The organism is Bacillus sp. GW821-FHT01G09, assembly GCF_059422205.1.
In genome coordinates this window covers 226,034-283,704 of sequence record NZ_JBWKWL010000003.1, presented here as the reverse complement: position 1 = coordinate 283,704, position 57,671 = coordinate 226,034, and the positions used below count along the sequence as shown (strand labels likewise).

The 57,671-nt window shown below is 44.5% G+C and carries 54 protein-coding genes, 1 tRNA gene, 1 riboswitch and 1 other annotated feature (2 of these 57 running past the window's edge); of the genes, 48 read left to right on the top strand and 7 right to left on the bottom strand.

Annotated features, from left to right (window positions below; genetic code table 11):
• Nucleotides 1-309 carry the end of a TrmH family RNA methyltransferase gene (locus AC07VD_RS12105; protein ID WP_217018068.1) on the top strand. The gene continues 438 nt to the left of window position 1, outside the view, so only the last 309 of its 747 coding nucleotides appear in the window; its start codon lies beyond the left edge, outside the window; the stop codon is at nt 307-309.
• Between the two features lie 66 nt (nt 310-375).
• Here the strand turns inward: AC07VD_RS12105 and AC07VD_RS12100 are convergent, their stop codons facing one another.
• Nucleotides 376-582: a hypothetical protein gene (locus AC07VD_RS12100; protein ID WP_004398812.1), complete on the bottom strand. Its 207-nt coding sequence runs from the start codon at nt 580-582 to the stop codon at nt 376-378.
• A gap of 81 nt (nt 583-663) precedes the next feature.
• Here AC07VD_RS12100 and pheS point away from each other — a divergent pair, with 81 nt between their 5' ends.
• Together pheS and pheT are read left to right on the top strand one after the other, a co-directional pair.
• Nucleotides 664-1,698 (top strand): phenylalanine--tRNA ligase subunit alpha, encoded by a 1,035-nt coding sequence (gene pheS / locus AC07VD_RS12095; RefSeq protein ID WP_004398818.1) that lies wholly within the window; start codon nt 664-666, stop codon nt 1,696-1,698.
• A 15-nt stretch (nt 1,699-1,713) separates the two neighbouring features.
• On the top strand, nt 1,714-4,128 hold the full coding sequence (pheT, locus tag AC07VD_RS12090) for a phenylalanine--tRNA ligase subunit beta (protein WP_217018069.1): 2,415 nt from the start codon (nt 1,714-1,716) through the stop codon (nt 4,126-4,128).
• Between the two features lie 192 nt (nt 4,129-4,320).
• On the opposite strand, the gene rnhC is transcribed toward pheT, so the two are convergent.
• Entirely contained in the window at nt 4,321-5,262 is a 942-nt protein-coding gene (rnhC, locus tag AC07VD_RS12085) for a ribonuclease HIII (protein ID WP_003245949.1), read from the bottom strand.
• A gap of 133 nt (nt 5,263-5,395) precedes the next feature.
• On the opposite strand from rnhC, the gene zapA reads away from it, so the two are divergent.
• The 14 genes from zapA to AC07VD_RS12015 all read left to right on the top strand — a co-directional run bounded on the left by zapA (nt 5,396) and on the right by AC07VD_RS12015 (nt 21,775).
• On the top strand, nt 5,396-5,653 hold the full coding sequence (gene zapA / locus AC07VD_RS12080) for a cell division protein ZapA (RefSeq protein WP_003229534.1): 258 nt from the start codon (nt 5,396-5,398) through the stop codon (nt 5,651-5,653).
• Between the two features lie 6 nt (nt 5,654-5,659).
• On the top strand, nt 5,660-6,193 hold the full coding sequence (locus tag AC07VD_RS12075; protein ID WP_003229537.1) for a CvpA family protein: 534 nt from the start codon (nt 5,660-5,662) through the stop codon (nt 6,191-6,193).
• A gap of 73 nt (nt 6,194-6,266) precedes the next feature.
• Entirely contained in the window at nt 6,267-7,979 is a 1,713-nt protein-coding gene (polX, locus tag AC07VD_RS12070) for a DNA polymerase/3'-5' exonuclease PolX (RefSeq protein ID WP_003229538.1), read from the top strand.
• A gap of 20 nt (nt 7,980-7,999) precedes the next feature.
• The gene (locus AC07VD_RS12065) at nt 8,000-10,357 is read left to right on the top strand and encodes an endonuclease MutS2 (protein WP_003229541.1); all 2,358 of its coding nucleotides are present in this window, start codon (nt 8,000-8,002) and stop codon (nt 10,355-10,357) included.
• Between the two features lie 14 nt (nt 10,358-10,371).
• Complete coding sequence (locus AC07VD_RS12060) at nt 10,372-10,776, top strand: DUF350 domain-containing protein (RefSeq protein WP_003237674.1); 405 nt, start codon at nt 10,372-10,374, stop codon at nt 10,774-10,776.
• A gap of 189 nt (nt 10,777-10,965) precedes the next feature.
• On the top strand, nt 10,966-12,648 hold the full coding sequence (gene lcfA, locus AC07VD_RS12055; RefSeq protein WP_217003023.1) for an AMP-binding protein: 1,683 nt from the start codon (nt 10,966-10,968) through the stop codon (nt 12,646-12,648).
• Between the two features lie 104 nt (nt 12,649-12,752).
• Nucleotides 12,753-13,337, top strand: a complete 585-nt coding sequence (gene fadR, locus AC07VD_RS12050; RefSeq protein WP_217018075.1) for a fatty acid metabolism transcriptional regulator FadR — start codon at nt 12,753-12,755, stop codon at nt 13,335-13,337.
• Between the two features lie 14 nt (nt 13,338-13,351).
• Nucleotides 13,352-14,128 carry an enoyl-CoA hydratase gene (locus AC07VD_RS12045; RefSeq protein ID WP_217018077.1) on the top strand — a complete coding sequence of 259 codons (777 nt, stop codon included), beginning with the start codon at nt 13,352-13,354 and terminating at the stop codon, nt 14,126-14,128.
• Between the two features lie 14 nt (nt 14,129-14,142).
• Complete coding sequence (etfB, locus tag AC07VD_RS12040) at nt 14,143-14,916, top strand: electron transfer flavoprotein subunit beta (RefSeq protein WP_129092649.1); 774 nt, start codon at nt 14,143-14,145, stop codon at nt 14,914-14,916.
• Between the two features lie 35 nt (nt 14,917-14,951).
• Complete coding sequence (gene etfA, locus AC07VD_RS12035; RefSeq protein WP_130572663.1) at nt 14,952-15,929, top strand: electron transfer flavoprotein subunit alpha; 978 nt, start codon at nt 14,952-14,954, stop codon at nt 15,927-15,929.
• A gap of 217 nt (nt 15,930-16,146) precedes the next feature.
• Nucleotides 16,147-17,634, top strand: coding sequence for an alpha-L-arabinofuranosidase AbfB (gene abfB, locus AC07VD_RS12030; RefSeq protein WP_217018082.1), 1,488 nt, complete (start codon nt 16,147-16,149; stop codon nt 17,632-17,634).
• 322 nt (nt 17,635-17,956) lie between these two features.
• Nucleotides 17,957-18,271 carry a thioredoxin gene (gene trxA / locus AC07VD_RS12025; protein ID WP_003222500.1) on the top strand — a complete coding sequence of 105 codons (315 nt, stop codon included), beginning with the start codon at nt 17,957-17,959 and terminating at the stop codon, nt 18,269-18,271.
• A gap of 135 nt (nt 18,272-18,406) precedes the next feature.
• Nucleotides 18,407-20,179 carry an excinuclease ABC subunit UvrC gene (gene uvrC / locus AC07VD_RS12020; RefSeq protein ID WP_017696677.1) on the top strand — a complete coding sequence of 591 codons (1,773 nt, stop codon included), beginning with the start codon at nt 18,407-18,409 and terminating at the stop codon, nt 20,177-20,179.
• Between the two features lie 64 nt (nt 20,180-20,243).
• A riboswitch (Lysine riboswitch) is annotated at nt 20,244-20,423 on the top strand.
• 125 nt (nt 20,424-20,548) lie between these two features.
• Nucleotides 20,549-21,775 (top strand): aspartate kinase, encoded by a 1,227-nt coding sequence (locus AC07VD_RS12015; RefSeq protein ID WP_041338048.1) that lies wholly within the window; start codon nt 20,549-20,551, stop codon nt 21,773-21,775.
• A 43-nt stretch (nt 21,776-21,818) separates the two neighbouring features.
• Here AC07VD_RS12015 and AC07VD_RS12010 read toward each other — a convergent pair whose 3' ends face one another.
• Nucleotides 21,819-22,265, bottom strand: coding sequence for a YslB family protein (locus tag AC07VD_RS12010; RefSeq protein WP_003222508.1), 447 nt, complete (start codon nt 22,263-22,265; stop codon nt 21,819-21,821).
• A 292-nt stretch (nt 22,266-22,557) separates the two neighbouring features.
• On the opposite strand from AC07VD_RS12010, the gene sdhC reads away from it, so the two are divergent.
• The 12 genes from sdhC (at nt 22,558) to AC07VD_RS11950 (ending at nt 31,478) form a co-directional block, all read left to right on the top strand.
• The gene (sdhC, locus tag AC07VD_RS12005) at nt 22,558-23,166 is read left to right on the top strand and encodes a succinate dehydrogenase cytochrome B558 (protein WP_003222512.1); all 609 of its coding nucleotides are present in this window, start codon (nt 22,558-22,560) and stop codon (nt 23,164-23,166) included.
• Between the two features lie 33 nt (nt 23,167-23,199).
• Nucleotides 23,200-24,960 (top strand): succinate dehydrogenase flavoprotein subunit, encoded by a 1,761-nt coding sequence (sdhA, locus tag AC07VD_RS12000; RefSeq protein ID WP_003229567.1) that lies wholly within the window; start codon nt 23,200-23,202, stop codon nt 24,958-24,960.
• A gap of 2 nt (nt 24,961-24,962) precedes the next feature.
• Nucleotides 24,963-25,724 (top strand): succinate dehydrogenase iron-sulfur subunit, encoded by a 762-nt coding sequence (gene sdhB / locus AC07VD_RS11995; protein ID WP_003229569.1) that lies wholly within the window; start codon nt 24,963-24,965, stop codon nt 25,722-25,724.
• A 60-nt stretch (nt 25,725-25,784) separates the two neighbouring features.
• Nucleotides 25,785-26,228: an acyl-CoA thioesterase gene (locus tag AC07VD_RS11990; RefSeq protein WP_101169774.1), complete on the top strand. Its 444-nt coding sequence runs from the start codon at nt 25,785-25,787 to the stop codon at nt 26,226-26,228.
• Nucleotides 26,229-26,343: 115 nt separating this feature from the next.
• Nucleotides 26,344-26,568 (top strand): spore germination transcription factor GerE, encoded by a 225-nt coding sequence (gerE, locus tag AC07VD_RS11985; protein ID WP_003184172.1) that lies wholly within the window; start codon nt 26,344-26,346, stop codon nt 26,566-26,568.
• A 244-nt stretch (nt 26,569-26,812) separates the two neighbouring features.
• Nucleotides 26,813-27,253, top strand: coding sequence for a MarR family winged helix-turn-helix transcriptional regulator (locus tag AC07VD_RS11980; protein ID WP_003229573.1), 441 nt, complete (start codon nt 26,813-26,815; stop codon nt 27,251-27,253).
• A gap of 7 nt (nt 27,254-27,260) precedes the next feature.
• Nucleotides 27,261-28,079: a glutamate racemase gene (gene racE, locus AC07VD_RS11975; protein WP_494721780.1), complete on the top strand. Its 819-nt coding sequence runs from the start codon at nt 27,261-27,263 to the stop codon at nt 28,077-28,079.
• A gap of 113 nt (nt 28,080-28,192) precedes the next feature.
• Nucleotides 28,193-29,293, top strand: a complete 1,101-nt coding sequence (gene gerM / locus AC07VD_RS11970) for a spore germination protein GerM (RefSeq protein WP_003229578.1) — start codon at nt 28,193-28,195, stop codon at nt 29,291-29,293.
• A 110-nt stretch (nt 29,294-29,403) separates the two neighbouring features.
• Nucleotides 29,404-30,141 (top strand): ribonuclease PH, encoded by a 738-nt coding sequence (gene rph / locus AC07VD_RS11965; RefSeq protein ID WP_124058803.1) that lies wholly within the window; start codon nt 29,404-29,406, stop codon nt 30,139-30,141.
• Between the two features lie 12 nt (nt 30,142-30,153).
• Nucleotides 30,154-30,750, top strand: coding sequence for an XTP/dITP diphosphatase (locus tag AC07VD_RS11960; protein ID WP_015251523.1), 597 nt, complete (start codon nt 30,154-30,156; stop codon nt 30,748-30,750).
• A gap of 15 nt (nt 30,751-30,765) precedes the next feature.
• Nucleotides 30,766-31,275, top strand: a complete 510-nt coding sequence (locus AC07VD_RS11955) for a metallophosphoesterase (RefSeq protein ID WP_017697219.1) — start codon at nt 30,766-30,768, stop codon at nt 31,273-31,275.
• A 129-nt stretch (nt 31,276-31,404) separates the two neighbouring features.
• Nucleotides 31,405-31,478, top strand: a tRNA-Arg gene (locus AC07VD_RS11950).
• 63 nt (nt 31,479-31,541) lie between these two features.
• On the opposite strand, the gene AC07VD_RS11945 is transcribed toward AC07VD_RS11950, so the two are convergent.
• Complete coding sequence (locus AC07VD_RS11945; RefSeq protein WP_124058801.1) at nt 31,542-32,366, bottom strand: YsnF/AvaK domain-containing protein; 825 nt, start codon at nt 32,364-32,366, stop codon at nt 31,542-31,544.
• A 217-nt stretch (nt 32,367-32,583) separates the two neighbouring features.
• On the opposite strand from AC07VD_RS11945, the gene AC07VD_RS11940 reads away from it, so the two are divergent.
• The gene (locus tag AC07VD_RS11940; RefSeq protein WP_124058799.1) at nt 32,584-33,885 is read left to right on the top strand and encodes a Kelch repeat-containing protein; all 1,302 of its coding nucleotides are present in this window, start codon (nt 32,584-32,586) and stop codon (nt 33,883-33,885) included.
• Between the two features lie 128 nt (nt 33,886-34,013).
• Here the strand turns inward: AC07VD_RS11940 and AC07VD_RS11935 are convergent, their stop codons facing one another.
• Both AC07VD_RS11935 and cotQ read right to left on the bottom strand, forming a co-directional pair.
• Nucleotides 34,014-34,469: a GNAT family N-acetyltransferase gene (locus tag AC07VD_RS11935; RefSeq protein ID WP_494721781.1), complete on the bottom strand. Its 456-nt coding sequence runs from the start codon at nt 34,467-34,469 to the stop codon at nt 34,014-34,016.
• A gap of 164 nt (nt 34,470-34,633) precedes the next feature.
• A complete protein-coding gene (gene cotQ / locus AC07VD_RS11930; protein WP_038827685.1) occupies nt 34,634-34,969 on the bottom strand; it encodes an inner spore coat protein CotQ in 336 nt (111 codons plus the stop codon).
• Nucleotides 34,970-35,415: 446 nt separating this feature from the next.
• Nucleotides 35,416-35,662: a binding site (T-box leader), on the top strand.
• A 121-nt stretch (nt 35,663-35,783) separates the two neighbouring features.
• On the opposite strand from cotQ, the gene ilvB reads away from it, so the two are divergent.
• From ilvB to yihA, 13 genes are all read left to right on the top strand, one after another.
• Entirely contained in the window at nt 35,784-37,508 is a 1,725-nt protein-coding gene (gene ilvB, locus AC07VD_RS11925; protein ID WP_015251528.1) for an acetolactate synthase large subunit, read from the top strand.
• Nucleotides 37,505-38,023 (top strand): acetolactate synthase small subunit, encoded by a 519-nt coding sequence (gene ilvN, locus AC07VD_RS11920; RefSeq protein WP_004399096.1) that lies wholly within the window; start codon nt 37,505-37,507, stop codon nt 38,021-38,023. The genes ilvB and ilvN overlap by 4 nt, the downstream gene beginning before the upstream one ends.
• Nucleotides 38,024-38,046: 23 nt before the next feature.
• A complete protein-coding gene (gene ilvC, locus AC07VD_RS11915) occupies nt 38,047-39,075 on the top strand; it encodes a ketol-acid reductoisomerase (protein ID WP_003222549.1) in 1,029 nt (342 codons plus the stop codon).
• Nucleotides 39,062-40,618, top strand: coding sequence for a 2-isopropylmalate synthase (locus AC07VD_RS11910; RefSeq protein WP_042975034.1), 1,557 nt, complete (start codon nt 39,062-39,064; stop codon nt 40,616-40,618). The genes ilvC and AC07VD_RS11910 overlap by 14 nt, the downstream gene beginning before the upstream one ends.
• Before the next feature lie 20 nt (nt 40,619-40,638).
• Entirely contained in the window at nt 40,639-41,736 is a 1,098-nt protein-coding gene (gene leuB, locus AC07VD_RS11905) for a 3-isopropylmalate dehydrogenase (RefSeq protein ID WP_015251530.1), read from the top strand.
• A gap of 49 nt (nt 41,737-41,785) precedes the next feature.
• The gene (gene leuC, locus AC07VD_RS11900; RefSeq protein ID WP_003229604.1) at nt 41,786-43,204 is read left to right on the top strand and encodes a 3-isopropylmalate dehydratase large subunit; all 1,419 of its coding nucleotides are present in this window, start codon (nt 41,786-41,788) and stop codon (nt 43,202-43,204) included.
• A gap of 12 nt (nt 43,205-43,216) precedes the next feature.
• Nucleotides 43,217-43,816 carry a 3-isopropylmalate dehydratase small subunit gene (leuD, locus tag AC07VD_RS11895; RefSeq protein WP_014480472.1) on the top strand — a complete coding sequence of 200 codons (600 nt, stop codon included), beginning with the start codon at nt 43,217-43,219 and terminating at the stop codon, nt 43,814-43,816.
• A gap of 118 nt (nt 43,817-43,934) precedes the next feature.
• Nucleotides 43,935-44,939, top strand: a complete 1,005-nt coding sequence (ddcA, locus tag AC07VD_RS11890) for a DNA damage checkpoint antagonist DdcA (RefSeq protein ID WP_494721782.1) — start codon at nt 43,935-43,937, stop codon at nt 44,937-44,939.
• Between the two features lie 227 nt (nt 44,940-45,166).
• Nucleotides 45,167-46,441 (top strand): trigger factor, encoded by a 1,275-nt coding sequence (gene tig / locus AC07VD_RS11885; RefSeq protein ID WP_494721783.1) that lies wholly within the window; start codon nt 45,167-45,169, stop codon nt 46,439-46,441.
• A gap of 271 nt (nt 46,442-46,712) precedes the next feature.
• Complete coding sequence (gene clpX, locus AC07VD_RS11880; RefSeq protein ID WP_003229613.1) at nt 46,713-47,975, top strand: ATP-dependent protease ATP-binding subunit ClpX; 1,263 nt, start codon at nt 46,713-46,715, stop codon at nt 47,973-47,975.
• Nucleotides 47,976-48,126: 151 nt separating this feature from the next.
• Nucleotides 48,127-49,785 carry an ATP-dependent protease LonB gene (lonB, locus tag AC07VD_RS11875; RefSeq protein ID WP_014477564.1) on the top strand — a complete coding sequence of 553 codons (1,659 nt, stop codon included), beginning with the start codon at nt 48,127-48,129 and terminating at the stop codon, nt 49,783-49,785.
• A gap of 180 nt (nt 49,786-49,965) precedes the next feature.
• Nucleotides 49,966-52,290 (top strand): endopeptidase La, encoded by a 2,325-nt coding sequence (gene lon / locus AC07VD_RS11870; RefSeq protein WP_494721784.1) that lies wholly within the window; start codon nt 49,966-49,968, stop codon nt 52,288-52,290.
• On the top strand, nt 52,287-52,874 hold the full coding sequence (gene yihA, locus AC07VD_RS11865; RefSeq protein ID WP_003229621.1) for a ribosome biogenesis GTP-binding protein YihA/YsxC: 588 nt from the start codon (nt 52,287-52,289) through the stop codon (nt 52,872-52,874). Before lon ends, yihA begins: the two co-directional genes overlap by 4 nt.
• Before the next feature lie 21 nt (nt 52,875-52,895).
• Here the strand turns inward: yihA and AC07VD_RS11860 are convergent, their stop codons facing one another.
• The gene (locus tag AC07VD_RS11860) at nt 52,896-53,393 is read right to left on the bottom strand and encodes a hypothetical protein (protein WP_326243271.1); all 498 of its coding nucleotides are present in this window, start codon (nt 53,391-53,393) and stop codon (nt 52,896-52,898) included.
• Nucleotides 53,394-53,622: 229 nt separating this feature from the next.
• On the opposite strand from AC07VD_RS11860, the gene hemA reads away from it, so the two are divergent.
• The 5 genes in view from hemA to hemB are tightly spaced (at most 32 nt apart) and all read left to right on the top strand, a layout consistent with a single transcriptional unit that may run on beyond the window.
• Nucleotides 53,623-54,990 (top strand): glutamyl-tRNA reductase, encoded by a 1,368-nt coding sequence (hemA, locus tag AC07VD_RS11855; protein WP_004399038.1) that lies wholly within the window; start codon nt 53,623-53,625, stop codon nt 54,988-54,990.
• Between the two features lie 7 nt (nt 54,991-54,997).
• Nucleotides 54,998-55,828, top strand: coding sequence for a cytochrome c biogenesis protein (locus tag AC07VD_RS11850; RefSeq protein WP_003222575.1), 831 nt, complete (start codon nt 54,998-55,000; stop codon nt 55,826-55,828).
• 32 nt (nt 55,829-55,860) lie between these two features.
• On the top strand, nt 55,861-56,805 hold the full coding sequence (gene hemC, locus AC07VD_RS11845; protein WP_015251536.1) for a hydroxymethylbilane synthase: 945 nt from the start codon (nt 55,861-55,863) through the stop codon (nt 56,803-56,805).
• Nucleotides 56,795-57,583 (top strand): uroporphyrinogen-III synthase, encoded by a 789-nt coding sequence (gene hemD / locus AC07VD_RS11840; RefSeq protein ID WP_086344159.1) that lies wholly within the window; start codon nt 56,795-56,797, stop codon nt 57,581-57,583. The genes hemC and hemD overlap by 11 nt, the downstream gene beginning before the upstream one ends.
• Nucleotides 57,580-57,671: the 5' end (the start) of a porphobilinogen synthase gene (hemB, locus tag AC07VD_RS11835; RefSeq protein WP_015483525.1), read on the top strand. 883 nt of this gene lie beyond the right edge of the window; only the first 92 of its 975 coding nucleotides appear in the window; the start codon lies at nt 57,580-57,582; the stop codon falls past the right edge of the window. The genes hemD and hemB overlap by 4 nt, the downstream gene beginning before the upstream one ends.

Here is a 57,671-nt window from a genome sequence, read left to right as displayed (position 1 = left end):
ACACTGCGATCTGCTCAAGGATCTCACTTCCATATTCCTGTTGTGAGAAGAAACCTGCCTTCATATGTGGACGAATTGCAGGCAGAGGGCGTAAAAGTATACGGCACGGCGCTGCAAAACGGAGCGCCTTACCAGGAGATTCCTCAGTCTGAATCCTTTGCGCTCATTGTAGGAAATGAAGGTGCAGGGGTGGATGCTGCATTGCTGGAAAAAACGGATTTGAACCTGTACGTGCCGCTTTACGGACAGGCTGAATCACTAAACGTTGCGGTTGCGGCTGCCATCCTCGTGTATCACTTGCGAGGATAGTGTTGCGCCAAGCGTTGGATTTCTCTATAATAGAACATAATATTTCAAAAACCGTGACAGAGGACCTCAATTTCTGATCAACTGCTTTCCAGGGAGAAAATGCCGCTGACTGAGAGCATTTTTAACGCAGCCGGAAATTGGCTTCACCTCTTGAGTTGTCGCCGGGACCGCGTACACTGCGCGTAAAGGTGAACCGGAATCTGATTCCGTTATGTCAATGAAGCTGACGACAGCATCAGTCTGTCTGAAATAAGGGTGGTACCGCGGCCACAACTCGTCCCTTGTACAAGGGACGGGTTTTTTTTATTTTCCAAAGACATATGACGGTTTGTTTACATAAAAGGAGGATGCAAAATGGAAGAAAAGCTAAAACAGCTGGAACAAGAAGCTTTAGAACAAGTAGAAGCGGCAAGCTCATTGAAGGTTGTCAATGATATTCGGGTGCAATATCTCGGAAAAAAAGGGCCGATTACAGAAGTGCTGCGCGGAATGGGCAAGCTTTCTGCTGAGGAACGTCCAAAAATGGGGGCGCTCGCGAACGAAGTAAGGGAGCGTATTGCCAATGCGATTGCTGACAAAAACGAGAAGCTTGAAGAAGAGGAAATGAAACAGAAGCTTGCAGGACAGACAATTGACGTCACGCTGCCGGGGAACCCTGTTGCAGTCGGCGGCCGCCATCCGCTCACTGTTGTCATTGAAGAAATTGAAGATTTATTTATCGGTATGGGCTACACAGTCGAGGAAGGGCCAGAGGTTGAAACGGATTACTACAACTTCGAATCGCTCAATCTTCCGAAAGAACACCCTGCGCGCGATATGCAGGACAGCTTTTACATCACCGAGGAAACTTTGATGAGAACGCAAACTTCTCCTGTCCAAACACGGACGATGGAAAAGCATGAAGGCAAAGGTCCCGTTAAAATCATTTGCCCGGGTAAAGTATATCGCCGTGATAACGATGATGCGACGCACTCTCACCAATTTATGCAAATTGAAGGGCTTGTCGTTGACAAAAACATCAGCATGAGTGATTTAAAAGGAACGCTTGAACTCGTTGCGAAAAAAATGTTCGGGCAAGACCGTGAAATCAGACTCCGCCCAAGCTTCTTCCCGTTTACTGAGCCTTCAGTAGAAGTGGATGTGACATGCTTTAAATGTGGTGGAAACGGCTGCTCAGTATGTAAAGGAACAGGCTGGATTGAAATCCTCGGTGCCGGAATGGTTCACCCGAACGTGCTTAAAATGGCTGGCTTTGATCCGAAGGAATATCAGGGCTTCGCATTCGGAATGGGTGTTGAGCGCATCGCGATGCTGAAATACGGCATTGATGATATCCGCCACTTCTATACAAACGATGTCAGATTTATTTCGCAGTTTAAACAGGCGTAAGAGGAGGATGCAAGGATGTTTGTTTCTTATAAATGGTTAGAGGATTATGTTGATTTAAAAGGCATGGACCCGGCTGTTCTTGCTGAAAAAATTACAAGAGCCGGTATTGAGGTTGAAGGAATTGAATACAAAGGAGAAGGCATCAAAGGCATTGTCATCGGCCATGTGCTGGAGCGCGAGCAGCACCCGAATGCTGATAAGCTGAATAAGTGCCTTGTGGATATCGGAGCTGAAGCCCCTGTACAAATCATTTGCGGCGCGCCGAATGTGGATAAGGGACAAAAAGTCGCAGTTGCAACAGTCGGAGCGGTGCTGCCGGGCAATTTCAAAATCAAAAAAGCCAAGCTTCGCGGTGAAGAATCAAATGGCATGATCTGTTCCTTACAGGAGCTTGGTATCGAAAGCAAACTTGTGGCGAAGGAGTATGCAGAAGGCATTTTCGTATTCCCTAATGACGCTGAAACAGGAAGCGATGCCTTAGCGGCTTTACAGCTTGACGATGCGATTCTTGAGCTGGGTTTAACGCCAAACCGCGCGGATGCCATGAACATGCTTGGTGTTGCTTACGAGGTTGCCGCGATTTTAGACACTGAGGTAAAGCTTCCGCAAACGGATTACCCGGCTGCTTCAGAACAAGCGTCTGATTACATTTCAGTCAAAATTGAAGATCAAGAAGCGAACCCGCTGTACACTGCAAAAATCATTAAAAATGTCACGATTGCTCCGTCACCGCTTTGGATGCAGACAAAGCTGATGAATGCAGGCATTCGTCCGCACAACAACGTCGTTGACATCACAAATTTTGTCCTGTTGGAATACGGACAGCCGCTTCATGCGTTTGATTATGACAGATTTGGCTCTAAGGAAGTCGTAGTAAGAAAAGCAGCTGAGAATGAAATGATCGTCACTCTTGATGATCAAGAACGTAAGCTGTCCGCCGATCACCTTGTCATTACAAACGGAATGAAAGCGCAGGCCGTTGCGGGTGTCATGGGAGGAGCAGAGTCAGAGGTTCAGGAAGATACGAAAACGATTTTGCTTGAGGCTGCGTATTTCAACGGGCAGACGGTTCGCAAGGCTTCCAAAGACCTTGGTTTGAGAAGTGAATCAAGCGTAAGATTTGAAAAAGGAATTGATCCGGCGCGCGTACGTCTTGCAGCAGAACGGGCTGCGCAGCTGATCCATCTGTATGCCGGCGGTGAGGTGCTTGCTGGAACAGTTGAGGAAGATCACCTGACAATCGAAGCAAATAACATTCACGTATCTGCTGACAAAGTGAGCAGCGTTCTAGGCCTGACGATCAGTAAAGAAGAACTGATCAGCATTTATAAACGTCTCGGTTTTACGGTCGGTGAAGCGGATGAACTTCTCGTTGTGACTGTCCCATCACGCCGCGGCGACATTACAATAGAAGAGGATTTAATTGAAGAAGCGGCAAGACTGTACGGCTACGATAACATTCCGTCTACGCTTCCTGAGACAGCGGGAACTACAGGCGGATTAACGCCATATCAGGCAAAACGCCGTAAAGTCAGACGCTTCCTTGAAGGCGCAGGCTTATCACAAGCCATCACTTACTCACTGACAAACGAGAAGAAAGCGGCAGCGTTTGCGATTGAAAAATCACTGAATACTGTGCTTGCGCTTCCAATGAGTGAAGAAAGAAGCATTCTCAGACACAGTCTTGTTCCGAATCTGCTTGATTCTGTTTCTTACAACCTTGCGAGGCAGACTGACTCAGTTGCACTGTACGAAGTTGGCTCCGTTTTCCTGACGAAGGAAGAGGACACAAAACCTGTTGAAACAGAACGCGTAGCAGGAGCTGTTACCGGATTATGGCGCAAGCAGCTATGGCAGGGTGAAAAGAAACCAGTTGATTTCTTTGTTGTCAAAGGAATTGTGGAAGGGCTGTTAGACAAACTCAACGTCCTAGACAGCATTGAATTTGTACAGTCTGAACGCAAACAGCTGCATCCGGGCAGAACAGCGAACATTTTATTGAATGGTTCTCTGATCGGCTTCATCGGCCAAGTCCACCCTTCATTGGAAAAAGAACTGGATATAAAGGAAACATACGTATTTGAGCTCGATCTTCATGCGTTGCTCGCAGCAGAAACAGCACCGCTTGTTTACACGGCGATTCCAAAATATCCGTCTGTGACACGTGATATCGCTCTTGTAACAGATAAAACCGTTACGAGCGGCCAGCTCGAGAGCGTCATCAAAGAGGCTGGCGGCAAGCTTCTGAAAGAGGTAACCGTCTTTGACGTATACGAAGGCGAACATATGGAGGAAGGCAAGAAGTCAGTCGCTTTCTCACTCCAGTATGTCAATCCTGAACAAACACTGACTGAAGAAGAAGTGACAAAGGCGCACAGCAAAGTGCTGAAAGCGTTGGAAGACACATATCAAGCTGTTTTAAGAGGCTGATAAAAAAGCTTGCAGAGAAATGCAAGCTCAGCGTGTCGGCAAACCCCCGCATTCGTTGTCAGGTCTGCGCGTTGGTGCTCACGCATTAGAACATTCGCTGTGCTCCAATGCTCGCCTTTCCTACGACTTCAAGGGTTTTCAATCACGCTGAAAAGATGAAAAAAGCTTGCAGAGAAATCTGCAAGCTTTTTTCTATGAACGTTTTTTATCAGCAAGGCGCTGCGCTTTTTGCGTATTGGCGAAATGGAGTTTTGTAAAGGTTCTGAGTGCAGATGCCCCTTTTTTGAGGATTAGCTTGGCGGCCGCTTCATCGACGTGCGGACCGGCGCCTTTTGGAAGCGTCATTCCTGCCGCGCGTGATAGTTTATCCATTTCCATTAAAAACGAATATCTTGCAATGATTGAAGCAGCGGCGACAGCCAGGTGAATGCCTTCAGCTTTTGTGCTAAAATAGGTCCGCTCCTTCACAATGTCTCTGCCCTTTAAATGATTGAAGTAGACGCCTGGCTCAGCGAATTGGTCAATCAAAATGGCTTCAGGCTTTACTCCATCCAATTTTCTTAATAAATGGGTGATCGCCTGATTGTGCAGCAAAGCTTTCATTTTCCCTTGGCTCATGCCTTTTTCCTGCATGCTGTTATACTTTTCATTTTTTAAAACCAGCAGGCTATATGGAATGGTTTTGATCAGGTTTCGGGCAATCTCGATGATTTGCGGATCTTTTAAATCTTTAGAATCCTTAACACCGAGTTCCTTCATTAAAGGAAGCATGGTTTTGTCGACGTATGCACATACAACCGTCATTGGGCCAAAGTAATCTCCGGTTCCGACTTCGTCAGAACCGATAACAGACATTCCGGCGATATCTGCCGGAGGGGCATAGCGGGGATCAGCCGGCTTTTTGGCCGTTTTCTTCTTTTCCTGAGGCTCTGCTGTTCCCCAGCGCGCGGATTCTGCCGCTGCGTTTTTGCCTTGAAACAAGACCTTGCCGGATTGATATGCTGTAATGGTACAGCCGGGCGGTTTCGCCTGAAAAACGGCTCCCTGCGGAACAGAGGCTGTAAGCGAACCGCTGTATGTCATTTTCATTTGGTCAATAGCAGACAACGATACTTTTATCACTGAATGGGACACGTAATAATCTCCTTTTTTTACACTTTTCGCTGTATATACCAGTGTATCATAACAGCGGGAGGCTCGTCTTTCCATTCATTTAATAAACGTGTTATGATAAGAACTAGGATTCTCGCGGAATGGAGGAGAAACGTTGTCTGACGGCAAAAAAACAAAAACAACCGTTGACATTTACGGCCAGCACTTCACGATTGTCGGTGAAGAAAGCAGAGCCCATATGAGGTATGTCGCCGGAATTGTTGATGATAAAATGAGAGAAATCAATGAAAAAAATCCATACCTTGATATAAATAAACTTGCAGTGCTGACAGCGGTAAATGTGGTGCACGATTATGTCAAATTACAAGAGAAATGTGAAAAACTGGAGCGTCAGCTTAAAGAAAAGGATTGAACAACTATGCTAGATATCATCATCTTAATCTTGCTCCTGATGGGGACTTTACTGGGGTTAAAACGCGGTTTTATCCTGCAGTTTATCCGCTTGACGAGCTTTATTTTATCAATTGCCTTTGCGGCTTTATTCTATAAAAACGTGGCACCGCATTTACATTGGATTCCCGCACCCGATTTTTCAGCGGGACAGCCGGCTCTTTCTTTTTTTACGGGGAATTTGGAAGCAGCGTACTATAATGCGATTGCGTTTATCGTTTTATTTATCATTGCTAAAATCTTACTGAGAATCATCGGCTCGTTCCTGAGTATTGTAGCCGGCATTCCGGTGATTAAACAAATCAACCAGATGCTGGGAGCCGTTCTCGGTTTTCTAGAAGTCTATTTATTTACATTTGTGCTGCTGTATGTCGCATCCGTTCTGCCGGTAGACGCGTTGCAGCAAATGATGGGGCAATCGTCTCTCGCAAATGTGATCATTAACCATACACCGTACTTGTCAGGGCTTTTACAAGAGCTGTGGACACAGTACGGGGCATAAAAAAACTTCTCTTGTCCGGAGAAGTTTTTTTCAAGTATGATGGAAACATATGTGAACGTCTGGGGGTTATGATATGCATAAAAAAGATATTATCCGGCTGCTTGAAACCATTGCAGTCTATATGGAACTCAAAGGGGACAACCCGTTTAAAGTATCCGCCTTCCGAAAAGCGGCGGCAGCTCTGGAACAGGACGACCGAAGCTTATCAGAAATGGACGATATGATGTCGCTGTCCGGCATTGGAAAAGGAACGTACAGCGTCATTAAAGAGTATATAGATGAAGGAAAGTCAAGCACGCTCGAATCGCTTCAGAAAGAAGTGCCGGAAGGACTCGTGCCTTTATTGAAGCTGCCGGGGCTCGGCGGCAAAAAAATCGCAAAGCTGTATAAAGAGCTCGGCGTACACGATGCAGAATCTCTGAAGGAAGCCTGTGAGCAGCAAAAGGTCCAGGGTCTTGCGGGCTTCGGCAAAAAATCGGAAGAAAAAATATTACAGGCGCTCGGGGAAGCCGGAAAACAGCCTGAACGGTTCCCGATCGGCTACGCCCTCCGGATCGCGCGGGAAATTGAGGAGCATCTTTCTCAATTTACGCATATCATCAAATTTTCTCGTGCCGGAAGTCTCCGCAGAGCGCGGGAAACGGTGAAGGATCTGGATTATATCATTGCTACAGATCATCCGGCTGAAGTAAGAGAGCAGCTTCTTGAGCTGCCAAACATCAAAAGCGTGATCGCAAGCGGAGATACGAAGGTGTCCGTCATCCTTTCCTTTGAATATGAAACAAGCGTCGATTTCCGTCTTGTGACGGAAGAGCAGTTTCCGACAACACTCCATCATTTTACGGGATCAAAGGATCACAATATTAAGATGCGCCAAATCGCCAAAGAACGCGGCGAGCGGATCAGTGAATACGGCGTTGAGACAGTTGAAACCGGAGAGATCAAAACATTTCCGAGTGAACGTGAATTTTATGCGCACTTCGGCCTGCCGCTGATTCCGCCGGAAATTCGTGAAAGCGGACAGGAAGTGGAAACCTACAGCGACAGCATTGAACTGATAGAGCTCGGGCAAATCAAAGGTGATCTCCACATGCACTCAACGTGGAGCGATGGCGCATTTTCGATCAGAGAGATGGCTGAAGCCTGCATCAAAAAAGGCTATCAATACATGGCGATCACCGATCACTCACAATATTTAAAGGTCGCCAACGGGCTTACTGCAGAAAGACTTAAGCAGCAGGCAAAAGAAATTGACGCGCTGAATGCAGAGTTTGAAAACTTCCGTATTTTGAAAGGCGTTGAGATGGATATCCTGCCTGACGGTACGCTCGATTATGATGACGATGTGCTTGCGGAAATGGATATCGTTATTGCATCGATTCATTCCAGTTTTAATCAGCCGGAACACGTGATTATGAAACGGCTTGAGACGGCACTGACAAACAAGCATGTTGACATTATCGCACACCCGACCGGGCGCCTTATCGGCAGACGGGCCGGTTACGAAATCGATATTGATCAGCTGATTGAGCTTGCGAGGAAAACAAATACGGCGCTTGAACTCAATGCCAACCCTGCGCGCCTTGATCTGCGCACAGAGCATTTAATGAAAGCAAACGAACAAGGGGTTACATTGGTGATTAATACTGATGCCCATAATATTGAGATGTTAGACGATATGAAAACTGGCGTTACTGCCGCGCGCAAAGGATGGACGGAAACGAAAAACGTTCTGAATGCCCGGTCGCTTAAAGACGTAGAGGCATTTCTGAAGCGCAACGATTAAGTAAGGAGGCTCACACAATCGTGCAGCAAAAAGTATTATCAGCTCTTGAATTTCATAAAGTGAAAGAACAGGTTATTGGGCATGCCGCTTCATCGCTCGGAAAAGAAATGCTTCTCGAGCTTAAGCCTTCTGCTTCTATAGACGAAATCAAAAAACAGCTGGATGAAGTAGACGAAGCTTCTGACATTATCCGGCTGAGAGGCCAAGCGCCATTTGGCGGCCTTGTAGATATCAGAGGAGCGTTAAGACGGGCGGAAATCGGCAGCGTTCTCAGTCCTTCTGAATTCACTGAAATCTCAGGCCTGCTTTATGCAGTTAAACAAATGAAACATTTTATCACGCAAATGGCTGAAGACGGTGTCGACATTCCGCTGATCCATCAGCATGCTGAACAGCTTATCACGCTGTCCGATTTAGAGCGGGACATTAATTCCTGCATTGATGATCACGGAGAAGTGCTTGATCATGCATCGGAAACATTAAGAGGAATCCGCACACAGCTCAGAACACTCGAATCAAGAGTCAGAGACCGGTTAGAGTCGATGCTGCGTTCCTCTTCCGCATCGAAAATGCTGTCTGATACGATTGTTACGATTCGGAATGACCGCTTTGTGATCCCGGTCAAACAGGAGTACAGATCCAGCTATGGAGGAATTGTGCACGACACCTCATCCTCTGGTGCGACACTATTCATTGAACCGCAGGCGATTGTAGATATGAACAATTCCCTTCAACAGGCGAAAGTGAAAGAAAAGCAAGAAATTGAACGGATTTTGCGTGTGCTGACAGAGAAAACGGCAGAGTATACAGAGGAGCTATTTCTAGATTTGCAAGTGCTGCAGACGCTTGACTTTATTTTTGCAAAAGCTAGATATGCAAAAGCGGTTAAAGCAACAAAACCGATTATGAACGACACCGGCTTTATCCGTTTGAAAAAAGCCCGCCATCCATTGCTTCCGCCTGACCAGGTTGTTGCCAATGACATCGAGCTTGGCCGCGATTTTTCAACCATTGTCATCACAGGGCCAAACACCGGGGGGAAAACAGTCACCCTTAAAACGTTAGGCCTGCTAACCTTAATGGCGCAATCAGGTCTTCATATCCCGGCAGATGAAGGGTCAGAAGCGGCAGTATTTGAGCACGTATTCGCTGATATCGGTGATGAACAGTCGATTGAGCAAAGTTTAAGTACGTTCTCATCCCATATGGTGAACATTGTCGGCATTTTAGAACAGGTCAATGAAAACAGCCTTGTGCTTTTCGATGAACTTGGTGCAGGGACAGACCCGCAGGAGGGGGCGGCCCTCGCCATGAGCATCTTGGATGACGTGCATCGCACCAATGCACGAGTGTTAGCTACGACGCATTATCCGGAATTGAAGGCGTACGGCTATAACAGAGAAGGCGTCATGAATGCCAGCGTTGAATTTGACATCGAAACGCTGTCACCGACCTATAAACTTTTAATTGGTGTGCCGGGTCGAAGCAATGCTTTCGAAATTTCAAAACGCCTCGGGCTTCCGGACCATATCATCGGGCAGGCGAAGTCAGAAATGACGGCCGAGCATAACGAAGTCGATACGATGATTGCGTCGCTGGAACAAAGCAAAAAACGTGCGGAAGAAGAGCTTTCTGAGACAGAATCAATCAGAAAAGAAGCGGAAAAACTGCATAAAGAGCTGCAGCAGCAAATCATCGAGCTTAACAGCAAAAAAGACAAAATGCTTGAAGAGGCAGAACAGCAGGCTGCTGAAAAAGTAAAAGCGGCAATGAAAGAAGCCGAGGACATTATTCATGAATTGCGCACCATAAAAGAAGAACACAAATCCTTCAAGGATCACGAGCTGATTAACGCGAAGAAACGGTTAGAAGGCGCTATGCCTGCTTTTGAAAAGTCCAAGAAACCGGAAAAGCCGAAAACGCAAAAACGCGACTTTAAGCCTGGCGACGAGGTGAAAGTCCTCACTTTCGGGCAAAAAGGAACATTGCTCGAAAAAACAGGCGGCAATGAATGGAACGTTCAAATCGGTATTTTAAAGATGAAAGTAAAAGAAAAAGATCTGGAGTTTATCAAATCAGCTCCGGAGCCAAAAAAAGAAAAAATGATTACAGCGGTCAAGGGAAAGGACTATCACGTATCGCTTGAACTTGATCTTCGCGGCGAACGCTATGAAAATGCCCTCAGCCGGGTTGAAAAATACTTGGATGATGCGGTGTTAGCCGGATATCCAAGAGTGTCAATCATCCACGGAAAAGGAACCGGCGCTTTAAGAAAAGGCGTACAGGATCTTCTGAAAAACCACCGCAGCGTCAAAAGTTCCCGTTTCGGTGAAGCAGGTGAGGGAGGATCAGGCGTTACGGTAGTTGAACTAAAATAAAAGGGAGTATGGCCATGAGTGATTTTTGGGAAAACGAGCTTGTGGAAATCGCGGCATATTACAGTGTCGCGGTTCTCTGCCTCGTCCTCTTTTTGACTGTGTTTGAGCTGGTGACGGCTTATAAAAACTGGGAAGAGATTCAAAAAGGAAATCTTGCGGTGGCAATGGCAACCGGCGGAAAAATTTTGGGGATCGCAAACGTATTTCAGCATTCCATCTCCCAGCATAATTCGCTGCTGCAAATGATCGGCTGGGGCGTTTACGGGTTTGTTATGCTTCTGATCAGCTACTTTATTTTTGAGTTTTTGACTCCGCGGTTTAAAATTGATCAGGAAATCGAGAATGATAACCGGGCTGTCGGCTTTATTTCATTTGTCATTTCTGTCGGGCTTTCTTTTGTGGTGGCAGCCGGAATATAAGGGGACGGAGAATAAATGGAAAAGCTTGCAAAAGTACTGCTCGCCGCGGCGGGAATCTTTTTGTTAATTGGTCTTATATATCTGTTCATATTATGAGAAAAAGAAAGATTTACCTTTCTTTTTCTTTTTTTTGCCGTCCATCTGCTATAATGATAAGGTGGAACTCTAAAATCGAAAGGGGGAGGTTTTATGCAGTCTCAAAAGCCGTGGCTTGCCGAGTATCCCAACGATATCCCGCATGAGCTCCCGTTGCCGAATAAAACCCTGCAATCCATCCTGACAGACTCCGCCGCACGATTCCCTGATAAAACCGCAATATCGTTTTATGGAAAAAAACTCACCTTTCATGACATTCTGACGGATGCTCTTAAACTTGCAGCTTTTTTGCAGTGCAATGGCCTGCAAAAAGGAGACAGAGTGGCTGTTATGCTGCCCAATTGCCCGCAAACAGTGATTTCTTATTATGGCGTCTTGTTTGCCGGTGGCATCGTGGTGCAGACGAATCCGCTTTATACCGAGCATGAGCTTGAATACCAGCTTAGAGATGCTCAGGTAAGTGTAATCATCACCTTAGATTTGCTTTTTCCGAAGGCAATAAAAATGAAAACGTTATCAATAGTCGACCAGATTTTGATAACCAGCGTAAAAGACTATTTGCCTTTTCCGAAGAATATTCTTTACCCGCTGACGCAAAAACAAAAAGTGCATATCGACTTTGACAAAACAGCTAACATTCACACGTTCGCTTCCAGTATGAAGCAGGAAAAAACTGAACTCCTGACAATCCCGAAGATCGATCCTGAGCATGATATCGCTGTCCTCCAGTATACCGGAGGAACAACCGGAGCTCCAAAAGGGGTCATGCTCACGCACCAAAATATTTTGGCAAATACTGAAATGTGCGCCGCTTGGATGTATGACGTGAAAGAAGGCGCTGAAAAAGTGCTGGGCATCGTCCCGTTTTTTCATGTCTACGGACTGACGGCAGTCATGAACTATTCGATTAAACTAGGCTTCGAAATGATTCTTCTTCCTAAGTTTGATCCGCTCGAAACACTTAAAATCATCGACAAACACAAACCGACGCTCTTTCCTGGCGCACCGACAATTTACATTGGCCTTTTGCATCACCCCGAATTGCAGCATTATGATCTGTCATCCATTAAAAGCTGTCTTAGCGGATCAGCCGCGCTCCCCGTGGAGGTAAAGCAGAAATTTGAAAAGGTGACTGGCGGAAAGCTTGTGGAAGGCTATGGTTTGTCTGAGGCATCCCCAGTGACGCACGCCAATTTTATCTGGGGAAAAAACAAGCCGGGCAGTATCGGCTGTCCTTGGCCGAGTACGGACGCCGCGATCTATTCTGAAGAGACGGGTGAGCTTGCCGCTCCGTATGAGCATGGAGAAATCATTGTAAAAGGTCCGCAAGTCATGAAAGGATACTGGAATAAACCAGAGGAAACCGCCGCTGTGCTGAGAGATGGCTGGCTGTTCACCGGGGACATGGGCTATATGGATGAAGAAGGCTTCTTCTATATTGCTGACAGGAAGAAGGATATCATCATTGCCGGCGGTTACAATATTTACCCGCGTGAGGTAGAAGAAGCGCTTTATGAACATGAAGCCATCCAGGAAATTGTTGTCGCAGGCGTTCCCGATTCCTACAGGGGAGAAACAGTAAAAGCATTTGTCGTATTAAAGAAAGGCGCAAAAGCCGATGCAGAAGAACTAGACACTTTTGCGAGATCACGTCTAGCTCCCTATAAGGTGCCCAAAGCCTATGAGTTCAGAAAAGAGCTGCCGAAAACGGCGGTGGGAAAAATTTTAAGAAGGCGTTTACTTGAAGAAGAAACCGAAAATCATCATATCAAATAAAAAAAGAGAACGCCTATGAATAAACTTGACAAACCTGAAAATCCTTCTTATCATGAAATTATGAATGAATAGTCATTCATTTCTATAGGAAGGAACGATGAACATTGAAGCAAAAACGGCCAAAGTATATGCAGATTATTGATGCAGCAGTAGAAGTCATTGCAGAAAACGGCTACCACCAGTCACAGGTATCCAAAATTGCCAAACAAGCCGGAGTAGCGGACGGCACCATCTATCTCTATTTTAAAAACAAAGAAGATATTTTAATTTCTCTATTCAAAGAAAAAATGGGTCAATTTATTGAGCGGATGGAAGAGGACATTAAAGAAAAAGCAACAGCGAAAGAGAAATTGGCGCTTGTGATTTCAAAGCATTTTTCCCTTTTAGCGGGTGACCATAATCTCGCGATTGTCACGCAGCTTGAGCTCCGCCAATCCAACTTGGAGCTGCGCCAAAAAATCAACGAAATATTAAAAGGCTACTTAAATATTTTGGATGGCATTTTGACGGAAGGTATACAATCAGGCGAATTAAAAGAAGGCCTCGACGTCCGCCTCGCCCGGCAGATGATTTTTGGAACGATTGACGAAACCGTGACAACTTGGGTGATGAATGACCAAAAGTACGATCTCGCTGCGCTTTCAGACAGCGCTTTAGAATTATTGGTGTCCGGAATTCATAATAAGTAAAGGAGTTCTGTCCTATGAATGCAATATCACTGGCAGTTGATCAATTTGTGGCAGTTTTGACGATTCACAATCCGCCGGCAAATGCGCTTTCCAGCCGGATATTAGAAGAGCTGTCTTCCTGTCTTGATCAATGTGAGACAGATGCAGGCGTACGAAGCATTATCATTCACGGCGAGGGGAGATTTTTCTCAGCCGGCGCTGATATTAAAGAATTTACATCGCTTAAAGGCAATGAGGATTCCTCATTGCTCGCTGAGCGCGGCCAGCAGTTAATGGAGAGAATCGAAAGCTTTCCAAAACCGATTATCGCAGCGATTCACGGCGCTGCTCTCGGAGGCGGGCTGGAGCTTGCGATGGCCTGTCATATCAGAATCGCAGCAGAAGATGCTAAGCTGGGGCTCCCGGAGCTTAATCTCGGTATCATTCCGGGTTTTGCGGGGACACAGCGCCTTCCGAGATATGTCGGCACAGCCAAAGCATTAGAGCTCATCGGATCAGGAGAACCAATATCCGGAAAAGAAGCGCTTGATCTCGGACTTGTCTCAATTGGAGCAAAAGATGAGGAAGAAGTGCTTGAAAAAGCAAAAGCACTTGCCGCTAAGTTTGCAGAGAAAAGCCCGCAAACGCTGGCATCTTTGCTTGAGCTTCTTTATTCCAACAAGGTGTATTCCTATGAAGGCAGCCTAAAGCTTGAAGCAAAGCGATTTGGGGAAGCATTTGAGTCAGAGGACGCCAAGGAAGGCATCCAGGCATTTCTCGAAAAAAGAAAGCCTCAGTTCAAAGGCGAATAAAAGGGGATATGATCATGAATCTATTTGTACTGATGAAACGGACGTTTGACACAGAAGAAAAAATCGTCATTGAAACAGGAAAGATTCAGGATGACGGAGCGGAATGGATCATTAATCCATATGATGAGTACGCGATAGAAGAAGCCATCCAGCTGAAGGAAAAGCATGGCGGCACGATCACCGCTGTCACGGCCGGCGGTGAAGAAGCGGAGAAAGAATTGCGTACGGCGCTTGCCATGGGTTGTGACCAAGCTGTTTTAATCAACATAGAAGATGATCTCGAAGAACCCGACCAATATTCCATTTCTCAAGTTTTATACCACTATATGAAGGATCAGGAGTTTGATTTGATTCTCGGCGGAAATGTTGCCATTGACGGAGGATCAGGACAAGTGGCGCCTCGGCTTGCCGAGCTACTGGACATTCCGTGTATCACTACGATCACCAAACTCGAAATCAACGGCACTGATGCAGAAGCAGAAAGGGACGTCGAAGGGGATGTTGAAAAAATCAAAACGACGCTCCCATTGCTTGTCACAGCTCAGCAGGGCTTAAACGAGCCGCGCTATCCATCGCTTCCGGGAATTATGAAGGCTAAGAAAAAGCCGCTTGAAGAGCTTGAACTTGATGATCTTGACCTGGACGAAGAGGATGCTGAACCAAAGCTGAAAACCATTGAGCGTTTTCTGCCGCCGAAAAAAGAAGCCGGGAAGCTTCTCCAAGGTGAGCCTGACGAACAGGCAAAAGAGCTTGTTTCATTGCTCCGCAGCGAAGCTAAAGTCATTTAAAGCTTGGACATTCAAAGAAACAGGGGGATGTTAGAATGGGAAAAAAAGTGATCGTGCTTGGAGAAATACGCGATGGGGAATTGCGGAATGTCACCTTTGAAGCAATAGCTGCAGGAAGAACCATTTCAGGAGACGGGGAAGTCATCGGTGTTCTCATCGGTGAAAATGTACAAAGCATTGCACAAGAGCTTATTCATTACGGAGCAGATAAAGTTCTTACCGCTGAGGACCCGAAGCTGAAAACATACACGGCAGACGGGTACAGCCAGGTCATGAGAGGTGTTATCGAGCAAGAAAATCCTGATTCAGTCATATTCGGGCATACGGCAATGGGCAAGGATCTTTCACCGAAGCTTGCTGCCCGTCTGCAAACAGGCTTAATTTCTGATGCTATAGATGTAAGCGTTACCGGAGGGAATGTTGTGTTCACACGCCCGATTTACTCGGGGAAAGCTTTTGAACGCGTCATTTCAACCGATCCGATGATCTTTGCAACAATTCGCCCCAATAACATTCAAGCTTCAGAAAAAGACATCAGCAGATCGGGAAGCATCGAAAGCATGAATGTCTCTCTTACTGACCTTCGCACCGTGATTCAAGAGGTCGTGAAAAAAACGGCGGACGGTGTTGATCTCTCCGAAGCGAAAATTATCGTTGCGGGCGGCCGAGGAGTCAAAAGCAAGGAAGGATTTCAGCCGCTGCAGGCGCTTGCAGAGGTGCTAGGGGCCGCGGTCGGGGCTTCTCGCGGGGCATGTGACGCTGATTATTGCGATTACGCGCTCCAAATCGGGCAGACCGGGAAAGTCGTCACTCCGGATTTGTACATTGCATGCGGCATTTCCGGCGCCATCCAGCATTTGGCCGGCATGTCAAACAGCAAGGTGATCGTCGCCATCAATAAAGACCCCGAAGCCGATATCTTTAAAATAGCGGATTACGGCATCGTCGGTGATTTATTTGAAGTTGTCCCGTTATTAACTGAGGAATTCAAACAATTGAATATACACTCATAAAGGAAATCCCGGACTTTAAAAGTTCGGGATTTTTTCATATTTATAAATACATACGTACAAATATAAAAACAATAGAAAATGTCGTTGACATGTACGAACATATATAATATGGTTACTTTAAAAGCGCTTACATTCATACTGACTCCTCAGGCAAAAGACAGATCACATATTTGACTGTGGTGCTTTTCATATCCGTATGAAAGGAATGATCAGAGGCATGTCTGAACATCAAGCAGTGATTCAAACAGATATCGTAAAAGGAACCATTAACAAAAATATATACGGTCATTTTGCTGAGCATTTAGGAAGAGGGATTTATGAGGGGATCTGGGTTGGAACGGACTCAGACATCCCCAATATCAACGGGATACGAAAGGACGTGCTGGAGGCGCTCAAACAGCTGCACATTCCTGTCCTCAGGTGGCCGGGCGGGTGTTTTGCGGACGAATACCATTGGGCAAACGGTGTCGGTGACCGTAAGACAATGCTGAACACTCACTGGGGCGGTACAATTGAATCAAATGAATTCGGAACGCATGAATTTATGATGCTTTGCGAGCTGCTTGAATGCGAGCCATATATTTGCGGCAATGTCGGAAACGGAACCGTTCAGGAAATGGCGGAGTGGATTGAGTATATGACATTTGAAGAAGGCACGCCGATGTCAGACTGGAGAAAACAAAATGGAAGAGAAGAGCCTTGGAATCTGAAATATTTCGGCGTGGGTAATGAAAACTGGGGCTGTGGCGGCAACATGCATCCCGAATACTACGCAGATCTGTACCGGCGTTTTCAGACTTATGTCCGCAATTACAGCGGGAATGAAATTTATAAAATTGCAGGCGGCGCAAATGTGGATGATTTTAATTGGACGGACGTGCTTATGAAAAAAGCCGCTGGCCTGATGGACGGGTTGAGTCTTCATTATTACACGATTCCGGGGGATTTCTGGAAGGGCAAAGGATCAGCCACAGAATTCACGGAAGATGAATGGTTTATTACGATGAAAAAAGCCAAATACATCGGTGAATTGATTCAAAAACACGGCACGATTATGGACCGGTACGATCCGGAGCAGCGGGTCGGGCTGATTATTGATGAATGGGGCACGTGGTTTGATCCCGAGCCAGGCACGAATCCCGGTTTCTTATATCAGCAAAACACCATTCGTGATGCACTGGTGGCGGCTTCTCATTTCCACATTTTCCATCAGCATTGCCGCCGGGTGCAAATGGCCAACATCGCCCAAACAGTAAACGTTCTACAAGCGATGATTTTGACTGAGGGCAAGCGGATGCTTTTGACACCGACGTACCATGTATTCAATATGTTTAAGGTGCACCAGGACGCTTCTCTTTTAGCAACAGAGACAATGTCTGCCGACTATGAATGGAAGGGTGAAACGCTTCCGCAAATCAGCATTTCAGCGTCGAAACAAGCTGAAGGTGATATCAATATCACTATTTGCAACATCGATCACCAAAACAAAGCGGAGGCGGAAATCGAGCTGAGAGGCCTACTCAAGGCAGCGGACCATTCCGGAGTCATTCTTACGGCAGAAAAAATGAATGCGCATAACACGTTTGACGATCCTCATCATGTCAAACCGGAATCCTTCAGACAATACACGCTCAGCAAAAACAAACTGAAAGTAAAACTCCCGCCAATGTCAGTCGTCTTACTTACGCTGCGTGCTGATTCTTAATCGCGCAAGAGCGCCGGAGCTTCATGCCGGCGCTCTTTTTCAGGTTTTAAAACAGCTCCGGCAGGGCATGGTAAAGTACATGACAGTGAAGAGGAGATGTGATCTTATGCTTCGTACCATTTTAATGATTATTGGGGCAATTGTAGTGATCGGGGCCATTATCAGATTTGTGTTTTAAAAAAAGAGCATATCCCATTCAACCATATAAAAATGAGTAAACCGGCTGTGATCAGGAAAAAATAATTTGTAAGCATTAAAATAGCGTGAACGAATGGGAGATGCTATACTAAAAATCATCATTTCACATTGGAGGAATTCAATAATGGCTATCGTAAAAGCAACTGATCAATCTTTCTCAGCTGAAACAAGCGAAGGCGTCGTACTGGCAGACTTCTGGGCTCCTTGGTGCGGACCTTGTAAAATGATTGCACCTGTTCTTGAAGAATTGGATCAAGAAATGGGAGACAAACTGAAAATCGTAAAAATCGATGTAGACGAAAACCAAGAAACTGCCGGAAAATACGGCGTTATGAGCATCCCGACTCTTCTTGTGTTAAAAGACGGCGAAGTAGTTGAAACTTCAGTCGGCTTCAAACCAAAAGAAGCGCTTCAAGAGCTTGTAAACAAACATCTTTAATTTTCCGCTGCTTACATGCCAGAGCGATTCCGATTGAGGGATCGCTTTTTTTATTCGCCAATTGTGAACCATAGAGAAAAACAAACGTTCGTGTTAAACTGGATATAAAGGATTAAACATAAGGAAGGGTAACATATGAACAAACAACTGAAAGAAAAACTCGCCCTCCTTCCCGATCAACCGGGTTGTTATCTCATGAAGGACCGGCAGCAGACTGTGATCTACGTAGGGAAAGCAAAAGTGCTGAAAAACAGAGTGCGCTCCTACTTCACCGGTTCTCACGACGCGAAAACCCAAAGGCTTGTGACGGAAATCGAGGATTTTGAATATATCGTGACGTCCTCCAATCTTGAAGCGCTTATTTTAGAAATGAATCTGATCAAAAAGCATGATCCGAAATACAACGTCATGCTCAAAGACGACAAAACCTATCCTTTCATAAAACTCACCCATGAACGCCACCCAAGGCTGATTGTCACCCGCAATGTCAAAAAAGACAAAGGGCGCTATTTCGGGCCTTATCCGAATGTACAGGCAGCAAGGGAAACAAAAAAACTGCTCGACCGTCTGTATCCTCTCAGAAAATGCTCCAAGCTCCCGGACAGAGTGTGCCTTTATTATCATCTGGGCCAATGTCTTGCTCCGTGCGTAAAGGATATTTCCGAAGAGACGAACAGAGAGCTGGTTGAAAGCATTACACGTTTCTTAAGGGGCGGCTATAATGAGGTCAAAAAAGAGCTTGAAGAGAAAATGCATGAAGCTGCTGAGAATCTTGAGTTTGAACGAGCTAAAGAGCTTCGTGACCAAATTGCCCATATTGAATCAACGATGGAAAAACAAAAAATGACGATGAACGATCTAGTCGACCGTGATGTATTCGCGTACGCGTACGATAAGGGCTGGATGTGCGTGCAGGTCTTTTTCATCCGCCAAGGGAAGCTCATTGAACGCGATGTCAGCATGTTCCCGCTTTATCAGGAAGCAGATGAAGAGTTCCTCACGTTCATCGGGCAGTTTTATTCAAAAAACAACCACTTCCTTCCGAAAGAGATTTTAGTTCCGGACAGCGTAGATCAATCCATGATCGAGCAGCTGCTGGAAACAAACGTTCACCAGCCGAAAAAAGGCCCGAAAAAAGAACTGCTCATGCTGGCCCATAAAAATGCGAAAATCGCATTGAAAGAAAAATTCTCTTTAATCGAACGGGACGAGGAGCGTTCAATCGGGGCTGTGCAGAAACTAGGTGAGGCATTAAATATTTATACGCCGCACAGAATTGAAGCGTTTGATAACTCAAACATACAGGGGACAAACCCGGTTTCCGCGATGATTGTGTTTATCGACGGCAAACCATACAAAAAGGAATACCGCAAATATAAAATCAAAACCGTTACAGGGCCGGATGATTACGGTTCTATGAGAGAGGTTGTCAGAAGACGCTATACGAGAGTGCTTCGTGAGAATCTGCCGCTGCCCGATCTGATCATCATTGACGGAGGAAAAGGGCAGATCAACGCAGCAAGGGATGTCATTGAAAATGAACTCGGCTTGGATATCCCGATCGCCGGTTTAGCGAAAGATGAAAAACACAGAACCTCAAATTTACTGATCGGTGATCCGCTGGAGGTGGTGTATCTGGAACGAAACAGCCAGGAATTTTACCTCCTGCAGCGCATTCAGGACGAGGTGCACCGTTTTGCAATCAGTTTTCACAGGCAAATCCGCGGAAAAAGCGCGTTTCAATCCGTTTTGGACGACATCCCGGGTATCGGAGAGAAAAGAAAGAAAATGCTGTTAAAGCATTTCGGTTCCGTTAAAAAAATGAAGGAAGCAAGCCTTGAGGACATCAAAAAAGCCGGTGTTCCCACAGCGGCGGCTCAGCTCCTTTACGACAAATTGCAAAAATAATGTTGTCCTTTTAAATAAGATCTGATAAAATGTGAACTAATTTCATAGTTAGATCGTGTTATATGGTGAAGATAGAGGTGCGAACTTCAAGAGTATGCCTTTGGAGAAAGATGGATTCTGTGAAAAAGGCTGAAAGGGGAGCGTCGCCGAAGCAAATAAAACCCCATCGGTATTATTTGCTGGCCGTGCATTGAATAAATGTAAGGCTGTCAAGAAATCATTTTCTTGGAGGGCTATCTCGTTGTTCATAATCATTTATGATGATTAATTGATAAGCAATGAGAGTATTCCTCTCATTGCTTTTTTTATTGTGGACAAAGCGCTCTTTCTCCTCACCCGCACGAACCAAAATGTAAAGGGTGGTAATACATGGGTCTTATTGTACAAAAATTCGGAGGCACTTCCGTCGGCTCAGTCGAAAAAATTCAAAATGCGGCAAACCGCGCAATTGCAGAAAAACAGAAAGGCCATCAAGTCGTTGTCGTCGTTTCAGCAATGGGAAAATCCACTGACGAATTGGTCAGCCTTGCAAAAGCTATTTCTGACCAGCCGAGCAAACGTGAAATGGATATGCTGCTGGCGACAGGCGAGCAGGTCACGATTTCACTCCTTTCAATGGCATTGCAGGAAAAAGGCTATGACGCTGTGTCTTATACTGGCTGGCAGGCGGGAATCCGTACGGAGGCCATTCACGGAAACGCCAGAATTACAGATATCGACACTTCGGTTTTAGCAGACCAGCTTGAAAAAGGAAAAATTGTCATTGTTGCAGGCTTCCAAGGCATGACAGAGGATTGTGAAATTACGACATTGGGCCGGGGCGGTTCAGATACAACAGCAGTTGCTTTGGCTGCCGCTTTAAAAGCTGATAAATGTGACATATACACAGACGTGCCAGGTGTGTTTACAACCGATCCGCGCTATGTGAAATCAGCGAGAAAACTTGCGGGCATCTCATACGATGAAATGCTTGAGCTTGCCAATTTAGGCGCCGGCGTTCTTCATCCGAGAGCAGTTGAGTTCGCGAAAAATCACCAAGTGCCGTTAGAAGTGCGTTCAAGTACAGAAACCGAAGCGGGAACATTAATTGAGGAGGAATCATCCATGGAACAGAATTTAATTGTCAGAGGCATTGCATTTGAAGATCAAATCACAAGAGTAACCATTTACGGGCTGACTAGCGGTCTGACAACTTTGTCTACTATTTTTACGACACTTGCCAAAAGAAACATAAACGTGGATATCATTATCCAAACGCAGGCCGAGGACAAGACTGGAATTTCCTTCTCTGTCAAAACAGAAGATGCAGACCAAACCGTTGCGGTGCTTGAAGAGTATAAAGACGCGCTGGAATTTGAGAAAATCGAGACAGAAAGCAAATTGGCTAAAGTATCCATTGTTGGATCCGGCATGGTCTCAAATCCCGGTGTAGCGGCTGAAATGTTTGCTGTACTGGCGCAAAAAAACATTTTAATCAAAATGGTCAGCACATCTGAAATCAAAGTGTCAACAGTCGTAAGCGAAAATGACATGGTGAAAGCAGTCGAGTCGCTTCACGATGCATTTGAGCTTTCAAAACACCCTTCAGCTGTGTAATGACAATCAAAAAGGCGGGACTATGCAGTCACCGCCTTTTTGATTACACTGGGTCTTTCATATCCCATTTCACAGTCAGAACCACTTTATCGGCTCTCTTTTTCACTTGTTCATATGATTCGGCAATCTGATCATTCATCAATTGAATTTGTTCAGCGATAAAACCAGCCTCCAGCTGAAAGCAAGGTTCTTTCTGATGTTTAAGCCGGTTGGAAATAATCGGCCCTTCAAGTTCAAATTCAAGCTCCTGTTTTTTAGCGCTTACGTTGGTGAGGGTTCCCCAGCCCGCTTCTTCAAAGAAGGCCGGAAATTCCTCCCATGATTCAAGAGGAAACTTACGGGCGAGATGTTTTCCTGCCCAATACATCATGGAAGAGTAATCTTGGCCAAGCATATCTGGGAGAACGATCTCTCGTATTAGTTCGTAGGCATAGGCGTTCATTTCAATTTCTTTTAGGTTGTCAATAGATGCTTCAAATTTAGACTTCATATCTGTCTCCCCTCTCTCCTGCGTATATTATAGCTCAAACAGGGGGGAGGATTACAGAATGATCCTGTAATTCTTATGAAAAATTAAGCAAGAAATATATATTGATAAAATAAAATTTTTCAATCAACTAATCAATTCGGAAAATTATAATTTATGTACGCGTTTTCTTGACGCCCTTTTGAGGGAGGAGTAAAATGAAATTGTCAATAAATCTTAATAAAGTGCTTACAATTGAAAGAAGTGGGGGAAGAGATTTAGCACATTTCGCACTTATCAAACAGGGGGTAAAGTAATGTCTGGGAACAGAGAGTTTTATTTTCGAAGATTGCATTCCTTGCTTGGCGTCATACCGGTCGGCATCTTTCTTATTCAGCATTTAGTCGTCAACCAGTTTGCCGCAAGGGGCGCTGAAGCATTCAATAGCGCTGCTCATTTTATGGATAGTCTGCCTTTCAGGTATGCCTTGGAAATTTTTATTATCTTCTTACCATTAATTTATCATGCAGTTTATGGTGTGTACATAGCGTTTACTGCGAAAAATAACGCAGGTCAATACAGCTACATGAGAAACTGGCTATTCGTCCTGCAGCGTGTAACCGGTATCATCACCCTCATTTTCGTCAGCTGGCACGTGTGGGAAACCCGCATTGCCGCACAAATGGGCGCTGAGGTCAATTTCGACATGATGGCGAATATTTTGAGCTCTCCGGCTATGCTTGGTTTTTACATTGTCGGTGTTTTATCAACAATTTTCCACTTCTCGAACGGTTTATGGTCTTTCGCTGTTACATGGGGCATCACGGTAACGCCTCGTTCTCAAAGAATTTCGACATACGTTACGCTGATTATTTTTGTTGCACTGTCATACGTAGGCTTAAAAGCGATTTTCGCATTTGTTTAAGAGTACTAGATTACTAGAGGGAGAGGGGCTATCATGAGTCAATCAAGCATTATCGTAGTCGGCGGGGGTCTTGCCGGCCTCATGGCGACAATTAAAGCAGCGGAATCAGGAATGGCGGTTAAGTTGTTTTCCATCGTTCCTGTCAAACGTTCTCATTCGGTTTGTGCGCAAGGCGGCATAAACGGAGCGGTCAATACAAAAGGGGAAGGTGACTCTCCGTGGGAACATTTTGATGACACGGTATACGGGGGAGACTTTCTTGCCAACCAGCCGCCGGTCAAGGCGATGTGTGAAGCGGCGCCTTCAATCATCCACTTATTAGACCGGATGGGCGTCATGTTTAACCGGACGCCTGAAGGCCTGCTTGATTTCCGCCGATTCGGGGGTACACAGCACCACAGAACTGCTTATGCTGGTGCGACGACGGGACAGCAGCTGCTTTACGCACTGGACGAGCAAGTGCGCAGATACGAAGTTGCGGGTCTGGTCACAAAATACGAAGGCTGGGAATTCCTTGGCGCTGTTTTAGATGATGACAGAACCTGCCGTGGAATTGTTGCACAAAACCTGACAAACATGCAAATTGAATCCTTCCGTTCAGACGCTGTCATTATGGCGACGGGCGGACCGGGAATCATCTTTGGAAAATCAACGAACTCCATGATTAATACAGGATCTGCTGCATCAATCGTTTATCAGCAGGGAGCGTATTATGCAAACGGAGAATTCATTCAAATCCACCCGACAGCCATACCGGGCGATGACAAATTAAGACTGATGAGTGAATCAGCGCGTGGTGAAGGCGGTCGCGTGTGGACATATAAAGACGGCAAACCATGGTATTTCCTGGAGGAAAAATATCCGGCATACGGAAACCTGGTGCCGCGTGATATTGCGACACGCGAAATATTTGATGTGTGTGTGAACCAGAAGCTCGGCATTAACGGTGAAAACATGGTCTATCTCGATCTGTCTCATAAAGATCCGAAAGAGCTTGATATTAAGCTTGGCGGCATCATTGAGATTTACGAGAAATTCATGGGAGACGACCCGCGTAAGCTTCCAATGAAAATCTTCCCTGCGGTCCATTATTCTATGGGCGGTTTATGGGTGGATTACGATCAAATGACAAACATCCCTGGACTGTTTGCGGCTGGGGAATGTGATTATTCTATGCACGGCGGCAACCGCTTGGGAGCGAACTCCCTGCTGTCTGCGATTTACGGAGGCATGGTGGCCGGACCGAATGCGGTGAAATATGTAAACGGCTTAGAATCTTCAGCGGAAGACATGTCTTCATCTTTATTCGACGCTCACGTTAAGAAAGAAGAAGAAAAATGGGCTGACATTATGAGTATGGACGGAACCGAAAATGCCTATGTTCTTCACAAAGAGCTCGGTGAGTGGATGACGGCGAACGTAACGGTTGTCCGCCATAATGACAAGCTTTTGAAAACGGATGACAAAATTCAGGAGTTAATGGAGCGCTTCAAAAAGATCAACATCAATGACACGACAAAATGGAGCAACCAGGGAGCGATGTTCACACGCCAGTTCTCGAACATGCTTCAGCTTGCGAGGGTGATTACCCTTGGCGCATACAACCGTAATGAAAGCCGGGGCGCCCATTATAAACCGGATTATCCTGAACGTAATGATGATGAATGGCTCAAAACAACAATGGCTAAACATGTAAGCCCGTATGAAGCGCCGGAATTTGAGTATCAGGATGTCGATGTATCACTGATAACGCCTCGGAAACGGGATTACTCGAAGAAGAAGGTGGCGAAATAATCATGAGTGAACAAAAAACCATACGATTTATTATCACACGTCAAGATACAGCCGACAGCACGCCTTACGATGAAGAATTTGAGATTCCATACCGCCCGAATCTGAACGTCATTTCCGCTCTGATGGAAATCCGCCGGAATCCGGTTAATGTCAAAGGTGAGAAGACAACCCCTGTCACATGGGATATGAACTGTCTTGAGGAAGTATGCGGCGCATGTTCAATGGTCATAAACGGAAAACCCCGCCAGTCTTGTACGGCGCTTATCGACCAGCTTGAACAGCCGATCCGTTTAAAACCAATGAAAACATTCCCAGTCGTTCGTGATTTGCAGGTTGATCGCAGCAGAATGTTTGATTCATTGAAAAAAGTTAAAGCATGGATACCGATTGACGGTACGTACGATTTAGGACCGGGGCCGAGAATGCCGGAAAAACGCCGTCAATGGGCATATGAATTATCAAAATGCATGACATGCGGCGTCTGCCTCGAAGCTTGCCCGAATGTGAACAGCAAATCGAAGTTCATGGGGCCTGCACCGATGTCGCAAGTCCGCCTGTTTAACGCGCATCCGACAGGCGCCATGAATAAATCTGAACGATTAGAAGCATTAATGGATGAAGGTGGCCTTGCAGATTGCGGCAACTCGCAAAACTGTGTTCAATCCTGTCCGAAGGGGATTCCGCTTACCACTTCGATTGCAGCCTTGAATAGAGATACAAACTTACAAGCGTTCCGCAATTTCTTCGGAAGCGACAGAGTATAAGAAGAAAAAACCTCTTCCGCATGGGAGAGGTTTTTTTAAACAATAAGGAGATGAAAAAAGATGAAGCTTCCCGCTTATATTGATATGCCGTTTCAAGAATGGAAAACATCCTTTTCTTTTTTCAATGAGGTATCCGTAAGATTTTCCGAGACAGACATGTTTGGGCATATGAATAATGTAACCCCTTTTATATATTTTGAGGAGGCGCGGATTTCTTATTTTAAAAAGCTGAATATGATGAGTGAAAACAAACAGACCATGACAGTCGTGGCAAGCCAGCAATGCGATTATTTGCGCCAAGTCATGCCTTATGAAGAGTTGCGCATCTATGTGAAAACAAGCGCAGTCGGCAGTTCATCTCTTACCTTGCACTATCTCGGAGAGAACCGCGAAGGCGAGCCCTGCTTCACCGGGGCAGTCGTGATGGTTCAAGTCTCAAAGGAAAGCGGCAAGGCTGTCAGCTGGACGGATGAGGAGAAAGAAACGCTTCTTCATACACGATAAACTAATTATCTTGTAAACGTCACCTCCTGCGCCCTTCTTACATATGATATCTCGACTATATCAAAACCCATTCGTTTCTGATTCGCTCTCACCTTAGCAAGGAGGGTTACAATACTTGAAGGAGAAAGAATTTCAATCGAAGCCGCTGCTAACGAAAAGAGAAAGAGAAGTGTTCGAATTGCTCGTTCAAGATAAGACAACAAAGGAGATTGCAAGCGAGCTATTTATCAGTGAGAAAACCGTTCGAAACCATATTTCAAATGCCATGCAGAAATTGGGTGTGAAAGGGCGTTCGCAAGCCGTTGTTGAGCTTCTTAGAATGGGTGAGCTAGAGCTTTAATCCTTGCCGGTATTCCTTCTTTTAGGAAGGAGCCGGTTATTGCTGTTTGTTTGGAACATTCGAAACCAAATTTGGAATGCTGTGCAAAACGTAGGCAAGTCATAAAATAAATTTTATTTCTTGATGTTGTTTGACTAAAGTCCTCTATTTCTCTCCTGCGAGTCTTGCATTTTCTTCAAAAAAGAAGGAAAATAGACACGGAACGCTTTTGTGCGTAAGAGATCCTTGAGTGAGGGATGGACAAATGACATCAAAACCTTTGGAGCATGTTGCGGATATTGAAAAGTCACTCCGCCACATTGCCGCGATCATTAAGCAAAAAGGACGAGAAATCCTTAATCAATATGCGATTACGCCGCCGCAATTTGTCGGCTTGCAATGGCTTTATGAATTAGGAGATATGACAATCGGTGAATTATCGGGCAAAATGTATCTGGCATGCAGCACGACAACGGACTTAATCGACCGCATGCAAAAAAATGAGCTTGTTGAGCGGGTCAAGGACCCGGCGGACAGACGTGTTGTCCGGATACATCTGCTGCCTGAAGGAGAACGGATTATCCAAGAGGTCATTACAAAAAGACAGGAATATCTGCGTGATATGTTCGAATCGTTTACAGATGAAGAAATAGCCATCTTCGAAAAATCTTTGATGAAACTGCAGCATGAAATGAAGAGAAAATGAGGCGATTTTGTTGGAACAACCAATAGGAGTCATTGATTCCGGGGTTGGCGGTTTAACCGTTGCGAAGGAAATCATGAGACAGCTACCTAAAGAAAATATTATCTACGTCGGGGATACGAAACGGTGTCCTTATGGGCCGCGCCCTGAAGAAGAGGTGCTTCAATATACGTGGGAGCTGACGAATTATTTACTCGAAAACCACCACATCAAAATGCTCGTGATCGCCTGTAATACAGCAACAGCGATCGCATTGGATGACATCCAGCGAAGCGTCGGTATACCGGTGGTCGGAGTGATCCAGCCTGGTGCGAGAGCAGCGATAAAAGTGACGGATAATCAGCATATCGGTGTCATCGGCACAGAGAATACGATTAAGAGCAATGCATACGAAGAGACGCTTTTGGCATTAAATCCTGATCTGAAGGTTGAAAACCTTGCCTGCCCGTTGCTTGTGCCTTTTGTGGAAAGCGGGAAGTTTCTTGACAAAACAGCAGACGAGATTGTCAAAACCTCGCTGTATCCGTTAAAAGATACATCGATTGATTCGCTGATTTTAGGCTGCACCCACTATCCCATTTTAAAAGAAGCCATTCAAAGATATATGGGAGAACACGTGAACATTATTTCGTCCGGCGATGAAACAGCCCGGGAAGTCAGCACGATTCTCTCGTATAAAGGGCTGCTGAACCAGTCTGCGAATGCCCCTGATCATCAGTTCTTGACAACAGGAGCGCGTGATCAGTTTGCGAAAATCGCAGACGATTGGTTTGGCCATGAGGTGGGCCATGTGGAATGCATCTCACTGCACGAACCGATTAGAAGATAGTTTTTCCCGCAACGGAATGTTGCGGTTTTTTTCTGTTTTGCCGGAATTCTTCGGTCTATTTCCTAAAGAGGCTCGTATACATAATAGTACAAACATCCTTAGGAGGGAAAAGTATGCTGAAAAAAGGACCTGCAGTCATTGGTGCCACTTGTCTCACCTCTGCCTTGCTTTTATCCGGATGCGGTTTGTTTCAATCTGATAAGGCAGCCGAGGAAATTGATCCGCCTCAAGACGTTACATTCGTGAACGATGAAGCGGGTGCCAATTCAAATACAACAGCAGCCAAAAAAACAGAAAGTGAAAAAAGCGATACCGCAAAAGCGGATCAAGCCTCATCTACTGTTATGAGGGAGCTTTATCTCATTGATAAAAACGGATATGTTGTTGCCCAAACGCTGCCTCTCCCTAAAAGTGAGAGCACGGCTAAGCAGGCGCTTGAATACCTCGTACAGGGCGGGCCTGTGTCTGAAATTCTTCCGAATGGCTTCAGAGCTGTATTGCCGGCTGACACCACCGTTAACGTTGACATCAAAAAAGATGGAACCGCGATAGCTGATTTCTCTAATGAGTTCAAAAATTATAAGAAAGAAGACGAACAGAAAATCGTTCAATCTGTGACGTGGACGCTGACGCAATTTAGTTCGATAGATAAAGTGAAGCTGAGAATAAACGGGCATGAACTGAAGGAGATGCCTGTAGGAGGGACGCCGATCTCAGATGATTTAAGCCGCAAAGACGGCATTAATTTGGAAACAGCCGGTGTAAATGATCTCACTGCTACCCATCCGCTGACAGTCTACTACTTGGCGGAAAACGAAGACAGTGAATACTACGTGCCGGTGACCAAACGAATCGACAATTCGGAAAAAGACGACATCACGGCAGCCATCAATGAATTGGCTAAAGGGCCAAGCAAGGTGAGCGGGCTGTTAACAGACTTCAGTGAAGATGTAAAGCTGGTCAGCAAACCGAAAATCAAAGACGGGCGCGTGACGTTGGATTTCAATCAATCTATATTCGGCAGCGCCGATGAGAAGACGAAAATGATTTCTTCAGAAGTGCTGAACAGCATTGTGCTGACGTTAACGGAGCAGCCGGATGTAAAAAGCGTCTCTGTTAAAGTGAACGGAAAATCAGAGCTTGTAAATGAAAAAGGCGAAAAGCTCACAGAACCGGTCTCCAGACCTTCTCAAGTGAATACGGGTAGTTTTTAAATTGGGATTTTTGATATACTAGAAAGAAAGAGGTTAGCGTTCCGGCTGCCTCTTTCTTTATTCAATTCCGGGACAAAAATGGTTTATGTACATACAATCGGAGGTAAAACATGAGACATGACGGAAGACAACACGATGAGCTGCGTTCAATCACATTCGATTTGGATTTTATCAGCCATCCGGAAGGTTCTGTTCTAATAACAGCAGGGAATACAAAGGTAATCTGCAACGCGTCTGTTGAGGACCGCGTACCGCCGTTTTTGCGGGGCGGAGGGAAAGGCTGGATTACAGCAGAGTACAGCATGCTGCCGCGGGCAACAAACCAAAGAACAATCAGAGAATCTTCTAAGGGGAAAATTTCCGGCAGAACAATGGAGATCCAACGCCTGATCGGCCGCGCGCTTCGAGCTGTTGTAGATCTGGAAAAGCTCGGTGAACGGACGATTTGGATTGACTGTGATGTCATTCAAGCTGATGGAGGAACTAGAACAGCTTCCATTACAGGCGCATTTCTTGCTATGGCGATTGCGATTGGCAAGCTGATCAAAGCAGGAACAATCAAGACAAATCCGATCACTGATTTTCTTGCTGCGATCTCTGTTGGAATTGATAAGGAACAGGGAATTTTGTTAGATTTAAATTATGAAGAAGATTCCTCCGCTGAAGTTGACATGAATGTCATCATGACAGGCAGCGGCCGTTTTGTGGAACTGCAGGGAACCGGGGAAGAGGCGACTTTTTCAAGAGAGGATCTGAACGGTCTTCTGGGTCTTGCAGAAAAAGGAATTCAAGAGCTGATTGACAAGCAAAAAGAAGTGCTGGGTGATTCTCTGCCAGAACTGAAATAAAGACAGAAAGGCTTGATCATCATGAAAGAAGCAATTATTGCAACACATAATCCGGGAAAAGTGAAGGAATTCAAAGAAATTCTTGAGCCAAGAGGCTATGATGTCAAATCTTTAGCTGAAATTGGATTCACTGAAGAAATTGAAGAAACAGGCCATACATTTGAAGAAAATGCCATTCTGAAAGCGGAAGCTGTTGCCAAAGCAGTGAACAAAATGGTGATTGCGGACGACTCCGGTCTATCCATCGATAATCTTGGCGGCAGGCCCGGGGTTTATTCAGCCCGCTATGCAGGGGAACAGAAAGACGACCAGGCAAATATCGAAAAAGTGCTCAGCGAGCTGAAAGGTATCGAAAAAGAACAGCGCACCGCCCGTTTCCGCTGCGCACTGGCCGTGAGTATTCCCGGTGAGGAAACAAAAACAGTCGAAGGCCATGTTGAAGGGTATATTGCCGAAGAACCGAGAGGAGAATATGGCTTTGGCTATGACCCAATCTTTATCGTGAAAGATAAAGATAAGACAATGGCTGAACTGACAAGTGATGAAAAAAATAAAATCAGCCATAGGGCTGACGCGCTTAAAAAGCTGTCTAAGCTTTTGGAGGCATAAGGAGGAAGCTTGTACATGAACGTGCTGATTATCAGTGACAGCCATGGGCTTGAAGAAGAACTCCAAACCATTGCGAAACGGCATGAGGCAGAAGTTGATCTCATGATTCATTGCGGGGACTCTGAGCTTGAAACGAGGCATCCTGCATTGGAGCCTTATGCGGTTGTAAAAGGCAATTGCGATTTTGCCGGCGATTTTAAGGACGAGCTTCTTCTGACTGCCGGCTCAAGAAAAATACTGGTCACACACGGCCACCTTCACGGTATAAAACAGACCTTGTTAAACGTATACTATCGTGCAGAGGAGCTCGGAGCGGATGTTATCTGCTTCGGGCATTCGCACATCGCGGGCAGCGAAGTGCTGCGCGGAAAACTGATGATTAACCCAGGCAGCATCCGGCTTCCGAGGGTGCGCAGGACAGAAAGCTATGCTATACTGACATTAGAAAATGATGCTGCGTCAGTCCGTTTTTACGACCAAGCAGGCAATGAAATTGAGGATCTGCAAAATCGAGTCACACTATGAAAATGTCATGAGGAAGAAAATTTTCTTCCTCATGAAAAAAATTCTAAAAAACCGTTGACTTATTATTGCATCCCATATATAATAAATCTTGTCGCTGATAGTTAAAGCGAAAAACAAAAAACAAAACGTGTCCCAGTAGCTCAGCTGGATAGAGCAACGGCCTTCTAAGCCGTCGGTCGGGAGTTCGAATCTCTCCTGGGACGTACCAAAAGAAAAACCTCAAATCCTAATTGGATTTGAGGTTTTTTGTTGTCGGTCTATGATTTTCATTTGTTATTTAACGGATCATCATTCAAGCCGTCAACTTTTCCTTCTTTATTCAGACGAGGTTCTTCTTTTTTCACAGTTTCAGAAATATGTTCATTTTCTTCAACGGTGCGTTTGCCGACAACCACTTCATCAGTGACAACCGGTTTTTTAGTCACTTCCAGCTTTTCCTCAACGATTGGAACTCTGATCTCTTCCGAATCGTTGACGGGAGCAGCGTCTGTTTTATTTTCATCCACTGGACGGCGTTCGACATAAATTTCATCATGTCTCACCGGAATGTCCATATCTCTTTTTTCTGTTTTCACTTCTTTTCCTATTTCTACTTCGCCGGTTTGAACGTCTTCCTTATCGACTTTCAGCTGTTCTTCTCGGAGCGGCATCGTTTTTTCTTCTTTCGTTGTATAATCCGCCATTTCATTTGTGCTTGAAAAGCCGCCTGAAAGGGCATTGCCGTTATCAATAGGAGCATTTACATCTGCATCTGTATCGACGGCTACCAGAAGTTTTCCGTCATCCAAATCTTCTTGATACTTGTCTATTTCATCAGTTTTAATATCCAAATCGGATAATGCTTTGCTGTGTGTAGCAGTATCATCCATTGTGAAATAATCTTTCAGTTTATCGAAAAAAGATTCAGATTCGTCCTGATGTGCATCGATAGCTTGATTGACTTCTGTTCCTGTACGTGACTCCAAATAATCTGTATCTCGCCGGCTTGTCACAACAGAAATGTCATCAGAATCATAGCCTTTTGTGAGTAAGCCTTCAATCGCTGCGATGGTTTCCTGCGGAGTTTCATATACACCAACTATGCTTTTCATATCAATCTCCTCCTTTATGAATTTGCATGATATCGTTCATGTGTTTTGTATTTCCCGCTGTTCTTTGAATTAAACAAAATTGAAAACATCCGAGTTTTTTAGAGAAAACTTTAATTGGAATTTCCTGAAAAATGAATATACAGGAAAAGATATGAAAAAATTCATAGTCATGCCGATATTTGTTATGTGAAACAATTAAATAAAGGAGTGTTTTCTTTTGAAAAAATGGTTCGTTGTTTTTTTCTTATTCGTTATTACGCTGTTTCAATCGCTCCAAACAGTTAGCGCGGAAACAGTTGAATGGAAAGAAAGAGCAGATTTGCCTGAGCCGCGTGTCGGTGCAAGCAGCGGTGTAGTAGATGGAAAGATATATGTGATAGGTGGAGGAACTGTAAAACCTGGTACTTATGGGAATCAAACGTTTGTCTATGATCCTAAAACAAATGAATGGACAAGAAAAGCCGACATGCCAACAGCGAGGGGGGGAGCTGCATCAGTTACTGTAGATGGGAAAATTTATGTCTTGGGCGGAATGTCAAACGATGGAGCTGTCAACACAATAGAAGTATATGATCCAAAAAAAGACACGTGGGAAAAATTAGATGATCTTCCTTTTGAAAGAAAGATTCCAGCCTATAAGATTTATGCAGAAGCTATTGGAAAGAAAATTTATGTTGTAGGTTCTGCAAGTAACTCGTATGCAACGACTTACAGTTATGATCTAGAAACGAAGAAATGGGAGAAAAAACAAAAATTAAATTATGATGTAACCGGAGCTTCTACTGCAGTAATTGATAATAAACTATATATTCTTGGCGGAACGCATTATATTCCCCAAATCGTTTATGTTTATGATCCAGAAAAAGACACCTGGGCAGAAAATGGTAAAGGATTCACAGCAGGGTATTATTCTGCTCTTGCTTACAAAGGAAAAATTCTGATGACTGGAGGTGTTAATCGAATTAAGGTGTACGATCCTAAAAGTCAATCAGCTACAGCGGTGACAAATCCGAAAGCACTATACAGAATGGCGCATTCTTCTGCCATTATTGATGATACGCTTTACGTCATCGGTGGAAGGGAGGAGACATCAAGTTTTGTTGGTGGATATGCAAATGCTAAAATTAAATCAGTTATATCTATTTCGTTAAAAGATTTAAACATACCATCCGATTCAGAGGAAACTCCGGGAGATAAGGATAAAGGATCAACAACCCCTTCTGAAGGCAATTCAGGAGATAAGGACAAAGGATCAACAACCCCTTCTGAGGATAACTCAGCAGAAGACGGAGACGCCCTTCTTGTTGTCACCATGGTAAACGGTTTGCAAAAAGAATATCAGCTGTCTATGAAAGAAGTGAACGGATTCCTCAAATGGTACAAGCAGCGTGATGCCGGAGAGGGACCAGGCTTTTATGAAATAGATGAGCATGACAACAACAAAGGGCCTTTTGAGAGTAAAAAGGATTATGTTGTGTTTAAAAACATCTTGATGTACGAAGTAAATAAATATAAATAAACCACCCAAAAACCATCCAATGCAATGCTGGATGGTTTTTGTTGACTTACTCTATTAAACTTTAGAAGGGAAAACGGTAAGAGATAGACAGACCTTCCCCTGCACTTATCTATCCTTATAAAATCGTCTCACAATTCCTTCGTTATAAACACACTGTTTGGATCTTCAACATAGTCTGCAAACGGTTCACAGTACTGAAAATCGAAGCTTTCATACAACTTTCTTGCCGGCTCAAATGAAGCCATTGAACCCGTTTCTAAGCTTAACCGCTCATAGCCTCGCTTTCCAGCTTCTTCAATGATATGCTGGAGAATTTGTTTGGCAACGCCTTTTCTTAAATGTGATGCAGATGTTCGCATTGATTTGATTTCTCCATGCCGGGTGTCTAGTTCTTTTAGCGCTCCGCAGCCAGCTAGTTCATCACCCTCCCATGCACTCCAAAATGTTATTCCAGGGCCTCTTAGTTTCTCTAAACCTAAGGCATGGATGCTTTCCGGCGGGGACATAAGCGTCATGCTATGTAAATGCTCCTTCACCAGTGAAACCACCTGATGACCAGTTAAATCATCTAGTTTTATATACATTTTATTCCTCCTCAAACATTCATCTTAATCATATTCCATCCTGTTTCCAACTATAAAGACAGAAAATCTGACAGTATTGAAGCACTTTTGGAATGTATGAGTTGCAAAAGATGCTTGAAAGCAACAAAGAGGCCGAAATCGTTGTTCGGCCCTTGCAGTTTTCTTTAATATCTAAAGCCTCCATGCACACCGGCTGTTCCGCTAAAACCGCCGACATGTGTCGCCGGAATACTGAACCCGCCGCTATGGCCGCTGAAGCCAGTGCCTGAAAATTGCTGCCCGAAAAAGTCTGAAGTGTATGGATAAGAGGAGTACATAGCAGAGGGAGTGGTCAACGGGCTATATGCCTGGCTGAACGGCTGTCCGTATCCGTAGCCTCCAAATGGCTGATGGCTTTGCTGGTAAAAGGGAGGGACAGCAGGATAATACTGCTGCGGAAAGCTCGGGAAGCTTGGAAAGCCTGCAGGGAATCCTTGCATGTCTGCTAATGATTTATTCATCGTATCACCTTTTCTTTGCAAGATACCATTAATGTATGCCGGGGAATAATAGGGGTGCCTATCCGAACTTGAAATGGATTGCAAGATGATCTGTCAGACTCAATCCATATACGAACCATAGCGTGTTATAAAATCTTACATGTTTATATAAAATTAAATAATTCTGGTGTATTCTTGATAGATTAATAAAAAAATTATAAAAACTTTTAACATTTGCAATTCCTTTTGTACCAATAATGAAAGCGTATACAATATAGATTGATTAATCAAAATTGTCTAATAATTTTAAAAAATGCTGTTGACACTGCGTCCAAAGCGGCGTAATATGAGTTCAACAAAAGATAAACGCAAGCTTCACAAGCGAAAATCATCGCAGTATGATTCTAAAAAAATGAAAAACGAACGACCTTCTTGAACAGCTGGAAAGCCGTTCCGAAGGCTGAATATGAAAAGCGCAGATGAGGATAAGTAGCCTTGCTGAAGTTTTCCACAGAGAACCGGGTTAGCTGAGAACCGGCGAAGCTTTACAAGGTGAACTCGCCTCAGAGTGCCAGTCTGAAACCATAGTAGGACTTGGCCGGGTGGACTTGATTCACTCGTTATTAAAGCGGATAGAAATATCCATGAGACGGCCGTATGACAGGCCGTAAACAAGGGTGGTACCGCGGAAAGAAGAGCCTTTTCGCCCCTTTTGGCTATCGCATTCACTGCGCGGCTGATTGTGGGCGGAAGGGCTTTTTTTATTGAATAATCAGCTATCTAGCTAATGAAAAGATGATCTTTAAAGGATGTAAATCCAAAAGGAGGAACTAAAATGGGGACTAATGTACAGGTGGATTCAGCATCTGCCAAATGTACACAGACGATGAGCGGAGCATTAATGCTGATTGAATCATTAAAAAAAGAGAAAGTAGAAATGATCTTCGGTTATCCGGGTGGGGCTGTGCTTCCGATTTACGATAAGCTATACAATTCAGGGTTGGTACATATCCTTCCCCGTCACGAACAAGGAGCAATTCATGCAGCGGAGGGATACGCAAGGGTCTCCGGAAAACCGGGTGTCGTCATTGCCACGTCAGGGCCGGGAGCGACAAACCTTGTTACAGGCCTTGCTGATGCCATGATTGATTCATTGCCGTTAGTTGTCTTTACAGGGCAGGTAGCAACCTCTGTAATCGGGAGCGATGCATTTCAGGAAGCAGACATTTTAGGGATTACGATGCCAGTAACAAAACACAGCTACCAGGTTCGCCAGCCGGAAGATCTGCCGCGCATCATTAAAGAAGCGTTCCATATTGCAACAACTGGAAGACCCGGACCTGTATTGATTGATATTCCGAAAGATGTAGCAACAATTGAAGGAGAATTCAGCTACGATCATGAGATGAATCTCCCGGGATACCAGCCGACAACAGAGCCGAATTATTTGCAGATCCGCAAGCTTGTGGAAGCCGTGAGCAGTGCGAAAAAACCGGTGATCCTGGCGGGTGCGGGCGTACTGCACGGAAAAGCGTCAGAAGAATTAAAAAATTATGCTGAACAGCAGCAAATCCCTGTGGCACACACCCTTTTGGGGCTCGGAGGCTTCCCGGCTGACCATCCGCTTTTCCTAGGGATGGCGGGAATGCACGGTACTTATACAGCCAATATGGCCCTTCATGAATGTGATCTATTAATCAGTATCGGCGCCCGTTTTGATGACCGTGTCACAGGAAACCTGAAACACTTTGCCAGAAACGCAAAGATAGCCCACATCGATATTGATCCAGCTGAAATCGGAAAAATCATGAAAACACAGATTCCTGTAGTCGGAGACAGCAAAATTGTCCTGCAGGAGCTGATCAAACAAGACGGCAAACAAAGCGATTCAAGCGAATGGAAAAAACAGCTCGCAGAATGGAAAGAAGAGTATCCGCTCTGGTATGTAGATAATGAAGAAGAAGGTTTTAAACCTCAGAAATTGATTGAATATATTCATCAATTTACAAAAGGAGAGGCCATTGTCGCAACAGATGTAGGCCAGCATCAAATGTGGTCAGCGCAATTTTATCCGTTCCAAAAAGCAGATAAATGGGTCACGTCAGGCGGACTTGGAACGATGGGATTCGGTCTTCCGGCGGCGATCGGCGCACAGCTGGCCGAAAAAGATGCTACTGTTGTCGCGGTTGTCGGAGACGGCGGATTCCAAATGACGCTTCAAGAACTCGATGTTATTCGCGAATTAAATCTTCCGGTCAAGGTAGTGATTTTAAATAACGCTTGTCTCGGAATGGTCAGACAGTGGCAGGAAATTTTTTATGAAGAACGTTATTCAGAATCTAAATTCGCTTCTCAGCCTGACTTCGTCAAATTGTCCGAAGCATACGGCATTAAAGGCATCAGAATTTCATCAGAAGCGGAAGCAAAGGAAAAGCTGGAAGAGGCATTAACATCAAGAGAACCTGTTGTCATTGACGTGCGGGTTGCCAGCGAAGAAAAAGTATTCCCGATGGTGGCTCCGGGGAAAGGGCTGCATGAAATGGTGGGGGTGAAACCTTGAAAAGAATTATCACATTGACTGTGGTGAACCGCTCCGGGGTGTTAAACCGGATCACCGGTCTATTCACAAAAAGGCATTACAACATTGAAAGCATTACAGTTGGACACACAGAAACAGCCGGCGTTTCCAGAATCACCTTCGTCGTTCATGTTGAAGGAGAAAATGATGTTGAACAGTTAACAAAACAGCTCAACAAACAGATTGATGTGCTGAAAGTCACAGACATCACAAATCAATCGATTGTCCAGAGGGAGCTGGCCTTAATCAAGGTTGTCTCCGCACCTTCAACGAGAACAGAGATTAATGGAATCATAGAACCGTTTAGAGCCTCTGTCGTTGATGTCAGCAGAGACAGCATCGTTGTTCAGGTGACAGGTGAATCTAACAAAATTGAAGCGCTTATTGAGTTATTGAAACCTTATGGCATTAAAGAAATCGCGAGAACAGGTACAACGGCTTTTGCGAGGGGAACCCAGCAAAAGGCGTCATCCAATAAAACAATATCTATTGTATAAAACATAACAAGGGAGAGATTAAAATGGTAAAAGTATATTATAACGGTGATATCAAAGAGAACGTATTGGCTGGAAAAACAGTAGCGGTTATCGGGTACGGTTCGCAAGGCCACGCACATGCCCTGAACCTTAAAGAAAGCGGAGTAGACGTGATCGTCGGTGTTAGACAAGGAAAATCTTTCACTCAAGCCCAAGAAGACGGACATAAAGTATTTTCAGTAAAAGAAGCGGCAGCCCAAGCCGAAATCATCATGGTTCTGCTTCCGGATGAGCAGCAGCAAAAAGTTTACGAAGCTGAAATCAAAGATGAATTGACAGCAGGAAAATCATTAGTATTTGCTCATGGATTTAACGTGCATTTCCATCAAATTGTTCCTCCGGCGGATGTAGATGTATTCTTAGTGGCGCCTAAAGGACCGGGACACTTGGTCAGAAGAACATATGAGCAAGGAGCTGGCGTACCTGCATTGTTCGCAATCTATCAAGATGTGACTGGAGAAGCAAGAGACAAAGCCCTCGCATATGCAAAAGGAATCGGCGGCGCAAGAGCGGGCGTATTAGAAACGACATTTAAAGAAGAAACAGAAACAGATTTGTTCGGTGAGCAAGCAGTTCTTTGCGGCGGATTAAGCGCGCTTGTCAAAGCCGGATTTGAAACATTAACTGAAGCAGGTTATCAGCCTGAACTTGCATACTTCGAGTGCCTTCATGAGCTGAAATTAATCGTAGACCTTATGTACGAAGAAGGACTTGCAGGAATGAGATATTCAATCTCTGACACAGCACAGTGGGGAGATTTCGTATCAGGTCCTCGCGTTGTGGACGCTAAAGTAAAAGAATCTATGAAAGAAGTATTAAAAGATATCCAAAACGGTACATTCGCAAAAGAGTGGATCGTCGAAAACCAAGTAAACCGTCCTCGTTTCAACGCTATCAATGCAAGCGAGAACGAACATCAAATCGAAGTAGTGGGAAGAAAGCTTCGTGAAATGATGCCGTTTGTGAAACAAGGCAAGAAGAAGGAAGCGGTGGTCTCCGTTGCGCAAAATTAATTTTTTCGATACGACGCTTCGTGATGGTGAACAGTCCCCTGGAGTGAACTTGAATACACAGGAGAAACTTGCCATAGCTAAGCAGCTCGAAAGACTCGGGGCAGATATCATTGAAGCGGGATTTCCCGCTTCGTCCCGAGGTGACTTTTTAGCTGTTCAGGAAATCGCAAGAACCATTAAAAATTGTTCAGTAACTGGTCTGGCCCGTTGTGTAAAAGGTGATATTGATGCTGCTTGGGAAGCGTTAAAAGAAGGTGCTCATCCGAGAATTCATGTTTTTATCGCCACATCGGACATTCATTTGAAGCACAAGCTGAAAATGACACGTGAGCAAGTCATTGAAAGAGCGGTTGAAATGGTGACATACGCAAAAGAACGTTTTCCGATTGTGCAATGGTCAGCGGAAGATGCCTGCCGCACTGAACTGCCGTTTCTAGCAGAAATCGTCGAGAAAGTGATTGACGCAGGCGCCAGTGTTATCAATCTTCCGGACACTGTCGGCTACCTGGCCCCGGCGGAATACGGAAATATCTTCAAATATATGAAAGAAAACGTTCCGAACATTCACAAAGCAAAGCTTTCAGCCCACTGTCATGATGATTTGGGAATGGCAGTCGCAAACTCTCTTGCTGCGATTGAAAATGGCGCTGATCAAATCGAATGCGCTGTGAACGGGATCGGTGAAAGAGCCGGAAACGCGGCATTAGAGGAAATTGCCGTAGCCCTCCATACCAGAAAAGATTTCTACCAAGTCGAAACAGGTATTACACTGAACGAGATTAAGAGAACAAGTGATTTAGTAAGCAAACTGACAGGCATGGCTGTCCCGCGCAACAAAGCGGTTGTTGGAGATAATGCATTTGCTCATGAATCAGGCATCCATCAGGACGGCTTTTTAAAGGAAAAATCGACTTATGAAATTATTTCACCGGAGCTTGTCGGCGTAACCGCAGATGCGCTTGTCCTAGGTAAACATTCCGGACGCCACGCATTTAAAGACCGGCTGACTGCTTTAGGATTCCAATTTGACAGTGAAGAGATTAATAAATTCTTTATGATGTTCAAAGAGTTGACTGAGAAGAAAAAAGAAATCACTGATGAGGATCTTGTTTCTCTTATTTTAGAAGAAAAAGTAACAGATCGCAAGATTGGGTATGAATTTCTTTCTCTGCAAGTACATTACGGAACAAGTCAGGTCCCTACGGCTACTCTTTCTTTGAAAAATCAAGAAAACGCAGAGCTTATTCAGGAAGCTGCAACTGGAGCTGGAAGCGTGGAAGCAATCTACAATACGCTTGAGCGCTGCATCGATAAGGACGTGGAGCTCTTAGACTACCGCATTCAGTCTAACAGAAAAGGCGAAGATGCATTTGCCCAGGTGTATGTAAGAGTTTTGGTGAACGGAAAAGAATCGGCAGGGCGGGGCATAGCGCAAGACGTATTAGAAGCATCAGCGAAAGCCTATTTGAACGCAGTAAACCGTCAATTGGTTTTCCAGTCGAATATGAGCGGGTTGAAAAATCACACAGCTGTCGGATCATAAAAGAAAGGAGAACGGTTAACTTGAAGAAACGTATTGCTCTATTGCCCGGAGACGGGATCGGCCCTGAAGTATTAGAATCAGCGACAGACGTACTGAAAAGTGTTGCCGAACGCTTTAACCATGAATTTGAATTTGAATATGGCCTGATTGGAGGGGCGGCTATTGATGAACATCATAACCCCCTCCCGGAGGAAACCGTTGCTGCTTGTAAAAATGCAGACGCGATATTGCTTGGCGCTGTCGGCGGACCGAAATGGGATCAAAATCCTTCGGAACTGAGACCGGAAAAAGGGCTGCTCAGCATCAGAAAACAGCTTGATTTGTTTGCGAATTTGCGGCCTGTGAAGGTATTTGAAAGCCTTTCTGACGCTTCGCCTTTGAAAAAAGAATATATAGATAATGTTGATTTCGTTATCGTTCGTGAGCTCACAGGCGGCTTGTATTTCGGCCAGCCGAGCAAACGCTATGTAAACACTGAAGGTGAGCAGGAAGCAGTAGATACACTGTTTTATAAGCGAACGGAAATTGAACGGGTGATCAGAGAGGGCTTCAAAATGGCGGCAGCCAGAAAAGGCAAAGTGACCTCTGTAGATAAAGCGAATGTTCTTGAATCAAGCCGGCTGTGGCGTGAAGTGGCTGAGGACGTTGCACAAGAGTTTCCTGATGTGAAGCTTGAGCACATGCTTGTGGATAACGCGGCCATGCAGCTAATTTATGCACCGAATCAATTTGATGTTGTGGTGACTGAAAATATGTTCGGTGATATTTTAAGCGATGAAGCGTCCATGCTTACAGGCTCGCTCGGAATGCTCCCGTCAGCCAGCCTATCAAGCTCTGGTCTTCATCTGTTTGAACCTGTTCATGGCTCCGCGCCTGATATTGCCGGTAAAGGGATGGCAAATCCGTTCGCAGCCATATTGTCAGCGGCAATGCTTTTGAGAACATCTTTCGGGCTTGAAGAGGAAGCGAAAGCTGTAGAAGATGCGGTAAACAAAGTCTTGGCTTCCGGAAAAAGAACAAGAGACTTGGCACGGGGTGAAGAGTTCAGCAGCACTCAGGCCATTACAGAGGAAGTTAAGGCAGCAATCATGAGTGAAAATACAATTTCTAATGTGTGACAGCTTACGTTAAGCGGTCTTAGCTCTAGGTAGAGGGAGGAAATAAAAGATGATGCCTCGAACAATCATCGAAAAGATTTGGGATCAGCATATTGTAAAACATGGTGAGGGAAAGCCGGATCTTCTCTATATTGATTTGCACCTCATTCATGAGGTGACGTCTCCTCAGGCATTTGAAGGTTTGAGACAAAAGGGAAGAAAGGTCAGAAGACCCCAAAACACATTTGCGACAATGGACCACAACATCCCAACTGTCAATCGTTTTGAGATAAAGGATGAAGTTGCGAAACGCCAAGTAACGGCGCTTGAAAGAAACTGTGAGGAATTTGGCGTGCGCCTTGCCGATCTTCACAGCGTGGATCAAGGGATTGTCCATGTCGTTGGCCCTGAACTGGGCTTAACGCTTCCAGGGAAAACGATTGTGTGCGGTGACAGTCATACATCAACACATGGCGCTTTCGGCGCTCTTGCATTTGGAATCGGGACGAGTGAAGTTGAACATGTCCTTTCCACACAGACACTTTGGCAGCAACGTCCAAAAACACTTGAAGTGCGCGTAGATGGAACGCTTCAAAAAGGGGTAACGGCAAAGGATGTCATCCTTGCTGTCATCGGCAAATACGGTGTTAAATTCGGCACAGGCTACGTCATTGAATACACTGGGGAAGTATTCAGAAATATGACGATGGATGAACGAATGACTGTTTGTAACATGTCAATTGAAGCAGGAGCAAGAGCAGGTTTGATTGCACCTGACGAGGTGACGTTTGAATATTGCAAAAATCGCAAGTACACGCCAAAAGGCGAAGAATTTGACAAGGCCGTAGAGGAATGGAAGGCGCTGCGCACAGACCCGGGCGCTGTTTACGATAAATCTATCGTCCTTGACGGCAACAAAATTTCCCCTATGGTGACATGGGGCATTAACCCGGGAATGGTTCTTCCTGTCGATTCTGAAGTTCCTGCGCCGGAAAGCTTTTCTGCAGAAGATGATAAAAAAGAAGCGATTCGCGCTTATGAATATATGGGACTGACTCCTCATCAGAAAATTGAAGACATTAAAGTGGAGCACGTATTTATCGGTTCCTGCACAAATTCCCGCATGACTGACCTTCGACAGGCTGCTGACATGATCAAAGGGAAGAAGGTAGCTGACAGCGTAAGGGCCATCGTCGTGCCCGGATCCCAAAGCGTGAAGCTTCAGGCTGAAAAAGAAGGGCTTGACCAGATTTTCTTGGAAGCTGGATTTGAATGGAGAGAGTCAGGATGCAGCATGTGTTTGAGTATGAATAATGATGTTGTTCCTGAGGGAGAGCGCTGTGCATCAACCTCTAACCGCAACTTCGAGGGCAGACAAGGAAAAGGTGCAAGAACACATCTCGTCAGCCCGGCAATGGCTGCGATGGCTGCCATTCACGGACACTTCGTTGATGTCAGAAAGTTTTATCAGGAAAAAACAGTTGTGTAAGGAGTGCGCGAGATGGAACCTTTGAAATCACATACGGGGAAAGCAGCCGTATTAAATCGGATCAATGTGGATACAGACCAGATTATTCCTAAGCAATTTTTGAAGAGGATTGAAAGAACAGGCTACGGGCGTTTTGCATTCTTTGACTGGAGATATGATGCGAATGGTGAACCGAACCCTGAATTTGAATTAAACCAGCCTGTTTATCAAGGAGCTTCCATTTTAATAGCAGGAGAAAACTTCGGCTGCGGGTCATCGCGTGAACACGCTCCGTGGGCACTTGATGATTATGGGTTTAAAATTATCATTGCGCCGTCATTCGCTGATATTTTCCATCAGAACTGCTTTAAAAACGGCATGCTTCCGATCCGCATGCCATATGACAATTGGAAACAGCTTGTCGGCCAGTATGAAAACCAGTCATTGCAAATGACTGTTGACCTTGAAAAGCAGCTGATTCATGACAGTGAAGGCAATCAAATTTCATTTGAAGTTGATCCGCATTGGAAAGAGATGCTGATCAACGGATATGATGAAATTTCATTAACGCTGCTGCTGGAAGATGAAATCAAGCAATTTGAATCACAAAGAAGCTCTTGGCTTCAAGCCTGAAAAAGCGGCCGGTATTTGTCCGGCGGCTTTTTTTGCCTGGTGAAACCTTTCATTTCTTGTTTTTGTTCACAGGTGTTGATACACTTGAACAAAATAAATGCCTGAAAGGAATATAGGTATGACGCATGACAAGAAAAACGCAAAAATTATTCCTTTTCCTCATCTGAAAGACCGCCTTGTGGAAAAAGGGATGTCATCACTCAAGGAAAAAAAGTATCAAGAAGCGCTTGAACTGTTTTCAGAAGCGATGAAATATGATGATACTGATTCCGATCTTCACTTAGGGATGGCCATCTGCTTTTTAGAGCTGGGCGAGCTGGAAGAGGCAGAAAGCGTGTGCGAGAAGATGCTCAAAGAAGGTTATGGCCATTATTTTACGGTTTTGCAGGTGTACATGACCATCTTAATTCAGCTCAAAAAGTACGAAGAAGTCAAAAGCACCATTGAAGCCGTTTTGGAAGAAAATCAGCTGCCGGCAGAAAGCGCCGAGCAATTTTATAAGCTGCTGGATTTCAGCCGGAAAATGACCGATCCAGATCGTGAGGACGAGGCTTGGGCCGAAGAATATGAGGATACAATTGACACCGAGAAAGTGCTGGCAAGCCCTGAGGAGCAAATGAATCTCATCCATTCCTTAAAAGACCGTAACGTAGCAAAGTATACAGGATTGCTCAAAACAATCCTCCAAGACCCCTCAGCCCATCCGATTATCAAAACAATGATTGTCATGCTGTTAGCTGAGCATGAGTACAGTAAACCTGTACACATTAGCAAATTTGGCGAGTCGTTGACAATTGAACCGTCTGAGATTGTTCTGCCTGATGCCGCCCCGATTCTGCACCGTGTTCTCAGGGTGCTGGATGAGACACTTGGAAATGAAAATCCAACCTTATATGCGGCAGTAGAAGAATTGTGGAGAAGACATTTGTACGTTTTATATCCGTTCCAGCCGAAATTGCTGTCGGCTGACCTTTGGGCGGCTGCCCTGCATAAAGTCGGTTACGAGATGCACGGAATTGAAATTGAAAGAGAAGAACTTCATATGATGTATGAATTTACCGACAGAGAACTCGATGAAGCTTGCACAATGTTAAAAGATATTGAAGAAATTTCTTATTTGTAAATCGCGCCATATAGTTGAAAGCGCTATGTGTTATGTTATAATATAGTGGTTGTATTTGTGTATAACGGGTTATAAGAAATACGGTTGGACAGGCTTTGCAGTTCATTATTAACATCTATACATAATGATTCTGATCTTTGGCAGCTTTGTTTTTGTTGGACGAAGCCGAATGATTGCTTTAGAATGGAAGACCGACACAACCTGAATAGATTTTTGGAGGGAAACACATGTCTGTAAAATGGGAAAAACAAGAAGGCAACGAAGGCGTTTTAACGGTTGAAGTTGATGCTGAAACGTTTAAAACAGCACTTGATGATGCATTTAAAAAAGTAGTAAAACAAGTTTCAATTCCTGGATTCCGTAAAGGTAAAATTCCTCGCGGATTATTCGAACAGCGCTTTGGCGTAGAAGCTCTTTACCAAGATGCTTTGGATATTCTTCTTCCTGTAGAATACCCTAAAGCGGTTGAAGAAGCTGGAATCGAGCCTGTAGACCGTCCTGAAATCGATGTTGAAAAGATCGAAAAAGGCGAAAGCTTAATCTTCACTGCGAAAGTAACAGTAAAACCTGAAGTGAAGCTTGGCGAATACAAAGGTCTGGGCATTGAAAAAGACGACACAACTGTAACTGACGAAGATGTTCAAAACGAACTAAAAGCTCTTCAAGAGCGTCAAGCTGAACTTGTTGTAAAAGAAGAAGGCGCTGTTGAAGAAGGAAACACAGTTGTTCTTGATTTCGAAGGATTCGTTGACGGCGAAGCTTTCGAAGGCGGAAAAGCTGAAAACTACTCTCTTGAAGTAGGATCTGGCTCATTCATCCCTGGCTTCGAAGATCAGTTAGTCGGCCTTGAAGCAGGCGCTGAAAAGGATGTTGAAGTGACATTCCCAGAAGAATACCACGCTGAAGAGCTTGCAGGCAAACCAGCTGTGTTTAAAGTGAAAATTCACGAAATCAAAGCGAAAGAGCTTCCTGAGCTTGACGATGAATTCGCAAAAGATATCGATGAAGAAGTGGAAACACTTACTGAATTAACTGAAAAAACAAAGAAACGTTTAGAAGAAGCAAAAGAAAACGAAGCTGACGCTAAATTGCGTGAAGAGCTTGTTCTGAAAGCTTCTGAAAACGCTGAAATCGATGTTCCGCAAGCAATGGTCGACACTGAGCTTGACCGCATGCTGAAAGAATTCGAACAGCGTCTGCAAATGCAAGGCATGAACCTTGAGCTTTACACTCAATTCTCAGGCCAAGATGAAGCTGCGCTTAAAGAGCAAATGAAAGAAGATGCTGAAAAACGCGTAAAATCTAACCTGACTCTTGAGGCGATTGCGAAAGCGGAAAACCTTGAAGTATCAGATGAGGAAGTTGATGCTGAGCTTACAAAAATGGCTGAAGCATACAACATGCCTGTTGAAAATATTAAACAAGCCATCGGTTCTACTGACGCGATGAAAGAAGATTTAAAAGTTCGCAAAGCGATTGATTTTCTTGTAGAAAACCGTTAATATGGTGCATAATAATAGTACTAATAAAACAGGGCGCGAATCATTCGTGCCTTGTTTTGTACAATTATGAGTTATCTCTTTTTCTTGGGGCAATATAGTTAATGCAGGGCTGTTTTTTGTCATACATATAGAATGTGCAAGTCAGAAACACATTGTTACCGTCTTTTTGGAAAGTATGGTAAAATGCAATACATACTCGTTCGTTTCAAGAATCATTTTCTTTTGCTCTGCCGGTAAAAGAAAAAGTGAGACAAGATTAAGGGGTGAAAGAATGTTTAAATTTAACGAGGAAAAAGGACAATTAAAATGCTCGTTCTGTGGAAAAACACAAGATCAGGTTCGTAAGCTTGTAGCTGGACCTGGTGTATATATATGTGACGAATGTATCGAACTCTGCACTGAAATTGTAGAGGAAGAACTCGGAACAGAAGAAGAAGTAGAATTTAAAGACGTACCAAAGCCTCAGGAAATTCGCGAAATTTTGAATGAATATGTCATCGGCCAAGATCAAGCGAAGAAATCACTTGCTGTTGCTGTGTATAATCACTATAAGCGCATTAACTCTAACAGCAAAGTTGATGATGTTGAGCTTTCAAAAAGTAATATTTCATTAATCGGCCCTACGGGAAGCGGTAAAACCCTTCTGGCGCAAACATTGGCTCGCATTTTAAATGTGCCGTTTGCAATTGCAGACGCTACATCTTTGACTGAAGCTGGATACGTGGGTGAAGATGTAGAGAATATTCTCTTGAAGCTCATCCAAGCTGCTGATTATGATGTGGAAAAAGCCGAAAAAGGCATTATCTATATTGATGAAATCGATAAAGTGGCTAGAAAATCTGAAAACCCGTCTATCACACGTGATGTGTCAGGTGAGGGTGTACAGCAGGCATTGCTTAAAATTCTTGAGGGTACAGTGGCAAGCGTGCCGCCTCAAGGTGGACGTAAGCATCCTCATCAAGAATTCATTCAAATTGACACAACAAATATTTTGTTCATTTGCGGCGGAGCTTTCGATGGTATCGAACAAATCATCAAACGCCGTTTAGGCCAAAAAGTGATTGGATTCGGTGCCGACAATAAAGCTGCTGATCTTGAGAAAGAAGATCTTCTTTCAAAAGTGCTTCCAGAAGATTTGCTCCGTTTCGGGCTAATTCCTGAATTTATCGGACGTCTTCCGGTTATTGCAAGCCTTGAAAAGCTTGACGAAGAAGCATTGGTTGCGATCTTAACAAAACCGAAAAACGCTCTTGTTAAGCAATTCAAGAAAATGCTTGAGCTTGACAACGTTGAGCTTGAGTTTGAAGAAGAAGCGCTTTCTGAAATTGCTAAAAAAGCAATTGAACGCAAGACTGGAGCACGCGGACTCCGTTCTATCATTGAAGGCATCATGCTTGATGTGATGTTTGAGCTGCCTTCTCGTGATGACATTGAAAAATGTGTAATTACCGGGGCAACTGTGACACACGGAGAGCCTCCTCGCCTCTTATTAAAAGACGGCACTGAGGTAAGTCAAGATAAAACATCTGCATAAAGATAAGCACAAACCTCCTGAGTGGTAACACTCAGGAGGTTTTTTTGCATGCAACTCTTCTGGAAAAACGTTTATTCCCGTCTTCTATGGGAGATACTAGCAATCAGAGGAATGAATTGGATACATAAATTGTTTTTCAGGAGGGACCACCATGAGTTGGACAGGGATCGCGTTATTTATTCAGCTGTTTTTTGGGATCATCATCGGTTTGTATTTTTGGAATTTGCTTAAAAATCAAAGGACACAAAAGGTCACGATAGATAAAGAATCAAAGAAGGAAATGGAGCAGCTTCGGAAAATGCGCGCTATCAGCTTGTCCGAGCCATTATCTGAGAAGGTCCGCCCCAAAAGCTTTCAAGATATCGTCGGACAGGAAGACGGCATTAAAGCATTAAAGGCGGCTTTATGCGGGCCAAATCCTCAGCATGTGATTGTCTATGGGCCACCGGGAGTTGGGAAAACGGCTGCTGCGCGGCTTGTGTTGGAAGAAGCAAAAAAACATAAACAATCACCGTTTAAAGAGCAGGCTGTTTTTGTGGAACTCGATGCGACAACAGCCCGTTTTGATGAAAGAGGAATTGCCGATCCGCTCATCGGCTCTGTCCATGACCCGATATACCAAGGGGCCGGAGCGATGGGACAGGCTGGGATTCCGCAGCCGAAGCAGGGAGCTGTCACCCATGCCCATGGCGGTGTGCTGTTTATTGATGAAATAGGGGAGCTGCATCCTATTCAAATGAATAAAATGCTGAAGGTGCTTGAGGACAGAAAAGTCTTTTTAGACAGTGCGTATTACAGTGAGGAAAATACACAAATTCCGAATCATATTCATGATATTTTTCAAAATGGGCTGCCGGCTGATTTTCGCTTGATTGGCGCGACCACGAGAATGCCAAACGAAATTCCGCCAGCTATCAGGTCCCGCTGTTTGGAGGTTTTTTTCCGCGAGCTTGAAAAGGACGAGCTGAAAACGGTTGCTAAAACAGCAGCGGATAAAATTGAAAAAAATATCTCCGAAGAAGGCCTAGATCTTTTGACCAGCTACACGAGGAACGGGCGGGAAGCCGTCAATATGATTCAAATCGCAGCGGGGATGGCTGTAACGGAGAATCGGAAGGACATTACGATTGAGGATATCGAATGGGTCATTCACTCCAGTCAGCTTACTCCAAAGCACGAGCAAAAAATCGGTGTTGAACCACAGGTTGGCATTGTAAATGGGCTTGCAGTCTATGGGCCTAACAGCGGATCGCTTCTGGAAATCGAAGTGAGTGTAACCGCGGCTCAAGATAAAGGATCAATTAACATCACAGGAATAGCTGAAGAAGAAAGCATCGGCAGCCAATCAAAATCAATCAGACGAAAAAGCATGGCGAAGGGTTCGGTTGAAAATGTATTAACCGTGCTCCGGACAATGGGAATGAAGCCTTCTGATTATGATATTCACATCAATTTCCCAGGAGGGATTCCGATTGATGGGCCGTCAGCAGGCATTGCGATGGCGGCGGGGATTTTCTCGGCGATACACAAAATTCCTATTGACAATACCGTTGCGATGACGGGCGAAATCAGCCTGAACGGTCTTGTGAAACCCATCGGAGGCGTCATTCCGAAAATAAAAGCGGCCAAGCAGTCCGGTGCGAAAAAGGTGATTATCCCATATGAAAATCAGCAGGCCATCTTAAAGCAGATTGACGGGATCGAGATTATTGCAGTGAAAACGTTCCAGGAAGTGCTTGATGAAATTTTAGTGAATCCGCCAACGGAACAAAAACCGTTTCATATTGAAATCAATAAAGAATCTGTTTAAACCCTATTTTGATAATAGGGTTTTTTCCATGAAGGACATCTTTTCCTTTTTCATATCAGAAAGAAAGGGTATACTACGAGGAGACTGTTTTATAGAAAATGGAACCATGCCGTTTATTGTACAAGGATGAAAAAGTTGTATTATAATGGTTCATACTAAAGTCACGGAGGTGTCAGTCACATGGCAGAAGAATTAAAACGCAGCATCCCGCTCCTCCCTTTAAGAGGTTTATTAGTGTACCCGACGATGGTTTTGCATTTAGATGTAGGACGTGACAAGTCGGTTCAGGCTCTTGAACAGGCAATGATGCATGATCATATGATATTTTTAGCCACTCAGCAGGATATTTCGATAGACGAACCTGGTGAAGACGAGATTTTCACTGTCGGCACCTATACAAAAATTAAGCAAATGCTGAAGCTTCCGAACGGTACGATTCGTGTGTTGGTGGAGGGCCTCAAGCGCGCCCATATCGTCAAATACAATGAACACGAGGATTACACGTCGGTCGACATTCAACTTATTCATGAAGATGATTCAAAAGATACAGAAGACGAAGCATTGATGCGGACTTTGCTAGACCACTTTGATCAGTACATAAAAATTTCTAAAAAAATCTCGGCCGAAACGTACGCCGCGGTTACTGATATCGAAGAGCCGGGGAGAATGGCAGACATCGTTGCTTCTCATCTGCCCCTTAAACTAAAGGATAAGCAGGATATTTTAGAAACGGCTGATGTCAAAGACAGGCTGAACAAGGTCATTGATTTTATTAATAATGAAAAAGAAGTGCTGGAAATTGAGAAAAAAATCGGCCAGCGCGTCAAACGTTCGATGGAGCGTACGCAGAAGGAATACTACTTACGAGAACAAATGAAGGCGATCCAAAAAGAGCTTGGCGATAAAGAAGGCAAAACTGGCGAAGTTCAGACGCTGACGGAAAAAATCGAAGAAGCAGGCATGCCTGAGCATGTGAAGGAAACAGCGTTTAAAGAATTGAACAGATATGAAAAAATTCCGTCAAGTTCTGCGGAAAGCTCCGTTATCCGCAACTATATCGACTGGCTGGTTGCTCTTCCGTGGACGGATGAAACAGATGATAAGCTTGATTTGAAAGAAGCAGGACGTCTCTTGGACGAAGAGCACCATGGGCTTGAAAAAGTAAAAGAACGTATTTTAGAATATTTGGCTGTCCAGAAGCTGACCAAATCCCTGAAAGGCCCGATTCTCTGTTTGGCAGGACCTCCAGGTGTTGGAAAAACGTCTTTAGCCAAATCAATTGCAAAAAGCTTGGGACGCAAATTCGTCAGAATCTCACTCGGAGGAGTTCGGGACGAATCAGAGATACGCGGACACAGACGGACCTATGTCGGAGCAATGCCTGGACGGATTATTCAAGGGATGAAAAAAGCGGGCAAGCTGAATCCGGTCTTCTTATTAGACGAAATTGACAAAATGTCATCTGATTTTAGAGGAGACCCATCATCCGCTATGCTTGAAGTGCTTGATCCAGAGCAAAACAGCAGCTTCAGTGATCACTATATTGAAGAAACCTTTGATTTATCCAAAGTGCTGTTTATCGCAACGGCGAACAATTTGGCCACAATTCCGGGTCCGCTCAGAGACAGAATGGAAATTATTAATATCGCAGGCTACACAGAAATAGAAAAACTTGAAATCGTAAAGGATCACTTGCTTCCAAAGCAAATCAAAGAACACGGGCTGAAGAAAAGCAACCTGCAGCTGCGTGATCAGGCGATTCTTGATATTATCCGCTACTATACGAGAGAAGCTGGTGTGAGAAGCCTTGAACGCCAGCTTGCCGCGATTTGCCGTAAAGCTGCAAAAGCCATTGTTGCTGAAGAGCGAAAACGGATTACGGTTACTGAGAAGAACCTTCAAGACTTTATCGGAAAACGTATTTTCAGATATGGACAAGCTGAAACAGAGGATCAGGTTGGTGTAGTGACAGGGCTTGCTTATACAACCGTTGGCGGAGATACGCTGTCGATTGAAGTATCGCTTTCTCCGGGGAAAGGGAAATTAATCCTGACAGGAAAGCTCGGAGATGTTATGAGAGAGTCTGCTCAGGCTGCATTCAGCTATGTGCGATCCAAAACAGAAGAACTTGGCATTGAACCTGACTTTCATGAGAAGTATGATATTCATATACATGTACCAGAGGGTGCGGTGCCAAAAGATGGTCCGTCAGCCGGTATTACGATGGCAACAGCGCTTGTTTCTGCTTTAACGGGACGGGCGGTTTCGCGTGAAGTCGGCATGACGGGGGAAATCACGCTTCGCGGGCGCGTGCTGCCGATCGGCGGCTTAAAGGAAAAAGCGCTTGGCGCACATAGAGCGGGATTAACGACCATTATTGCGCCTAAAGATAATGAAAAAGATATAGAGGATATTCCGGAAAGCGTCAGGGAGGGGCTGACATTTATATTGGCGTCCCACTTAGACGAGGTTTTGGAACATGCCTTAGTAGGAGAGAAGAAATGAAAGTCACAAAGTCAGAAATCGTGATCAGTGCAGTAAAACCGGAACAGTACCCTGAAGGGGGGCTTCCGGAAATCGCATTGGCCGGAAGATCGAACGTAGGAAAATCGTCTTTTATCAATTCATTAATCAATCGCAAAAATCTTGCGAGAACGTCATCAAAGCCGGGAAAAACACAAACGCTTAATTTCTACATTATCAATGATGAGCTGCATTTTGTGGATGTGCCGGGCTACGGTTTTGCCAAAGTGTCAAAGTCTGAGCGTGAAGCATGGGGCAGAATGATTGAAACCTATATTACGACACGCGAGGAATTAAAAGCTGTGGTGCAGATCGTTGATTTGCGGCATGCGCCATCTAATGATGATGTACAGATGTATGAATTTTTAAAGTATTACGGCATTCCTGTTATTGTTATCGCTACAAAGGCGGATAAGATCCCGAAAGGCAAATGGGACAAACACGCGAAGGTTGTCCGACAAACATTAAATATTGATCCGGAAGACGAGCTGATTCTCTTTTCCTCAGAAACGAAAAAGGGAAAAGACGAAGCTTGGGGAGCGATCAAAAAAATGATAAACCGGTAGAGGATCCTCTACCGGTTTTATTTATCGTATAGATTTTTTTCGTTTTATCAATAATAACAATAAACTGATTCCAATAAAGACAAACGGCCAATACTCCTTCAGAAGCGCTGTTGGAATATGCGCAGACTCAAGCCATGCCATAATTTGTTTGAAAAAGTACAAAAACAGGGAAAAACAAATCATCGACACAGCTTCATATACATATTCTTTTTTTGGAACGGCTGAAACGAGAAGTGAGAAGCCGATCATAAAGAGGAGCATTTCAAAATCATCCGGCCACCATACCCATTTCGGCTTGGCAAAAAAGTGTAAACCGATTCCGAAGAGAAGCAAACCGATAAAAAAATGGGGTGTAACGGCTTCTTTTTTTCCTTGATATACAAAGGCTGCCCCTAACAGCATGAGGAGAACAGGCCATTGATCCTGCCCTGAAAACAGTTCGGCTTGGCCGCTTTCTAGCCATGCATATACAGAAGCGGCAAGCAGCAGACAAGGGAATAAAATTGATTTTTGTTTCATGCATATCACCTTCTTGTTTTTTAGAGCTGATGTGTAGTAAATTTTTGCTGTTTTTGGTATTGTCAATAGGAATGCTTCTTTTCCCTGAAGCTTTTTCTAATATAGCATAAGAATTTTAAAATCTGTTCACATTTTGTGAAAGAAACTATGTTATAATTATTATAAATAATGAGTTCTATGTTAGAATGATTATAAATTAAGATTGGGTGTTGGGGGTGTAATTAGAGCGATGCATATACTTGTTGTGGGAGTAGATTATAAATCCGCCCCTATTGAGATACGTGAAAAAGTAAGTTTTCAGCCGAATGAGCTGGCGGAAGCAATGGTGCAGCTGAAAGAAGAGAAAAGCATTCTTGAAAACATCATTGTCTCAACCTGCAACCGCACTGAAATTTATGCGGTAGTCGACCAGCTTCATACCGGCCGTTATTATATAAAAAAGTTTTTAGCTGATTGGTTTCAATTAAGCAAAGAAGAGCTGTCACCGTTCTTAACGTTTTATGAGAGCGATGCTGCTGTTGAGCATTTATTCCGTGTAGCCTGCGGACTTGATTCTATGGTGATTGGCGAAACGCAGATTCTCGGACAGGTACGCGACAGCTTTAAAACAGCTCAGCAAGAAAAAACGATCGGGACTATTTTTAATGAGCTGTTTAAGCAGGCAGTTACAGTGGGCAAACGGACTCACGCCGAAACAGACATTGGCTCAAATGCGGTGTCAGTAAGCTATGCTGCAGTTGAACTTGCTAAAAAAATCTTCGGAAATCTTTCAAGCAAGCACATATTGATTCTCGGTGCGGGAAAAATGGGCGAGCTTGCTGCGGAAAACCTGCACGGACAGGGAATCGGCAAGGTCACTGTCATTAACCGAACATACTTGAAAGCGAAGGAGCTTGCAGACCGTTTCTCAGGTGAAGCGAGAAGCTTGAATCAGCTTGAAAGCGCGCTTGCGGAGGCTGATATTTTAATCAGTTCAACCGGTGCAAGTGAATTTGTCGTGTCCAAAGAGATGATGGAAAACGCGAATAAGCTTCGCAAGGGACGTCCGCTGTTTATGGTCGACATTGCCGTGCCTAGAGATCTTGATCCGGCGCTGAATGATCTTGAAGGTGTTTTTCTTTATGATATCGACGATCTGGAAGGCATTGTAGAAGCGAACATGAAAGAGCGGAGAGAAACAGCTGAAAAAGTTGAACTGTTAATTGAAGAAACCATTGTGGAATTTAAACAATGGATGAATACACTTGGTGTTGTGCCTGTTATTTCTGCATTGCGCGAAAAGGCGCTTGCCATCCAGTCAGAAACGATGGACAGCATTGAGCGTAAGCTGCCTCACTTAAGCACAAGAGAGAAAAAACTGTTGAACAAACACACCAAAAGTATTATTAACCAAATGCTTCGTGATCCGATTTTAAAGGTGAAAGAGCTTGCGGCAGATGCTGATTCTGAAGAAAAGCTCGCGTTGTTTATGCAGATTTTTGATATTGAAGAAGCTGCGGGCCGTCAAATGATGAAAACCGTTGAAAGCAGCCAGAAGGTCCACTCTTTTAAGAAGGCTGAATCAAAAGCGGGCTTTAGCCCACTTGTAAGTGAGTGAAAGCTGAATGATTGATACTGCAATGGCAAGACTTAATGAGGGGACAATCGTCATTTACGCTTTAAGTGTACTCTTTTATTTTATAGATTTTCTTCAACACAACCGGAAGGCTGGAAAAATGGCCTTCTGGTTGCTTTCTATTGTCTGGACTCTGCAAACCGTGTATTTGGCCTATTTTATGTGGGTGACGGGGCGGTTTCCGGTATTAAATGTGACAGAGGCGCTTTATTTTTATGCCTGGGTGCTTGTCACGCTGTCACTTGTACTGACAAAGCTTTTACGTGTTGACTTTATCGTGTTTTTTACAAATGTTATAGGATTTTCTATGATCGCCATTCACACATTTTCACCGACAGAGCAGCAGTCAGCTGCTTTTTCCGGGCAGCTTGTATCTGAGCTTTTGGTGATTCATATTACAATGGCGATTCTTTCATATGGCGCTTTTTCCCTTTCTTTCGTTTTTTCTGTGCTATATATGTTTCAATATCATCTGCTGAAAAAGAAAAAGTGGGGAAAATGGCTGTTGAGAATAGAAGATTTATCTAAGCTTGATTATATGGCGTATGTTTTAAATGTCATTGGGGTTCCGATGCTGCTGCTGAGTTTGATTCTCGGCGTCATTTGGGCGTATGTCTCACTAGAAACGCTGTATTGGTTTGACGCCAAAGTGCTTGGTTCGTTTGTCGTCCTGCTGCTGTACAGCTATTATCTTTATATCAGGCTGATTAAAGAGCTGCAAGGAAAGGTCGCAGCACTGTGGAATACGGCTTGTTTTCTGGTGCTGATGATCAATTATTTCCTGCTTGGAAGCCTGTCGCAATTCCATTGGTTCAGTTAAACGATGTCCCAAGCAGATTCGGGAGGAAAGAAATGATGAGAACGATTAAAGTAGGTTCCAGACGGAGCAAACTCGCTATGACTCAAACAAAATGGGTTATTCAAAAACTGAAGGAAATCAATCCTTCGTTTGCTTTTGAAATTAAAGAGATCGTGACAAAGGGCGACCGGATTGTCGATGTTACACTCTCAAAAGTGGGTGGAAAAGGGCTGTTTGTCAAAGAAATTGAACAGGCGCTTTTAAACGAAGAGATTGATATGGCAGTGCACAGCATGAAGGACATGCCTGCTGTTTTGCCTGAAGGCCTTGTGATCGGCTGTATTCCTGAACGGGAAGACCCGCGTGATGCCCTTATTTCAAAGAATCGCGTAAAGCTTTCAGAAATGAAGGAAGGTGCTGTCATTGGCACAAGCAGTTTAAGAAGAAGCGCGCAGCTTTTGATTGAGCGCCCTGACCTTACAATTAAATGGATTAGAGGTAATATAGATACAAGACTTCAAAAGCTGGAAACAGAGGATTATGACGCGATTATTTTAGCGGCTGCCGGCCTTTCCAGAATGGGTTGGAAGCAAGATGTCGTAACCGAATTCCTTGAGCCTGAGCGCTGTTTGCCTGCTGTGGGGCAGGGAGCCCTGGCGATTGAGTGCCGAGAATCGGATGAAGAGCTGTTGGCGTTGTTTTCTCAGTTTACAGATGAATATACAAAACGGACTGTCTTAGCGGAACGTGCTTTTTTAAACGCGATGGAGGGCGGCTGCCAGGTTCCGATCGCGGGCTACTCCGTGTTAAATGGACAGGATGAAATTGAAATGACAGGGCTTGTCGCTTCACCTGACGGCAAAATCATTTTTAAAGAAACCGTCACCGGAAACGATCCGGAGGAAGTAGGAAAGCGCTGTGCCGCTCTTATGGCTGACAAAGGAGCAAAAGATTTAATTGATCGTGTAAAACGGGAGCTTGACGAGGATGGAAAATGATTTTCCGTTGAAAGGAAAAACAGTGCTTGTCACCCGGAATAAGGCACAGGCAGCATCATTTCAGCAAAAAGTGGAGGCGCTTGGCGGTAAAGCGGTTTTAACCTCTTTGATTACGTTTCGCCGCGCTTTGCCGAATGATGTTGCGGAACAGGTAAGAGAGGATCTTGCCGCGCCAGGCTGGCTTGTTTTTACAAGTGTGAACGGGGCAGACTTCTTTTTTTCTTATCTGAAGGAAAATCAGCTTATTCTCCCTGCGCATAAAAAAATTGCAGCCGTCGGTGAAAAAACCGCGCGCCGTTTAAAAATGCATAACGTATCGGTTGATGTGATGCCACAGGAGTATATTGCTGAACAATTGGCTGACGCTCTTAAGCAGCATGCTGAACCGGGGGAGCCCATTACCGTGATGAAAGGGAATTTGTCACGTGATGTGATAAAACAAGAGCTTGTCCCGCTCGGTTTTGAAGTAAAGGAATGGGTTCTCTACGAAACGATTCCGGATGAAGAAGGCATTGAGGCACTGAAAGACGCTGCGGGTCAATATTCCTTTGACTATGTAACATTTACGAGTTCATCAACCGTACATACGTTTATGCATGTCTTGGGAGAAGAATTAAAAAAGTGGAAGGCGAATGGGACGGCCTGTATCAGCATTGGGCCTTTAACAAATGATGCCCTTCTGACATACGGCATCACATCGCATATGCCTGATACATTTACAATAGATGGCATGCTTGAGTTAATGTGCAGCATGTCAAGAGAGGAAGAGAGAATATGAGTCAATCATTTAATAGACACCGCCGCCTGCGGACATCAAAAGCAATGAGAGAAATGGTAAAGGAAACACGTTTGCACCCATCAGATTT

Coding starts and splice junctions, on each gene's coding strand:
- AC07VD_RS12045 (WP_217018077.1), top strand. CDS start 13,352: ATGAATGCAATATCACTGGCAGTTGATCAATTTGTGGCAGTTTTGACG.
- uvrC (WP_017696677.1), top strand. CDS start 18,407: ATGAACAAACAACTGAAAGAAAAACTCGCCCTCCTTCCCGATCAACCG.
- ilvB (WP_015251528.1), top strand. CDS start 35,784: ATGGGGACTAATGTACAGGTGGATTCAGCATCTGCCAAATGTACACAG.
- AC07VD_RS11990 (WP_101169774.1), top strand. CDS start 25,785: ATGAAGCTTCCCGCTTATATTGATATGCCGTTTCAAGAATGGAAAACA.
- AC07VD_RS11945 (WP_124058801.1), bottom strand. CDS start 32,366: ATGAAAAGCATAGTTGGTGTATATGAAACTCCGCAGGAAACCATCGCA.
- AC07VD_RS11980 (WP_003229573.1), top strand. CDS start 26,813: ATGACATCAAAACCTTTGGAGCATGTTGCGGATATTGAAAAGTCACTC.
- etfA (WP_130572663.1), top strand. CDS start 14,952: ATGGGAAAAAAAGTGATCGTGCTTGGAGAAATACGCGATGGGGAATTG.
- lon (WP_494721784.1), top strand. CDS start 49,966: ATGGCAGAAGAATTAAAACGCAGCATCCCGCTCCTCCCTTTAAGAGGT.
- hemC (WP_015251536.1), top strand. CDS start 55,861: ATGATGAGAACGATTAAAGTAGGTTCCAGACGGAGCAAACTCGCTATG.
- leuC (WP_003229604.1), top strand. CDS start 41,786: ATGATGCCTCGAACAATCATCGAAAAGATTTGGGATCAGCATATTGTA.
- gerM (WP_003229578.1), top strand. CDS start 28,193: ATGCTGAAAAAAGGACCTGCAGTCATTGGTGCCACTTGTCTCACCTCT.
- yihA (WP_003229621.1), top strand. CDS start 52,287: ATGAAAGTCACAAAGTCAGAAATCGTGATCAGTGCAGTAAAACCGGAA.
- AC07VD_RS11860 (WP_326243271.1), bottom strand. CDS start 53,393: ATGAAACAAAAATCAATTTTATTCCCTTGTCTGCTGCTTGCCGCTTCT.
- trxA (WP_003222500.1), top strand. CDS start 17,957: ATGGCTATCGTAAAAGCAACTGATCAATCTTTCTCAGCTGAAACAAGC.
- etfB (WP_129092649.1), top strand. CDS start 14,143: ATGAATCTATTTGTACTGATGAAACGGACGTTTGACACAGAAGAAAAA.
- leuD (WP_014480472.1), top strand. CDS start 43,217: ATGGAACCTTTGAAATCACATACGGGGAAAGCAGCCGTATTAAATCGG.
- pheS (WP_004398818.1), top strand. CDS start 664: ATGGAAGAAAAGCTAAAACAGCTGGAACAAGAAGCTTTAGAACAAGTA.
- AC07VD_RS12075 (WP_003229537.1), top strand. CDS start 5,660: ATGCTAGATATCATCATCTTAATCTTGCTCCTGATGGGGACTTTACTG.
- sdhB (WP_003229569.1), top strand. CDS start 24,963: ATGAGTGAACAAAAAACCATACGATTTATTATCACACGTCAAGATACA.
- AC07VD_RS11850 (WP_003222575.1), top strand. CDS start 54,998: ATGATTGATACTGCAATGGCAAGACTTAATGAGGGGACAATCGTCATT.
- AC07VD_RS12015 (WP_041338048.1), top strand. CDS start 20,549: ATGGGTCTTATTGTACAAAAATTCGGAGGCACTTCCGTCGGCTCAGTC.
- lonB (WP_014477564.1), top strand. CDS start 48,127: ATGAGTTGGACAGGGATCGCGTTATTTATTCAGCTGTTTTTTGGGATC.
- hemA (WP_004399038.1), top strand. CDS start 53,623: ATGCATATACTTGTTGTGGGAGTAGATTATAAATCCGCCCCTATTGAG.
- pheT (WP_217018069.1), top strand. CDS start 1,714: ATGTTTGTTTCTTATAAATGGTTAGAGGATTATGTTGATTTAAAAGGC.
- AC07VD_RS12060 (WP_003237674.1), top strand. CDS start 10,372: ATGAGTGATTTTTGGGAAAACGAGCTTGTGGAAATCGCGGCATATTAC.
- AC07VD_RS12010 (WP_003222508.1), bottom strand. CDS start 22,265: ATGAAGTCTAAATTTGAAGCATCTATTGACAACCTAAAAGAAATTGAA.
- sdhA (WP_003229567.1), top strand. CDS start 23,200: ATGAGTCAATCAAGCATTATCGTAGTCGGCGGGGGTCTTGCCGGCCTC.
- polX (WP_003229538.1), top strand. CDS start 6,267: ATGCATAAAAAAGATATTATCCGGCTGCTTGAAACCATTGCAGTCTAT.
- hemD (WP_086344159.1), top strand. CDS start 56,795: ATGGAAAATGATTTTCCGTTGAAAGGAAAAACAGTGCTTGTCACCCGG.
- sdhC (WP_003222512.1), top strand. CDS start 22,558: ATGTCTGGGAACAGAGAGTTTTATTTTCGAAGATTGCATTCCTTGCTT.
- tig (WP_494721783.1), top strand. CDS start 45,167: ATGTCTGTAAAATGGGAAAAACAAGAAGGCAACGAAGGCGTTTTAACG.
- clpX (WP_003229613.1), top strand. CDS start 46,713: ATGTTTAAATTTAACGAGGAAAAAGGACAATTAAAATGCTCGTTCTGT.
- AC07VD_RS11955 (WP_017697219.1), top strand. CDS start 30,766: ATGAACGTGCTGATTATCAGTGACAGCCATGGGCTTGAAGAAGAACTC.
- AC07VD_RS11935 (WP_494721781.1), bottom strand. CDS start 34,469: ATGTATATAAAACTAGATGATTTAACTGGTCATCAGGTGGTTTCACTG.
- rph (WP_124058803.1), top strand. CDS start 29,404: ATGAGACATGACGGAAGACAACACGATGAGCTGCGTTCAATCACATTC.
- cotQ (WP_038827685.1), bottom strand. CDS start 34,969: ATGAATAAATCATTAGCAGACATGCAAGGATTCCCTGCAGGCTTTCCA.
- ilvC (WP_003222549.1), top strand. CDS start 38,047: ATGGTAAAAGTATATTATAACGGTGATATCAAAGAGAACGTATTGGCT.
- ddcA (WP_494721782.1), top strand. CDS start 43,935: ATGACGCATGACAAGAAAAACGCAAAAATTATTCCTTTTCCTCATCTG.
- lcfA (WP_217003023.1), top strand. CDS start 10,966: ATGCAGTCTCAAAAGCCGTGGCTTGCCGAGTATCCCAACGATATCCCG.
- abfB (WP_217018082.1), top strand. CDS start 16,147: ATGTCTGAACATCAAGCAGTGATTCAAACAGATATCGTAAAAGGAACC.